We start from the raw sequence: 56,720 nt of genomic DNA, 5'->3' as shown, positions 1-56,720 counted from the left end.
CGACGACCCGCTGGACCAGCAGTCCTCGGACGACACCGACCACGGCTGGGGCGAGCGGCCGCCCGCCGGCGGAAGCGCGGCCGACCTGGCCCGCTTCCTCGACGAGAAGCCCCCGCACCACGTCTGACCGGCCCGGGCGGCCGGAGAGGTCAGAAACCGTTGCGTGAACCGGTGGGGGGCGTGCCACCACCGCGCTGCGCGACCAGAGCGTCCCGGATCTCCTTCAGGAGCTCCAGTTCGGTGATCTCGACGACCTCCTGGGCACCTTCCCTCGCCTTGCGCCGGGCCTCCTGCTTGGCGAGGTACTTCGACATCGGCAGCACCATCAGGAAGTACACGACCGCGGCGGTGATGACGAAGGTCAGTGTCGCGTTCAGCACCGAGCCCCAGAGGATCTCCACACCTGTCGGCTGGCCGTCCGGGCCGATGGCGCAAGGAGCCTTGAGGCAGGACTTGTAGCCGTCCAGGCTCTTCGTGCCGACCGCGCCCACGACCGGACTTATGATCCCCTTGACCACGGAGTTCACGATGTTCGTGAACGCGGCGCCGATGACCACGGCCACCGCCAGGTCGATCACGTTGCCGCGCATCAGGAAGGCCTTGAAGCCTGCCAGCACGCTCTCCTTCTTCTTCTCGCTCACCACTGAGCCTCTCTTCACATTTACCGAACACGGAGCCAACGGTTCCGAAAGCTACGGCAGTCCGGGCGCGGAGTGTCCAATCGGCCCTCACCTTGAGGTGAACTGACTGCCCGTGTGTGCGAATCAGCACAACGTCACCGCCAGCCGCGTCGTGGCGCCCGCGCCCACGAGACCCGGCGCGGTGTCCCGCGGAACGGACAGCACCACCAGCGCCCCACCGTCCGCAACGCCCTTGTCCGGATCGGGAACTTCGGCGACCAGCACCCCCGCGGCCACCACCCTGGGCGGCCCGGTGCGCTCCGCCGCGACCACGTCCACCCGGTCCCCGGGCCGCAGCAGCCGCACCGTCGCCGCGTCCGCGATGCGCACGGGCGCCGACACCATCCGCACCGCGGCGGGTGGCGCCGCACGCTGAGAGGCCCGCGCCTCGGGCCGCGCGCCACCCCGGGAGGCCTGCGCCTCCGTCCCGCCCACCGCCACGGCGGCCGCCAGGACGGCCAGCGCGGCCGAGGCGGCCCGGCGCCGCCGCCGCACGGCCCGGCGCAGCCGGTCCCCGCCCCGCCCCACGCGCAGCGGCGGGAACGGCGGGACCGGACGCGCGGGGGGACACGCGGACGACGTCGCGCACGCGGCGGGAGTGCGGGAGGCACGGGCAGCGGAGGAAGTGCACGAGACGGAGGGGGTGGAGGAGGCGGAGGGAGCAGGGGAAGCGGAGCGGGCCGAAGAGGCCGCAGACGTACGGGACATGACGAACACCACCAGACCGAAGTCGCTGTGTCCGGACCCGGCGCCCGGACACATCTCACGATCCGGCCTCCCCGGAAATCCCGTCGGAGCCTGTGGATGATCCCCAGCTTGTGGACAACCCCGTCACCCGCACGAGTCAGCCGGCGGAGGAAATCAGCTGCCCCAGGGGGCGACCGGCCGGCCCGCCACGACGTGCGAGGCGCCGGCCGCGAAGGCGGCCCGCGGCGTCCCCGGCCCGCGGCGTCCCCGGCCTGGCGTCCCCGGCCTGGCGTCCCCGGCCTGGCGTCCCCGGCCTGGCGTCCCCGGCCTGGCGTCCCCGGCCGGGCGTGCCCGCCCGCCGTGCCCTCCGGCTCCAGGACCACCCCCGGCGTGACGATCAGCCGGTCCGGCCCCAGGAGTTCACACAGCACCCCGGCCTCCCGCGGCGAGGCGACGCCCCCGTCGCAGCCCGCGACCACGGCCAGCCGGGCCAGCCGCAGCACCTGCTCCTCGGTGTCCGCGGCCACGCCGAGGTCTGCCGCACGCGTCGCCGAGGCGCTCGACGAGCGCCTCGGCGGCCCGGCGGTCGTCGAAGTCGAGGGCGACGACGACCCTGCGGTCGGCGAGGGGGAGGTCGGTGTTCACGCCGCCACTGTCGAGGTCACCGCCGGGCCCGGGCCTGGCAGGCCTCCGCGAAGCCCTGACTGGTCAGGCCGAAGGCGCTGTTGACGCGCGAGCGCCAGTTCTCCAGCGCGACCATCGCGGTGAGCTCGACGAAGGCCTCCTCGCCGAGCCGCGCGATCAGTTCCCGCGCGAGCTCGTTTGTGACCGCCGGCTCGGTCTCCGTCATGGCCTCGGCGTACTCCATGACCAGCAGTTCCCGCTCGGTGAACACCTCGCGGGCCTCACGCCACTGCGGCACCCGCTCGATCTTCTCGGCCGGCAGGCCCAGCTCGTGGCCCTCCCAGTAGCCGAAGTCCATGCACCACGAGCAGTTGATACGGGCCGCCGCCGCCATCACGGCGAGATGCTTCAGCCCGGCATCGAGCGCATTCCACTTCGCCACGCTCCGCTCCAGCCGGACGTAGGAGAAGAGCACGCGCGAGTTGTGCCCGTAGGCCTGCCCGGGGTCGAGCACCTTGCCGTAGGTACGGCGCGAGTACCAGGCCCCGATCCGCATGAGCAGGGTGCGGGGCGGAGTGAGCGAGATACGCGGCATGACAGTCATCTCCCTGGCCGGGGCGGTCTTCGTTTCCGCCTTCACCAGGGAGGACCGGACAGCCGCGCCGGATGTGACAGCCGCCGGACCCCTTTCTGAGCGCCTTCTTCGCCGGGCGCCGCGGGCACGATCCCGAGCGCGCCGAGGAGCCGTTCCGCGAGGTCCCCAATTCCCATGCCGGCAAGCTAGAGGCTGCCACCGACCACCCGGCCGGGGCGTCCCCAGGGACGCCCCGGAGGGGGTTACGGGAGCTCGATGCCCAGGTCCCACCCGTCGTGCGCGTGCGTGCACAGGCAGGCCCGGGTCTCCGTGGCCGGCAGGGCCGCCACCGCGTCGAAGAGGACCTCGCGCAGCCGCCCGACGTTCTCGCCGAACACCTTCAGGACCTCGGTGTGGGAGACGCCCTCACCGGTCTCCGCGCCCGCGTCCAGGTCCGTGACCAGGGCTATCGAGGTGTAGCAGAGCCCCAGCTCACGGGCGAGGACCGCCTCCGGGTGGCCGGTCATGCCGACCACCGACCAGCCCGCCGCCGCGTGCCACCGCGACTCGGCGCGCGTCGAGAAGCGCGGTCCCTCGATGACGACCATGGTGCCGCCGTCCACCGGCTCCCAGTCCCGCCCGCGGGCCGCCGCCAGTGCCACGGACCGGCCCACCGGGCAGTACGGGTCGGCGAAGGTGGTGTGCACGACGTTCGGAACGGACCCTCCGGGCAAGGGCTCACCGTCGAAGAAGGTCTGGGCGCGGGCCTTCGTACGGTCGACCAGCTGGTCGGGAACGAGCAGCGTGCCCGGCCCGTACTCGGCCCGCAGACCGCCGACCGCGCAGGGGCCCAGTACCTGGCGGACGCCGACCGACCGCAGGGCCCACAGGTTGGCCCGGTAGTTGATCTTGTGCGGGGGGACGGTGTGACTGCGTCCGTGCCGGGGCAGGAAGGCCACCTGGCGCCCGGCCAGCTCACCCACGTACAGGGAGTCGCTCGGGGGTCCGTACGGGGTCTCCACCTGGATCTCGGAGACGTCCTCCAGGAAGGAGTAGAAGCCCGAGCCGCCGATGACACCGATCTCTGCGTTCACCATGCGGTCCACCCTAAGGCCCTGCCGTGGGCATGCCGAAGGCCCCGCTGCCGCTGAGGGCGGCGGGGCCTCGGGGAGAAGCGATCAGGCGGCCGACGTGGAGCTGCTGCTCGACGAGCTCGACGACGTCGAGGAGGACGAGGCGGCAGGAGCGGCGGCAGCGGTCGACGTCGAGGACGACGAGGAGCTGGACGACGGCTTCGAGGCAGGGGTGCTGCTCGACGACGCGCCACGGCTGTCGTTCCGGTAGAAACCGGAGCCCTTGAAGACGATGCCGACCGCGGAGAACACCTTCTTCAGGCGTCCGTCGCAGCTCGGGCACACGGTCAGTGCGTCATCGGTGAACTTCTGCACGGCCTCAAGGCCCTCACCGCACTCGGTGCACTGGTACTGGTAGGTCGGCACGAATTTCCTCCTGGCACTCTGACTCAATGAGTGCTAACGACGCTCCATGGTGACGTATTCCGGCGGATCAGTCCACCGTCACCGGCACGCGGTGACCCATCCCACGCTCGTTCACCCGGTCACGGGAGGCCGGCGAGGGGGTGGTGCGGGTGGCCACCTGGGCCTTCGCCTGCGTCTTCGCCGGGGTCGCGGCCGAGGCCGGCGAAGGGGCTGCGGACGCCGGCGCCGCCTCCTGCGCGGACGCGTTCACGATCCGGCTCGGGGCCTTCGGGGCGAGCTTCGCGCGCAGCGCCAGCAGGGTGGTCAGCGCGAGCGCGGTGGCACCCATGGGCACCAGGAAGCCGAACGAGGATCCGTGCGCGTCCGTCAGACGGCCGGCCAGGATGACGGCGATGGCCTGACCGAAGGCGATCGAGCCGGTCAGCCAGGTGAAGGCCTCGGTCCGCGCGTTCGCGGGGACCAGCTGCTCGACCATCGTGTAGCCGGTGATCAGCGCCGGGGCGATGCACAGGCCGACGACCAGGCCGAGCGCGCCCAGCAGGATCATCGAGTTCGCCGCCCACAGGACGGACGCGGCGGCGGTGAGGCCGATGTAGCCCAGGATCAGCCGGCGGCGCGGGCCGATCTTCCAGGCGATGGCGCCCATGGCGATACCGGCGATCATGTTGCCCGCGGCGAAGACTCCGTAGAGCAGGCCGTTGGCGCCGGGGTTGCCGATCTCGTTGGAGAACGCGGCGAGCGAGACCTGCATGCCGCCGAAGACGGCGCCGATCCCGAGGAAGGCGAAGATCAGGACGCGCAGGCCCGGGAAGGACAGCGCGAAGGCGCGCTTCTCACCGGTGAGCGACGGGGCGTGCGTCTTGGGCTGGCTGGCCCGCTGGGCCGCGAAGAGCAGGCCGCCGAGCAGGGTCAGCGTGGCCTCGGTGACCAGGCCGGCCGCCGGGTGGACGCCGGTGCACAGCGCGGTCGCCAGGACCGGGCCGACGACGAAGGTGAACTCGTCGGTGACGGACTCGAAGGCGGCGGCGGTCGGCAGCAGCGGCGAGCCCTCCAGCTTGGCGGCCCAGCGCGCCCGGACCATCGGTCCGACCTGCGGCACCGAGGCACCGGTGGGTACGGCGGCCAGCGCCAGCGCCCAGACCGGCGCGTCCAGCAGCGCGAGCGCGGCCAGGCCGGTGACGGCGGCGGAGTGCGCGAGGACCACGGGCAGCAGGACGGCGGTCTGGCCGAAGCGGTCGGTGAAGATGCCCATCAGCGGGGCGGACAGTGCCATGGAGATACCGGTGACGGCGGCGACGATGCCGGCGCTGCCGTAGGAACCGGTGGTGTGCTGGACCAGCAGCAGGATGCTGATCGTCAGCATGCCGAAGGGGAGTCGTGCTGCGAAGCCGGGGAGTACGAAGCCGAGGGCGCCGGGAGTGCGCAGGAGCTGCCCGTAGCCGGGGCGGGCGGACGTGTCGGTCGTGACCGCGGATGTCACGGCCTTGCCTTTCCGCTGCCTGGTAGAGCGTCCCCGTCTGCGGACGGTGCTTCGCCTTGTGAGCGACCGCACCCGTACATGTGGGAGCCCCGAGAGCTGTCCTCTTGCGCAGAACCGAGTGATACCTGGGCGCCCACGTCGGGGTGGTGCCACGGCCGCTTTGCGGTCGCGCCAGCTCTGCGTCAGGCAGAGTTGGTTCGATCTGGTGTGCCTTCATCGTACAGGGAAAGCCACTACCACGCCCTGTGAATTCGGCGACAAGGGGTGTCTTCACCTGGGATTAACGGCTGCTTCGCATGTAAAGAGCCCGGAAAAGCGGGCAAAATCGGGCATATATCACCGAATTCGGCCGAATTAGAGCGACGCTCTAACGTGGCGAAACGGGTCCGCCCGTGCCCAGCCACCCCGCGAGCTTGCCGCCCCGGGCCACCGCCCGCAGCCGTGCCTCCGCCGCGTCCCGCACCGGATCCGTGGCCACCACCAGCAGCTCGTCCCCGCGCCGCAGCACCGTCGACGGCGCCGGCACGAAACTCTTCGCGTCCCGGACCACCAGCGTGACCGAGGCCCCCGGCGGCAGCCGCAGCTCGCTCACCTCCACGCCGTGCATCCGCGAGGCGGGCGGGATGGAGAAGGAGAGCAGGTGCCCGCGCAGCTTCTCCAGCGGCGCCGACTCGATCCCGAGGTCGAAGGCGCCCTCGTCCCCGTCCCCGAGGTTCAGCGTGCGCGCGAGCCAGGGCAGGGTCGGGCCCTGCACCAGGGTGTAGACGACGACCAGCACGAAGACGATGTTGAAGACCCGGTCGCTGCCCTCGATCCCGGACACCATCGGGATGGTCGCCAGGATGATGGGCACAGCCCCGCGCAGGCCCGCCCACGACATCAGGACCTGTTCCTGCCAGGTGATCCGGAAGGGCAGCAGGCTGAGGAAGACCTCCAGGGGCCGCGCCACCATCGTCAGCACCAGCCCGATGACCACGGCGGGCCAGAAGTCGCGGACCAGCTCGTGCGGGGTGACCAGCAGGCCCAGCAGCACGAACATGCCGATCTGGGCGATCCAGCCGAGCCCGTCGGCGAAGCCGCGGGTGGCCGGCCAGTGCGGCAGCTTCGCGTTCCCGAGCACCATCGCCGCCAGGTACACCGCGAGGAAGCCGGAGCCGTGCGCGATGGCGCCGGCCGCGTACGCCACGATGGCGATGGCCATCACGGCGATCGGGTAGAGGCCGGAGGCGGGCAGCGCGACGTGCCGCAGCCCGTACGCGCCCAGGAAGCCCACGGTCAGGCCGATCGCGGCGCCGATCGCCAGCTCCAGGGCGATCTTCCCGATCAGGACGTACCACTCGTCCACCGGGCCGACGGTCGAGAAGGCCACCACCAGGATGACGACGGGTGCGTCGTTGAAACCGGACTCGGCCTCCAGCACACCGGTGATCCGGGCGGGCAGGGGCACCTTGCGCAGCACCGAGAAGACGGCCGCCGCGTCGGTCGAGGAGACGACCGCGCCGATCAGCAGGGCCTGGCGCCATTCCAGTCCGACCAGATAATGCGCTCCCGCCGCCGTCACGCCCACGCTGACCGCAACGCCCACCAGTGACAGCATGACCGCGGCCGGCAGGGCCGGCTTGATCTCTTTCCACTTGGTGCCCAGACCACCCTCGGCGAGGATCACGACGAGCGCGGCATAACCGATGACCTGGGTCAGCTCGGCATTGTCGAATACGACGTTGCCGATGCCGTCCTGTCCTATCGCGATGCCTATGCCGAGGTAGATGAGCAGGCTGGGGAGGCCGCTGCGTGAAGAGATGCGTACCGCCGCCACGGCGACGAGCAGCACGAGCGAGCAGACCAGCAGAAGCTCATTGAGCGTGTGGACAGTCAGCGGGCGGCCCTCCTCAATGCGCCCGGCGGATCGATCCTCCCGGCGACAAGTTCGGCAAGTAGTTCGTTACCTTACCTAATCTTTGACGCGCCCTTTACGCGATAACCACATTGTGAAACGCCCGTTCGCCCCTGTCCTCAGCACCTCGACCCCTGGCGGATCAACGAAGGCGGTCGTGCGCCTATGGTTGCTCCCAGTACTCCCAGGACCACCCTGCCCCTCTAAGGACAGCGATGCCCGCCAACGAAACCGCTCCTCCCGTCAAGAAGAAGGGACGACGCGCCCGTCTGATCGTGCTCGTCCTGGTCCTGGCGCTCTTCGCGGGCCTCGGCTACGGGGCGTACTGGAGCGTGGACAGCGTGCGCGCCTCCTTCCCCCAGACGACCGGCTCCCTCAAGGTGCCGGGCCTGACCGGGACCGTCGACGTCAAGCGCGACGCCCACGGCATTCCGCAGCTCTACGCGGACAACGACGACGACCTCTTCCGCGCGCAGGGCTTCGTGCACGCGCAGGACCGGTTCTGGGAGATGGACGTACGACGTCACATGACGTCCGGCCGGCTCTCCGAGATGTTCGGCTCCGGCCAGGTCGAGACCGACGCCTTCCTGCGCACGCTGGGCTGGCGCCAGGTCGCGCAGGCCGAGTACGACACCAAGCTGTCGGCCGAGACCAAGAAGTATCTCCAGGCCTACGCCGACGGGGTCAACGCGTACCTGAAGGGGAAGTCCGGCAAGGACCTCTCCGTCGAGCACGCCGCCCTCAAGCTCAGGGACGACTACCAGCCCGAGCAGTGGACGCCGGTGGACTCGGTGGCCTGGCTCAAGGCGATGGCGTGGGACCTGCGCGGCAACATGCAGGACGAGATCGACCGCGCGCTGATGGCGACCAAGCTCTCGCAGGCGCAGATCGACGAGCTCTACCCGCCGTACCCCTTCGACCGGAACAAGCCGATCGTCGAGGGCGGCAAGGTCGACGGCGGGAAGTACACCCCGCAGGGCGGCGCCGCGGGCAGCGGCTCGGGCACCGGGACCGGCGCCGGCTCGGGCAGCGGTTCGGGCGGCAACGCCGCCGGAACCCAGACCTCGGCCGTCACGGGGCCGGTCGACGCCCCGGCCAACGGACTGGCCGGCAACACCGCCGCCCAGGGCGCGACCGTGGGCCTGCGCACCCAGCTGACCTCGCTCGCCGACACCCTGGACAAGATCCCCGCGATCCTCGGCCCCAACGGCAGCGGCATCGGCTCGAACTCCTGGGTCGTCTCCGGCAAGTACACGACCACCGGCAAGCCGCTGCTCGCGAACGACCCGCACCTGTCGCCGCAGCTGCCCTCGCTCTGGTACCAGATGGGCCTGCACTGCCGCGCGGTCTCGCCCCAGTGCCAGTACGACGTGGCCGGCTACACCTTCTCGGGCATGCCCGGCGTGGTCATCGGCCACAACGCCGACATCGCGTGGGGCATGACCAACCTCGGCGCCGACGTCACCGACCTCTACCTGGAGCAGGTCAAGCCCGAGGGCTACGTCTACGACGGCAAGGTGCTCCCCTTCACCACCCGTGAAGAGGTCATCAAGGTCGCGGGCGGCGACAGCAAGAAGATCACCGTCCGCACCACCAACAACGGCCCGCTGGTCTCCGACCGCAGCGAGCAGCTCGGCACGGTCGGCACCCGCGCCCCCGTCGCCAGCTCCGCCCCCGACCGCGGTGACGGCTACGCCGTCGCCCTGCGCTGGACGGCGCTGGACCCGGGCAAGTCCATGGACGCGGTCTTCAAGCTGGACAAGGCCAAGACCTTCGAGGACTTCCGCAAGGCGGCCGCCGACTTCGAGGTCCCGTCCCAGAACCTGATCTACGCCGACAACAAGGGCGCCAACGGCAACATCGGCTACCAGGCCCCGGGCCGCATCCCGGTGCGCGGCCAGCACGACGGCCGGATGCCCGCCCCGGGCTGGGACTCCAAGTACGCCTGGAAGGGCGGCAGCGCCGGCAACGTCGGCAACGCCGGCTACATCCAGCAGAACGAGATGCCCTGGGACTACAACCCGTCCCGCGGCTACATCGTCGCCGCCAACCAGGCCGTCGTGGAGAGCGGGACCGGCGCGGGCAAGTACCCGTACCTGCTGACCACCGACTGGGGCTACGGCGCCCGCAGCCAGCGGATCAACGACCTCATCGAGGCGAAGATCAAGGACGGCGGCCGGATCTCGACCGACGACATGCGCACCATGCAGATGGACAACAGCAGCGAGATCGCCGCGCTGCTGACCCCGATGCTGGCGAAGATAGAGGTCTCGGACCCGGGCGTGCGCGCCGCGCAGAAGCTGCTGGACGGCTGGAACTACACGCAGGAGCCCGACTCGGCGGCCGCGGCCTACTTCAACGCGGTCTGGCGCAACATCCTCAAGCTGTCCTTCGGCGACAAGATGCCCAAGGAGCTGCGGATCGAGGGCAGCTGCATGAACGTCCTCGGCAACGGCACCGGCCCGGCCGACGACCTCGCCAAGACGGTCCGCGAATGCGGCACCCGGGACTTTGACTCGGCGCAGCCCGACGGCGGCGACCGCTGGTTCGAGGTGGTCCGCCGCCTGGTCAAGGACGAGAAGTCGCCGTGGTGGACCTCGCCGCAGACCGTGACCCAGCCGGCGGCCACCACCCGCGACGAGCTCTTCGCCCGGGCCATGAGGGACGCCCGCTGGGAGCTGACCGCCAAGCTCGGCAAGGACCAGTCCACCTGGAGCTGGGGCCGGCTTCACCAGCTGACGCTGAAGAACCAGACGATCGGCACCGAGGGTCCCGGCTTCATGCAGTGGCTCCTCAACCGCGGTCCGTGGAACGTGGGCGGCGGTGAGGCCACGGTCAACGCGACCGGCTGGAACGCCTCCAGCGGGTACGGGGTCACGTGGGTGCCCTCGATGCGGATGGTCGTGAACCTCAACGACCTCGACAAGTCGCGCTGGATCAACCTGACGGGTGCCTCGGGGCACGCGTACAACGCGCACTACACGGACCAGACGACGATGTGGGCCAAGGGCGAGCTGCTGGAGTGGCCCTTCGGCAAGGACGCCGTCGAGAAGGCCACGGTCGACACCCTGACCCTCAAGCCCGAGGGCTCGTAAGGGTCAGGGCGCGGACCAGGTCGTCATGCACTGAAGCGGCGCACCCCTGACGGGGTGGCCACCGCCTGGACGGGGTGGTCGTGCGGCTCCTCCGGGACCCGCGCGACCACCTCGTCGTCGTAGAGGAGCACGACGAGTGCGGGATGCGCCCCGGCGCGCTCCAGCCGCTCCAGCACCCGGTCGTACGAGCCCCCGCCGCGGCCGAGGCGCATGCCGCGGCCGTCCACCGCGAGCCCGGGCAGCAGCACGGCGTCGGCCCCGGTGACCGCGTCCGGTCCGAGCGCGGGGCCGGTCGGCTCCAGCAGCCGCATCTTGCCCGCACGGGCGGCCTCGGCGAGTGCGGCCGGGCCTTCGTACGCCGCCCAGTCGAGGTCGTCGTCGGGCAGCAGGAGGGGGAGCAGCACCCGCTTGCCGGCCGCGCGCAGGGCGTCGAGGAGCTCCCGGGTGCCGGGTTCGGTGCCGACCGAGACGTAGGCCGCCACCGTGCGGGCGCCGGCCAGTTCGGGCAGTTCGAAGGACCTGACGGCGAGTGCGGTGGCCGCCGTACGGCGGTTCTCGGGGGACAAGGCGCGGCGTGCGGCGAGCAGTTCCCGGCGCAGTTCGGCCTTGGCGGCGGCGGTGGGCTGGTTCTCTGCCACGAGGAAATCAAATATCCTTCCGAATTGGGGCATACCTGTATCTACCCGATGCGATCTCGTCCGGCGTTCGACAGAAGCCCACTATCGTTCGGGGCATGACTATGTTGCACCCCGTGATCAAGAAGGCCGTGATTCCGGCCGCTGGCCTCGGCACCCGCTTCCTTCCGGCGACCAAGGCGACCCCGAAGGAAATGCTCCCGGTTGTGGACAAGCCGGCCATCCAGTACGTGGTCGAAGAGGCCGTCGGGGCCGGGCTCGACGACGTTCTCATGATCACTGGGCGTAACAAGCGTGCCCTGGAAGACCACTTCGACCGGAACTACGAGCTGGAGTCGGCCCTCATCGCCAAGGGCGACGACGACCGCCTGAAGAAGGTCCAGGAGTCCAGCGACCTGGCCACCATGCACTACGTCCGCCAGGGTGACCCGCGGGGCCTCGGCCACGCGGTGCTGTGCGCCGAGCCGCACGTCGGCCGCGAGCCCTTCGCCGTCCTGCTCGGCGACGACCTCATCGACCCGCGCGACCCGCTGCTGCGCCAGATGGCGGACATCTACGCCCGCACCGGCGGCACCGTCATCGCGCTCATGGAGGTCGACCCGGCCAACGTCCACCTCTACGGCTGCGCCGCCGTCGAGGCCACGGACGAGGAGGACGTGGTCCGCATCACCGGCCTCGTCGAGAAGCCGGACCCCCAGGACGCCCCCAGCAACTACGCGGTTATCGGACGCTACGTCCTCAACCCCGCGATCTTCGACATACTGCGGGAGACCGAGCCGGGCCGCGGTGGGGAGATCCAGCTCACCGACGCCCTGCAGAAGCTGGCCGCCGACGAGACCGTCGGCGGTCCGGTGCACGGCGTGATCTTCCGGGGCCGTCGCTACGACACCGGGGACCGCGGCGACTACCTGCGGGCCATCGTCCGCCTCGCGTGCGAGCGCGAGGACCTGGGCCCCGAGTTCCGCACCTGGCTTCACCGTTACGTCACGGAGGAGATGTAGCACCTTGAGCAGTTCCGCACCGCAGGACACCGGCCACCGTCTGTGGTCCGTGGACGAGCACCTCGCGGATGTCCTCTCGGCCGTCCGGCCGCTGGAGCCCATCGAGCTCCAACTGCTGGACGCCCAGGGCTGTGTCCTGGTCGAGGACGTGACCGTGCCCGTCGCCCTCCCGCCCTTCGACAACAGCTCCATGGACGGCTACGCCGTCCGGACGGCCGACGTCCAGGGTGCGAGCGAGGAGTTCCCCGCGGTGCTGACGGTCGTCGGGGACGTCGCGGCGGGCAGCGGCGAGCTGCCCACCGTGGGCCCCGGCGAGGCTGCCCGGATCATGACCGGCGCCCCGCTGCCGCCCGGCGCGGAAGCCGTCGTACCGGTCGAGTGGACCGACGGCGGCACGGGCGGCGGCGCGGCCGCCGGGATGACCCCGGCCAGCGCCGCCCCCGAACACGCGGGCGGCGAGGTACGGGTGCACCGCGCCGCCGAGGCACGGGCGCACGTCCGCGCGCGCGGCAGCGACGTACAGGCCGGTGACCTGGCCCTCGCGGCCGGCACCGTCCTCGGGCCGCCGCAGATCGCCCTGCTGGCCGCCATCGGGCGCGGCACCGTACGGGTGCGGCCGCGCCCCCGCGTGGTCGTCCTGTCCACCGGCAGCGAGCTGGTCCAGCCCGGCGAGGCGCTCGCGGCGGGCACCATCTACGACTCCAACAGCTTCGCGCTGGCCGCGGCCGCGCGGGACGCCGGCGCCATCGCCTACCGGGTCGGCGCCGTCGCGGACGACGCCGACACCCTGCGCGCCACCATCGAGGACCAGCTGATCCGGGCCGACCTGCTGGTCACCACGGGCGGGGTCAGCGTCGGCGCGTACGACGTCGTCAAGGAGGCGCTGTCCTCGGTCGGGCAGTCCGACGAGGGCGCGGGCGAGGACGTCGACGGCGGCCGGATGGACTTCCGCAAGCTCGCCATGCAGCCCGGCAAGCCGCAGGGCTTCGGCACGATCGGCCCGGACCACACCCCGCTGCTGGCGCTGCCCGGCAACCCGGTGTCCTCGTACGTCTCCTTCGAGCTGTTCGTGCGCCCCGCGATCCGCACCCTCATGGGGCTGCCGGAGCCCGAGGTCCGGCGGCCGAGCGTGCGCGCGGTGCTGAGCGCCGACAAGGCACTCGGCTCCCCTGCGGGCCGCCGCCAGTTCCTGCGCGGCAAGTACGACGCCGAGAGCGGCACGGTCAGCCCGGTCGGCGGATCGGGCTCCCATCTGATCGCCGCGCTGGCGCACGCCGACTCCCTCATGGTCGTACCGGAGGACGTCACCTCGGTGGAGCCGGGGACCGAGCTGGAAGTGATCCTGCTCGGCTGAAGCCGGGCGGGTGCGGGTAGCGTGTGTCGCACCACACAGGCTCCCCGGGAGCCCAGAGCGGAGCGGCGCAGCAATGAGTACCGAAAGCAGGCTCACCCACATCGACGAGGCCGGGGCGGCCCGGATGGTCGACGTGTCCGGGAAGGACGTCACCACCCGGACGGCCCGGGCCAGCGGACGGGTACTCGTCGCCCCGCGGGTGATCGAGCTGCTGCGCGGCGAGGGCGTCCCCAAGGGCGACGCCCTCGCGACCGCGCGCATCGCCGGGATCATGGGGGCGAAGAAGACCCCCGACCTGATCCCGCTGTGCCACCCGCTGGCCGTCTCGGGCGTGAAGGTGGACCTGAGGGTCGCCGACGACGCGGTGGAGATCCTCGCCACCGTGAAGACGACCGACCGCACGGGCGTCGAGATGGAGGCGCTGACCGCGGTCGCGGTCGCCGGCCTCACCGTGATCGACATGGTGAAGGCGGTCGACAAGGGCGCGGTCATCACGGACGTCCGGGTGGAGGAGAAGACCGGCGGCAAGTCCGGCGACTGGGCGCGCTCGTGAACGCCCCGCGCGGCGGCGAGGTCCACAGCCACACCCACACCCACGGCCCCGGCCACGCCCACGGCGCCGCCGCCGAGTCGGTGGGCCCCGCGCAGCCGCTGGGCCGGGCCCTGGTCGTCACGGCCTCGAACCGGGCCTCGCAGGGCGTGTACGGGGACAAGGGCGGCCCGCTGCTGGCCGGGGCGTTGGAGGAGCTCGGCTTCACGGTGGACGGCCCGCGGGTCGTCCCGGACGGCGATCCCGTCGAGCAGGCGCTGCGCGAGGGCGTGGCCGCCGGCTACGACGTCATCCTGACCACCGGCGGGACCGGCATCTCGCCGACCGACCGCACCCCGGACGCCACCGCGCGGGTGCTGGACTACGAGATTCCCGGCATCCCGCAGGCCATCCGCGCCGAAGGCCTGGCGAAGGTGCCGACCGCGGCCCTGTCCCGGGGCCTGGCGGGCGTGGCCGGGCGCACTCTCATCGTCAACCTGCCCGGCTCGACGGGCGGGGTGCGCGACGGCCTCGCCGTCCTGGCCCGCGTCCTGCCGCACGCGGTGGACCAGATGCGGGGCGGCGACCACCCCAGACCGGCGGCACCCTCCGGGAGCACGAGCTGAACGGCCCGACCTGGCCGGTGGTCCTGTCGGACGGCGATGTCACGCTCCGGCCGATAAAGCTGCGGGACCAGAAGGCCTGGCGCGAGGTCAACCGGCGCAACCGCGAGTGGCTCCGGCCGTGGGAGGCCACGATCCCGCCGCCCGCGCCGTGGGGGCCGGTGGTCCAGCGGCCCACGTACCGCCAGATGGTCCGCCATCTGCGGGCGGAGGCGAACGCGGGCCGGATGCTGCCCTTCGTCATCGAGTACCAGGGCCGGCTGGTGGGCCAGCTGACGGTCGCCGGGATCACCTGGGGCTCGATGTGCGCGGGCCACATCGGCTACTGGGTGGACCGCGAGGTGGCGGGCCGCGGTGTGATGCCGACGGCGGTCGCGCTGGCGGTGGACCACTGCTTCGGGAAGGTCGGCCTGCACCGGATCGAGGTGTGCATCCGCCCCGAGAACATTCCGAGCCGGCGGGTCGTGGAGAAGCTGGGCCTCCGTGAGGAGGGGCTGCGGCCGCGCTATCTGCACATCGACGGCGCCTGGCGCGACCACCTCGTCTACGCGGTGACGGTGGAGGAGGTCCCGGAGGGGCTGCTGCGCCGCTGGCACCGCGCGCGCCACTCGCAGTCCCCGCCGAAATAGCGGGCGACCGCCCGGACCACCGATAAACGAATATCTGTTCGAATTAATGCCCTCGCGTAACCGATTCGCCCATAACCTGATCCGAAGAATCACAAAAAAAGTCCGTGATATCAGCGAGATCGCGCGACACACCGGCCCAATTGGCCGATCCCCTCGGCCGCGCCCCTCTACGGTGTGAGGTGTGAGCAGCAGCGGCCTCATCTACGCAGTCATTGTCGGGGCCTGGGCCGCCTACTTGGTGCCCATGTGGCTCCGGAGGCAGGACGAGCTGAACGAAGCCCGTCCGACGGAACGCTTCTCCACTGCCATTCGGCTGCTTTCCGGCCGGGCGGGAATGGAGCGCCGTTACGCCAAGGGGCTGCGTGAGCGTGGTGACGAGCAGGCGGAGCCCCACGCGGACCCGGACGCCGCGACGGAAACGGTTGATTCCGTCGACGCCGACGCCCGGGCCTTCGGCGTGCCCCCGACCAGGGCGGAGCCGAGACCGGCCACCGCAGAGCGGGAGCAGCGGGCGGAGCGGGCCCGGCGCGAACAGCGCCTCCAGGTCCTCGCGCGCCGCCGGCGCACCACCGCACTCCTCTTCCTCGTCTTCACGCTCGGCGCCGTCGTCGCCGCGGTGGGCGGCCTGCACTACCTGTGGGCTCCGGCCGTTCCCGCCCTGCTGCTGAGCACGTACATCGTGCACCTGCGGGTCCAGGAGCGACGGCGCTACGAGTTCACCATGGACCGGCGGCGCGCCGAGGCGGCCGCGCGGCAGCTGCGGGAGAACCGCCCGAGCCGCCGCGAGCCCGAGGCCGCGGCGGGCACCGAACCGGACCCTGCGCCACCGGTTTCCCCGCAGGAGGCCGGACGGCGCGCACTGGTCGAACAGACCGACCACGCCGAGTGGGTGGACCAGCAGCGCGAGCGCGAACGCGGCCCCGCCCGCGGTGACAGCTGGGAGCCGGTCCCGGTCCCGCTGCCGACGTACGTGACCGCCCCGGTGGCCCCCCGCGCCACGGGCCCGGCGGCTCCGGACGCCTGGAGCGCGACCCGCTCCAGCACGGCCGAGCCGACGGAACCCCGGCTGCGCGCCCAGCCTGGACCCCCCAAGCCGGAGCCGAAGCCCCAGACCACCCCGCGCCCGCGCGGCCAGGGCAAGGGCCGCACCCCGCTGTTCGACCAGTACGAGGGCGAAGACCGCCCGCGCGCCGCGAACGAGTGATCGGTGACCTGCGCGGACGCTCCGGGATATCGGTTTTGGAGCACCCGCGCGGGGATGCTAATGTTTCACACGTCGCAAGGGCCTGTGGCGCAGTCTGGTAGCGCACCTCGTTCGCATCGAGGGGGTCTGGGGTTCAAATCCCCACAGGTCCACAGACGACAGTTCTTGAGTAGCTCTCAAGAATCGTCACGAGATCCCGTTCAGCCGAGAGGCTGGGCGGGATCTCGGCGTTTGTGGGGTGTGTTCGAGACGGTGTCCGATTGCCCGGCCCGGTTGCTCGGCTGGCCAGGGACGGGGTGAAGGGGATTCCTGGGGGTGGTTCGCGTGGATGCGACGCTTCCGACCGTCTGGAGGCATGACCGCTCGCGGCTCGTGATGCCGGTTCTCAGGTGTTCGTTTGGATCATCCGTGTTCTTGGCGGCGGGAGGCCGGCCGGAATGGGGCTGCGGTTCTCGTGGTCGTAGGCAGTGACGTCGGTGCCGACGCCGGTGAGGACGCTCAGCGTGCCGGTGGTCTGGTGCCAGCTGTGAAGGATGGCCAAGTTCACGGAGCAGATCATCAAGGCGAGGAGGATCGCCTGGGCGACGCGTCCATGCGCGAGCCGCTTGGACGGGTCCGAGATGTCGATCCCGTGGGTCTTGGCGCGGCCGTTGAGCCCTTCGATGTTGGCCCGTTGGGGCCGGTAGACGTCCTGCCAGGTGGGGTGGAGGTAGTGCCGGTCCTGACGGAACTTGTCGATCATGCCGAGGTCGCCGGGCCGGACGGTGATCGTGGGCCGCCGGCAGATTCTGGGCAGCTCGTTCTTGGGCGGAGGCCGCAGCCGTTCGGCCTGAGGGATGGGGACGGTCGGTTTGGCCGCGAGGTGCGCTTGAGCGGATCGCGGATTGGTCAGGTCGACGACGGCCGGCTTCTGCGGCGGAATGCGGTGGACCTGGTTGTAACGGGGGCAGGCGACAGAGGGGGAAGGCCCGGCGGCCGGGCACTGGTAGCGGACAGCGCCCCGCGGGTCGGCGGATTCCTTGACTTTGAGGAAGTACGGCTCCCGCTGGGTGATCTGGTTTTGCAGGGCAGGGTCGTTGGCGAGATCGCGTACGGCCTCGTCGCCGAGCCCGATGGTCGCGTGCGCGAGCGCGTGGGGCATGGCCGGGCAGGCGAGGGAGCCGTCGACGAGGAGGGCTCCCTCGTGGGTGCCCTGGACGCCTCTCTGGTCCTGCTTGTAATCGAGGGCGAGCCGGTGGCCGAGCCTGCGGGCCGGTGCGGCGAAGTTCTCGGTCTGTTGGTCGGTGTAGGCGCGGTCGGCGGCCAGAAACCCGGTGGGGAACCCGAACGGGACGAGCCTGGTGAGGCTGTTGATGGCATTCGGGCCGATCCGTTTCCCGGGGGTGTCGAGGACGGCGCCGAGGGCGAGTTGCGGGTGCCGGCTGACGCGTTTGCCTGCCTGGGGGTGTCCTGCGGGGTGCCGCCGGGAACCAGCGACCACCAGTGTGGTGGAGTGCCCGAAGATGCCGTCGCTGGAGCCGCCGCAGTGATGCCAGCCCGCCGTGATCTCGACCGACGACAGGTTCTTCCAGTCCGGGTGGGGCTTGTGCCATGCGGGAAACGGGGTGGTGTCGATACCAATGTCGCCTCGCCAGCCGCGGAAGAGGCCGCGTTGGTGGGCGAGTTGGACGGTGACCAGGACCAGCCGGTCGCTGATCTCCTGCAACACCTGCCGACGGCGGACCTGCTCGGCTCCTGCTTCCTCCTCCCACGCTGCGATCACCTGCAGAGCCTCCACCTTTGGCAAGCGGCGTCGCCGGTCGCAGCGATGGGGGTCCAGGGCGGTGGTGAGCCGGTCGAACGCGCGGTAGACCCGGCGCGTGAACGCGTGCCGGCCGTGAACGTCGACCGTGGCCGGGTCGGGCACCTCCAACCAGGCACGGGCTGGTGGCCGCAGTTGATCGAGGAGGACCCGGCAGACGTCGGCGAGGGTGGCGCTGCGGTGGTAGTGCAGGGACAGCAGCACGCCGACCAGCACGGTGCGGACCGGCAGGCCCTTGGGTCCGGGGCGATCGGCGAGTTCGAGGGCGATCAGATCGAGGGCCCCGGAGTTCTCCAGCAGGGCGAGAAGCTGTCCCACCTTGGAGTCCGGGATCTCCGCCGGAGCATCGGTGACCGGCCGGGGTCGGCATCCTCTGATCCGTTCCGATTTCTGCCAGGGCCGGGGCCTTGCGGTCATGCCTCAGGCCCGCGCAGAAGCCGGGCGGCAGTGGCGTGATCAAGAGGTGGCACGTGATGTTGCCAGCGGGCCAGGGACGCGGCGGACGCCAGGCCGGCGGCCTGGGCGATCAGATGGTGATCGATCCGCGCCGTCATCAGCTCGACGATCCACGTCGCCCGCGCCCTGCCCGCCGACACCATCGGCAGGCCGTCCGGCGGCCGATGGTTGAGCGGCCAGGAGCCGATCAGGTTCTTGGAGTACTCGGTGGTGCGGCGAGGTCGGAACAGGTACCCGCTGCCCATGTGATCTGCGAGTTCCCCGAGAACCCCGTCCCAGGCGGCACGGGCGACGAGCGGAACCAGACGGTCGACGGATGTGTGCAACAGCGGACCGCCTGGACGCTGCCGCCGCAGATCCTGGCCTCGGCATGCCGCGATCTCCCGTGGCGTCAGTCCGAAGCCGGCACCGAGACCGAGAAGCGAGAGGGCATCGGTCTTCTGCTGACGAGGCAGATGCATGGCCCAGTGCCGCAAGCCTGCGAGCTCTGCACGACTGTAAGGCTGATGCGGGCTGGTCTCTGCATGCATGCGGGCCGGGGCCGCTTCCCCGCGCTCGCTCCAGGCCAGAGCGTCCCGCACCCGCAAGAGCCATGTCCGGTAGGTCCGCACCGACGACCCTTTGATGTCACCGGCGCGGGAGAGTACGAACGCGTCGATGACCTCGTTGCGCAACCACTCGTTCGGATCGCGCTCCAGACCGGCCGCTTCCGCCCACAGCGCCAGCCGCCCGGTGACATGAAGCAGCCTCTCCACGTCGTAAGGCACCGCAGTCACCACGGCGGCGACCACCGACCGCACCAGCGGCGCGAGGTCCACCCAGGCTGGCGGCACGTGCTTCGGCCGATACCGAGTGATCTTCGCCGAAGTCTCGGGATCAAGGACCACAGTCCATGCATACCGGCTGGACAAGCAGCCATTCCACAGCTGATCGACTTCAACAGACAAGGTGGTGCGCGCATGGTCGGCGGACGCGCCCGCGCACGCTCCCCTCGAGAGCTGACCGACGATCGGGAAGCCTGGCCCGAGCAGGCCAGCGCCGACCCAGCCGCCGACGCGGTCCGCCAGATCGCCCGAACCCTCGGTCAGACCCTCGACGGGCACAGGCTGAGCCTGCGGGCGGCCGCGGCCGGCTCCGGAGTCAACCGCCAGGCCATCGCCGACCTGCTGGCCGGACGGTCCTGGCCCGACGTGGCCACCGTCGCCCGCCTGGCCCACTTCACCAACACCACGCTGTGGCCGGACAGCATCGATATCGAACGGAACAGAACGCATTGAGCCTCGATCCGCGCCCGGAAACGCCAAACAGCGAACGGGCATGACGAACTTCGTGGCTCCGGACGCCGAGCGGAGAGAGCCTCTACTACGCTCGGACATGCGGAAGCCGCCCTTGCCTGGGCGGTCACGCAACCCGGCACCGCCGAGCTGAACCCTCGGCGGTGCCACCCTCAATACCGCGCGCTCGCGGTCTCGCTCACCCCGTGGCGGCCCCTTCCTCCCCGCTCTCGCCGGCCGCCGGGGCAATCGCGAACCATGCGATCGGGCCCTCCACCAGCTGGCCCTCCTTCGCCAGCCGCTTCAGCCGGGACCGGGTCGTCTCCACCCGCCGCCCGTTCAAGGTGCTCGAGGTGTCCTCGCCGATCGCCGCGGCGATGTCCTGCACCTTCATCGCCCGCCCCGCCCCCGCCAGCAGAACCAGGATCCGTTCGCGCGCGACCTCCCACTCCAGAGGCCCCGCAGGCGTGGGCCTCTCAGTAGGCTCCTCGGTGCCATCAGCTGTGAACTCAGTGCCGCCGCCCGACGAAGGCTCGCCACCTGCGGCTTGCTCGTCGGCCTCCGGCCCAGGCTTGTCGTCCTGATCGCCGACGAGGGAAATCAGCGTCTCCCGCGTGATCGTCAAGTGCACCAGCCGCTCCTCGGCCACCGCGACCTTCTCGCGAAGCGCGGACAACTCACCGCGCACAATGGCCTCTTCCGCATCCAGGCGATCGAAGAGCGACGTCATCCCGGCCCTGCCTTCACCCCGCAGCCGACAGCGGACCTCGCGGCACTCGAAGCCCCAGCCAAACCTAGAGGCAGCGCCAACAAGATCGCAGAGGGTGACCGCCAATGCCCCCAAACGACCACGCCCGCCCGCCTTGCGCTCGCACCCCTTCGCCAGACGACAACTCCCGTCCGAGCCGTAGGCTCAGCACATGCCGACCGAAGACAGCCCGCAGAGCACCGCCAAGCACTGGCAGGAGTGCACAGACGTGTACGACTTCCTGGAGCAGATCCGCCTGAGGCCCAGCATGTGGCTGCCCGGTGGTTCGTTGCTCCACCAGACGGTCGACGGTGCAAGTTGATCTTTGCTGGTTCTTTGCGCTCCCTGCAGTCGTGAACGCTCAGCCGTAGTTAGGGTCATATGGCCGCGAGTGCAACGGGAGGGGACACGAGTGAGCGACGAGGGCAAGATCCTTGACATCAAAACGGCTGATCTGAAGGCGACAGCACCGACATTCCACGACCAGAGCGAGGCACTCGGCACGGCCTTGGGCACGCTTCGTGCGTCGTTGGCGAAAGCGGGGGCCGCGTGGGGGGATGACGGCCCGGGCGAGGAGTTTCACAACAAGTACGGGCCGATCGTCGATCGGATCCAGAACTCCGCAGGCATCATCAAGGACGGCTTGGCGAGCATCCACACGGCGATGACCGACATGGCGGACGGGCACATAGAGAACGACGCTCTGGTCGGGGCGATGTTCCGCAAGGTTGTGCCCGCGGCCCATGGGGGCCCCGACGGCCCGGGGCGCCAGGAGTGAGTACCGGTGACAAGGTCCGGGAGATCGTCACTGACGTCACCGGAATCGAGTGGCCCGCGGGCAACGTCGGCAAACTGCGCAATATCGCGAGCGCCTGGCGCACGTTCGCCGACGACATGGAAGACATAGCGGCAGCTGCCAACAAGGCGGCGCAGACGCTGATTCACAACAACTCCGGCGAGGCGATCTCCGCGTTCGCAGACCCCTTCTGGGCTCGCTACTACAGCGACAAGAAGGGGTGGCTGCAGGACCTCGTCGATGGCCCCCGCTCGCTGGCGGACGGGATCGACAAGTACGCCGACGCTGTGGCTGACGCGAAGAAGAAACTCGACCGTGAGCTGGAGATCGCCGGCGCCGTCATCGTCGCCGGTACGGCCCTGGCGTTCTTCACCCTCGGAGCCACCGAAGTCGCCGCGGCGGCAGCCACTGCCACCATCGTCGAACTGGCCGCGACCGTGGGTGTGGCGCTGACGACGGAGGTCGCCACCATTGCTGGCACTGTCTTCGCGACCGCGGCCATCGCTGGTATCGAATCCGTCACCGTCGACCTCGCGGTCGCCCAACCGCTCAAGATCGCCACGGGCCTCCAGACTGGATTCAACCTCGACGAGGTGCAAGACGCCGGAGTCTACGGAGCCCTCACCGGCGGAGCCTTCGGCGGCGCCGGAAAGGCGTTCCAACTGGCCCAGGAAGGCGGCGGACTTGCTGGGCTGTTTCCAGGCCTGATGAATGGCATGGGTGGGCCCCGTACTGCTTTCGCTGGGCTCCCCGAGGGTCTCCCGGGCGGCGATCCGTACGCCTTCCGTACGGGGACGCCTTCCGGGTCGGCTGGCGGGTCCGGCCCCGGTCGAGGTCCCTGGCCAGCGCCGAGCGACCTCGTAGGGCCGGCCGCAGGCAAGGAGCTCAAGACGCCCAATGCGCGGCACACTGTCTCGGGCTCAGCAAGTGGCGAGGTGAAATCGGACAACAGTGTCATCCTGCGGGGCCAGCAGGGATCCGTTTCCCAGGACATAGCTGACATCGCCAGCGGTAAAGCGAAATACAACGACCAGACCGACCGTTATGAGATAAACGGGCGCACTTATGGCGTGGAGCGATCGGGAACGGTCTACCCGGACTCCGGTCCAGGTATCGTGAAACTCGACAGAAACGAGTACGCTGCACTGAAGGAGATAGCCAAAGCGAAAGGAGACCTTGGCGCCGCGCCGCAATTGACCAAGCATCCGAGATTCACCAATAACCCAGGCGTCGTCGAGAAAGCCCTGGCTATCTATAATGGGACGTATCAGTGACCTACAATCTTCTTACCGTCGACGCCGTCAGCCCCGAAAGCATGGCCGTCGCCCTTGCTGGGTGCCTGGGCGTCGCGGTCGGCGATGTGGAAGTGGCCGACTCCGACGGCGACTTCGAACTCCGGAACTGGGATGCGCCCGTCTCGTGCGAATACCGGGCAGTCCGCGGTGATGTGGCCTGGTCGCTGGACATCTGTGCCCAGGGGCAGGTCCCTGATCAGCCGCTTGAGCCCGACCTCGCCGCGCAGTTCGCGAAAGCAGTGGCGACGACAGTCCTGTTTCCCGCTGAGGAGGCGCCCCCCAGCGCCTACTGGGCAGTCACACCAGAAGGTCTTCTCACTCGCGCCCGGCTCGAATTCTCCGACGACGAGCCCCCCATCTACATGATCCCTGCCGTAGAGGCGCCGGTGCCTCAGCTCCCCCGGGCTGCTGTGACGAGATTCGCCGAGATTGTACGGGAACAGCGGCCGGACACCCCCGTGGCGGAGGCCTTCGCGTCCTCGGTGGAAAGAGTGCGGCGGGCTGCCTCGGATCTGGTGCGGCTTTCCCTCGACGACGGCGTCGGCAGCCCCATCTGGTCCGCGAGGAACAAGCTGGTCGTGTGGGAGCGAGTCATCAGGCAAATGGAATCCGGATGGGCTCCGTCGGGCTGGTATCCGGCCGACCTCTATCGAGAACGGTTGGAAGCCCGCGACGCGCTTGTCGGCATCAGTGCCCGCCTGCCTCGTGAGGTAACCGAGCTGCTCGATAAGGCCCTGGAGGAATTGGACAGGCAGTTTGCCGCTGCGACAGAGGAAGACCCGTCGGGAAGCCTTCGCAGGGAACTGGCCGGCGCGTCCGCAGAACAGACCTCGGTCGGCTGGTGGTGGCATCGCCGCCCCGTTCCCACGCCCTGGGAACAGGCCTGACTTCGTGCAGACCGGTCGGCCCTTTCCTTGACGGCAATAGCGCAGGCCCGGTACGCGACGGGAATCGCGTGCCGGGCCTGCGCTGGGGCTGGTGGCACGGAGAACTAGGGACTGGGGATCAGCCACAACAGCCGCCCTTTGGAGTGAGGCTTGCACGCCTTCACCTGGAGGACTGCAGAGGGGCAGCCAGCGCTGTGGATCACGTGGCACATGCCGGCTGGCATGGTGAGGGAACCGTAGAGGTCGTCCGCACCTCCGACACCCAGCCACCTGCAGAGGCGGGAAGTGATCTTCCCGGCCACGGGAAGTGATCCAAGCGCTTCGTACGCCCCTGGCCAGACCCACTCGTGAACAGCCCACAGACGACAGTTCGCGAGTAGCTCTCGTGAACGTCACGAGATCCCGTCCGGTCGGAAGACCGGGCGGGATCTCGGCGTTTCCGGGGTCCCGCCCCCGACGGCCTCGGAGCTGCCGCTGCCGCTGCCGGCGTCGAGCGAGCGGCCCCGCGCACCGTCAGCCGGTCATCGGCCGTGCTCCAGGACGAGCCGGCGGAGCTCGGCGGCCGAGTCGGTCGCGAGCCGGTAGATGCCCTGGACGCTGACGGAGCGGACCAGTTCGCCGTCCACGACGTGCTTGAGGGTGCGTTCACCGCGGCGGGAGGTGTACGTGAGCCGTCCCAGCAGATCGGCCGGGACGGCCCTGTCGAATCCGAGCGCGGAACCGGGCGGTCCGAGCAGCACCTCGGTGACGCAGCCCGCCTTCAGCGTCCGCCAGTCCAGCAGCTTCGCGTAGTCGTCGTCGTGGAGCTCGGCCCCGGCGTCCGCGTAGGGGATGATCCGCGACACCTCCATGGCTCCCAGCACGTGGAGCCGCTTGCGGAAGGCCCGGACGGGGAAGACGGTGTCGCCGGGCCGGACCCCCGCCCGTACGAAGCTCGGCAGCGACTGGTGCGGGCCGCCGAACAGCATCGTGAGGCGCTGCCCCGTACGGCCCGTGCGTTCGAGCTCTCGGCACAGGGCGTCGGTCCACAAGGTCGTATAGGAGTTCGGCACGACAGAACTGTAGAGGCGCCCACTGACAAGGGGTCAGCGGGCCGCGTCGAGCCTCGTGCGCCGGTCCGGGAGCTGTGGTGGCGCTGGAGCACCTCGTAGCCGGGTACGCCGGCCGCCGCGGCCGGCGCACGTCTCCTCCAGCGGGGTGTTCTCGTCCATGATGTGCGCGTACAGCAGGCGTAGTTGTCGGAGGTGTCGATGAAGGTGCCGCCCGCTTCCGTGAGAAGCGAGCTGTGACGCGCTCGAGGACCGACCGGGCGGGGTGGGTGATCATGGGTTCATGACACTCGGCGAGGAGCGGGACAGCGGAACGGCCCAGGCCTGGGAGGCGCTCGGCGGGGCGCCCGAGCTCGTCGGGCGGGTGCGCTACGGCGGAGTCGGCGACCTGGGGGAAGGGCCGCTCGCGGTGGCCGAGTTGGCGCGCGCGACCGTCGGGGTGTGCGGGCTGGCCGCGGCCGAGCTGGCCGCGGTGCGGGCCGGGGGCGGGGCGCAGGACGCGGCTCCGCCGGTGGTGGACGAGGGCGCGGTGGCGACGGCGTTCGTCAGCGAACGGCACCTGCGGGTCGAGGGGCGCACACCGGTGACGTTCGCGCCGTTGTCCGGCTTCTGGCGGACGTCGGACGGCTGGGTGCGCACGCACGCCAACTATCCGCACCACGCAGCCGCGCTGGTACGGGCGTTGCGGCTGCCCTCGGCGACACCGGAGGCGCTGCGCGCCGCGGCCGGGGGGCGGACGGCCACCGAGGTGCAGGAGCTTGTGTACGGGGCGGGCGGACTCGCCGTCGCCGTGGCACGGGACTACGGGGAGCCGCAGCCGCTGGTGGAGCCCGTACGTGCGACGGGGGCGCGGGGACGGACCCTCGGCGATGCCCCGGCCGGCCGGCCCGCCACGGGGGTACGGGTACTGGACCTGACCCGGGTCATCGCCGGGCCCGTCGCCACGCGCACGCTCGGGCTGCTGGGGGCGGACGTGCTGCGGATCGACCCGCCGCGGCTGCCGGAGGCGGACGACGCGTACGCGGACACCGGCTTCGGGAAGCGCTCGGCGCTGCTGGACCTGGCGGAGGCGGGGGACCGGGCCGTCTTCGAGGGACTGCTCGCCGAGGCCGACGTGGTGGTGACGGGCTACCGGCCGGGCGCGCTGGAGCCGTACGGCCTCGGGGCGGGGCAGCTGCTGGAACGGTGGCCGGGGCTGGTGGTGGCCGAGCTGTGCGCGTGGGGGTGGCGGGCGGCGGAGCCGTGGGCGGGGCGGCGGGGGTTCGACTCGCTGGTGCAGGCGGGGTACGGGATCGCCGCCGCGTGTGCCGGGCCCGACGGGAGGCCCGGGGTGCTGCCGGCGCAGGCGCTGGACCACGGGACGGGGTACCTGGTGGCGGCCGGGGTGCTGCGGGCGCTGGCGGAGGGGGGCGGGCGGGGGCTGCGGTTCTCCCTCGCGGGGACGGGGTCGTGGCTGGTGCGGGGGCTCTCCCGAGCGGGGGCGGGGGCTTCGGGGTATGCGGCGGAGGCGTGGCTGCGGGTGACTCCGTCGGGGTACGGGGTGCTGCGGCACGCCGCCAGTCCCTTCGGGGAGTGGGGGGTGGGGCCGTCCCGGTGGGGGACGGACCGGGCCGTCTGGCTCCCGCGGTAGGGGTGTGGCGGGGCGGGGCGGGTGCGGCGCCGTTGCGGGGGCGCTGCCCCCGGGCCCCCGCGCCTCAAACGCCGGCGGGGCTGGAAGGGCGTGTGTGGCGGGGCGGGGTGGGTGCGGCGCCGTTGCCCCCGGGCCCCCGCGCCTCGAACGCCGGCGGGGCTGGAAGGCGTCGGCGGGGCTGAAGGCGTGAGCGGGTCAGGCTTCGGTCAAGGGCTTCGTCATGCAGCGGCTGGAGTCGTAGAAGCGGTAGTGGCCGAACTTCGCGGACAGGGTGTAGCCCGAGGAGAGGTACAGGGCTATCGCCTCCGGCTGCTGGTCGCCCGTTTCGAGGACCATGCGGTGGCGGCCCGCCGCGCGGGCGTCCGCCTCCAGGACCGCCAGGATGCGGCGGGCGAGGCCCAGGCCGCGGGCCTCCGGGACGACGTACATGCGCTTGAGCTCCGCGTCGCCGTCCGCGTAGCCCTGGTCGTTCTCGTCCTGGGTGCGCCAGCCGCCGCTCGCCACCGGGGTGCCCGTGGCGTCGTACGCCAGCAGGTACAGGCCGTGCGGCGGGGCGAACATCGCCGGGTCCAGGAAGGTGGCGTCGCCCTCACCGTCGTACCGCTGCTGGTACTCCAGCTGGACCTGGTCGTTGAGCTCGACCGCGTCCGGGTGGTCGTACGGCACGGTGCGGAGGTCTATCCGGTGAGACATTCGAATATCGTACGGAACCCTCCCGCTATGGTGCTGGGATGCTCACAGTGACCTCCGTGAATGTGAATGGGATCCGCGCCGCCGCCAAGAAGGGCTTCGGGGCGTGGCTCGAGGGATCCGACGCCGATGTGGTCTGCCTGCAGGAGGTACGGGCCGAGGAGGGGCAGATCCCGGCCGATGTCCGGACCCCCGCGGGCTGGCACACCGTCTTCGCGGCTGCCGCCGCCAAGGGGCGGGCCGGGGTCGCGCTCTACACGCGGCGGGCGCCCGAGCGCGTGCAGGTCGGGTTCGGCAGTGAGGAATTCGACACCGCCGGGCGGTACCTGGAGATCGACCTTCCGGGTGTGACCGTGGCCAGCCTCTACCTGCCCTCGGGTGAGGCCGGGACGGAGAAGCAGGACGAGAAGTACCGGTTCATGGGGGATTTCCTGACGTACCTGGCGGCGCTGAAGGAGCGGGCCGCCGCCGACGGCCGCGAGGTCGTGGTGTGCGGTGACTGGAACATCTGCCACCAGGAGGCCGACCTCAAGAACTGGAAGACGAACCGCAAGAACGCGGGGTTCCTCCCCGAGGAGCGGGAGTGGCTCGGCAAGGTGTACGCGGAGGCGGGCTACGTCGACGTCGTGCGGGAACTGCACCCGGACACCGAGGGGCCGTACTCCTGGTGGTCCTACCGCGGGCGGGCCTTCGACAACGACGCCGGCTGGCGGATCGACCTCCAGGTGGCCACCCCCGGGCTGGCGGCGAAGGCCGTGAAGGCCTTCGTGGAGCGGGCCGAGACGCACCCCGAGCGCTGGTCCGACCACGCGCCCGTGACCGTGGTCTACGGGCTGGGTGTCTGACCGGAGTCCGTGCCGGAGGCCAGCAGGCGGTCCATCGCCATCGTCAGCTCTGCCTCCACCACGCTCTTCGCCAGCGGGCGCAGCCGGGTGAGCGCGTCCGGTGACATGTGGGCCGATATCAGCTCGGTGAAGAGCAGGGCCATCGCGTCCGCGTGCTCGCGGACGCGGCGGCCGGTCTCCAGGACGGCCGCCAGCGGGACGCCCTCGCGGACCAGGGCCGAGGAGACGTCCAGCAGGCGGCGGCTGACGTGCACGATCGTGTCGCCGTCCACGGCGACGTAGCCGAGGTCCAGGGAGGCCGCCAGGTTCTCCGGGGTGACCTCGCCCTCGAAGTAGTCGGCCAGCGCCTCGGGGGTGAGCCGGACCGGGGTCTCCTCGGACCAGCCGATGCCGAGCAGCTCGCCGAGCTGGCTCACGTCGCGGCCGCTCTCGAAGGCGGCGGTCAGCTCGGCGATGCCGCCGAGGGTGTGTCCGCGTTCCAGCAGGGCGGCGATGGTGCGCAGCCGGGCCAGGTGATGGTCGTCGTACCAGGCGATCCGCCCCTCGCGGCGGGGCGGTGGGAGCAGTTTGCGCTCGCGGTAGAAGCGCAGGGTGCGGACCGGGATGCCGGCCGCTTCGGCCAGTTCCTCCGTGCGGTACTCGCGCACCGTCTTCGCTCGCGTCTCTTCCTTCGCCACAGACGCACCTTATGGCGTACCGGCAGTAACTTTCCGGGTCGGACCCCTACCCATGGGTACGGGGCTGCTCTACCCTCCCGATTGTGCCAGTGATTGCTGGCAGTGTTTCGATGGTGCGGTGCGGTGCGTTGCGGGCGTTGCGTGGCTGGGACTGCGGATGAGCGGAAGGCGGCGGGCATGGGTGGCACGAGTGGCATGGGCGGACGCGAGCACGTACGGGTGGCGGTGATCGGGTCCGGATTCGGCGGACTCGGCGCGGCCGTACGGCTGCGGCGCGAAGGGATCACGGACTTCGTCGTACTGGAACGGGCCGACTCGGTCGGCGGCACCTGGCGCGACAACAGCTATCCCGGGTGCGCGTGCGACGTGCCCTCCCACCTCTATTCGTTCTCGTTCGCCCCCAATCCCGACTGGCCGCGGACCTTCTCCGGGCAGCCGGCGATCCGCGCCTACCTGGAGCACGTCGCCGACACCTTCGGACTGCGCCCGCACATCCGGCTCGGCTCCGAGGTGCGGATGATGCGCTGGGACGCGGACGAGCTGCGCTGGGAGATCGAGACCTCGGCCGGATCGCTTGCCGCCGACGTCGTCGTCTCCGCGACCGGGCCGCTGTCCGACCCGAAGATGCCGGAGATCCCCGGGCTCGCCGAGTTCCCCGGCAAGGTCTTCCACTCCGCGCGCTGGGACCACGACTACGACCTGCGCGGCAAGCGCGTCGCCATGATCGGTACCGGCGCCTCCGCCATCCAGATCGTGCCGGCCATCGCCCCCGAGGTGGAGCGCCTCACCCTCTTCCAGCGGACCCCGCCGTGGGTCATGCCCCGCACCGACCGGTCCATCACCGCCGTGGAGCGCTGGCTCCACCGCCAGCTGCCCTTCACCCGGGCTGCGCGGCGCGGGCTGCTGTGGGGGATCCGGGAGCTCCAGGTCAGCGCCTTCACCAAGCGCCCGAACCAGCTCGGCCTCATCGAGTCCCTGGCCAAGGCCAACATGGCGCGCTCGATCAAGGACCCGGCCCTGCGCGCCAAGCTGACGCCCTCCTACCGGATCGGTTGCAAGCGGATCCTGCTCTCCAGCGAGTACTACCCGGCCCTGGCCCGGCCCGACGTGGACCTGGTCGCCTCCGGGCTCAAGGAGATCCGCGGCTCGGTGCTGGTCGCCGCCGACGGGACCGAGACCGAGGTCGACGCCATCATCTTCGGCACCGGCTTCCACGTCACGGACCTGCCGATCGCGGACCGGGTGGTGGGCACGGAGGGCCAGACCCTCGCGGACGCCTGGAAGGACGGGATGCAGGCGCTGCGCGGGGCCACCGCCGCCGGCTTCCCCAACTGGATGACGATCATCGGGCCGAACACCGGACTCGGGAACAGCTCGATGATCCTGATGATCGAGTCGCAGCTGAACTACATGGCCGACTACCTGCGGCAGCTCGCCCTCCTCGATGGAAGCAGCCTGGGCGGGAAGGTCGCGCTCGGCGCCCGGCCGTCCGCAGTGAACCGGTGGAACCGGCAGGTGCAGGCCCGGATGGAGCGGACGGTGTGGAACACCGGCGGCTGCACCAGCTGGTACCTGGACGCGCAGGGACGCAACACGACGGTCTGGCCGGGCACGACGGGGGAGTTCCGCCGGGAGACGCGGAGCGTCGATCTGGCGGAGTACGAGGTCCTGCGGGTGGGGGAGCGCGAGCGGGTCCCGGTGGCCGTCGCGGCTGCCGCGGTAGGGGCCGGTGCGGCGCCGCTGCCGGAGCCCCGCGCCTCGAACGCCGGCGAGGCTGACAAGGGCGCCTCGAACGCCGGCGGGGCCGGGTTTGAGGCGGAGGACGTCGCGTGAGCCGGTTGACGCATGTCGCCTCCGGGCCCTACGCCCCGCCCGTCGCGCGGCGGGAGCTCGTCGCCGTATCCGCCGACGGGGCCCGTCTGCACGTCGAGGTCCACGGGGACGAGGACGCGCCGGCCGTGGTGCTGGCCCACGGCTGGACCTGTTCCACCGCCTTCTGGGCCGCGCAGATCAGGGCCCTGGCCGCCACCCACCGGGTCGTCGCCTACGACCAGCGCGGGCACGGGCGCAGCCCCGCCGCCGGGGCGGCGGGGCACAGCACCACCGCGCTCGCCGACGACCTGGTGGCCGTCCTGGAGGCCACCCTCGCCCCCGGGGAGCGGGCGGTCGTCGCCGGGCATTCCATGGGCGGAATGACGATCATGGCTGCATCGGGCCGCCCGGAGTTCGCCGAGCGGGCCGCCGCCGTGCTGCTGTGCAGCACCGGCAGTTCCCGGCTGGTCTCCGAGGCGCTGGTCCTGCCGGTGCGCGCCGGGCGCGTCCGGACCCGCGTCACCCGCGCGGTCCTCGGCTCCCGCGCCCCCCTCGGGCCGGTCACGCCGGTCGCCCGGAAGGTCCTCAAGTACGCCACCATGGGCCCCGGTTCCGCGCCCGACAAGGTCGAGGCGTGCGCCCGTATCGTCCACGCCTGCCCCACCGGGGTGCGCCACGCGTGGTCCCAGGTGCTGGCCGGCCTGGACCTCGACGCCGACGTGGCCCGCCTCACGGCGCCCACCGCCGTCATCGGCGGCACCGCCGACCGGCTCACCCCGATCGTGCACGCCCGCGGGCTCGCCGCCGCGCTGCCGAACTGCGTGGGCCTGACCGAGCTCACCGGCATGGGGCACATGACCCCGGTCGAGGCCCCCGAGGCCGTCACCGGCGCCCTGCGCGAGCTCGCCGGGCTGTACCTGGGCACCACCGATCTCGACACCACCGTGAAGGAGAAGACGCCGTGAGCGCTCGCAGGAGTCTGGAAGGCCAGGTCGCCGTCGTCACCGGCGCCGCCCGGGGGGTCGGCGAGCTGCTCGCGCGCAAGCTGTCGGCCCGCGGCGCGAAGATCGCGCTCGTCGGCCTGGAGCCGGAGGCCCTCAAGGAGGTCTCCGAGCGGCTGCACACCGACAGCGACCACTGGTACGCCGACGTCACCGACCACGAGGCCATGGCCCGGGTGGCCGAGGAGGTCAAGCAGCGCTTCGGCAAGGTGGACATCGTCGTCGCCAACGCGGGCGTGGCCGCCGGCGGGCCGTTCGCCGACTCGGACCCGGACGCCTGGCGCCGGGTGATCGAGGTCAACCTGATCGGCGGGGCCGTCACCGCCCGCGCCTTCCTGCCCGTACTGATGGAGAGCCGCGGCTACTTCCTCCAGATCGCCTCGCTCGCCGCGATCACCCCGGCGCCGATGATGACCGCCTACTGCGCCTCCAAGTCCGGGGTCGAGGCCTTCGCGCACTGCCTGCGCGCGGAGGTCGGGTACAAGGGCGTCAAGGTCGGCGTCGGTTACCTCTCCTGGACCGACACGGACATGGTGCGCGGCGCCGACCAGGACGAGGTCATGCGGGAGTTGAGGCAGCGGCTGCCGTGGCCGTCGAACCGTACGTACCCGCTGGGACCGGCCGTCGACCGGATCGTCGCGGGCATCGAGCGGCGCTCGCCGCACGTGTACGCGCAGTGGTGGCTGCGCGGCATGCAGGGGATGCGCGGCTACCTGCCCGGGATGATCGCGACGGTCGGGCAGCGCGAGATGAAGCGCTTCGAGCCGCGTCTGGGCGGTGTGTCCAAGGGGCTCGTCGGGGCCGGCGGGGCAGCGGACGAGAAGGAGCGCACACAGAGTCACTGATCGAAATGCGACCTTTGTCCGCCCGTGCAAGTCTGGTCGAGGCCCAACCACCAACACCCCTCATGGAGTGAACAGCATGGGTATCAAGGACCAGTTCCAGGACAAGGCGCAGGAGCTCAAGGAGAAGGCCCACAAGGGGCAGAAGCAGCCCGGCAAGGGCCCGCAGGACCCGAAGTCCCAGCGGACCCCGCAGCCGAAGGACTCGCCGCAGCAGTCCTTCGACGACATCCGGGACGAGCTCGACGACCGGACCTAGGCTTCTGGCCCGACGGTTACGGGCCCGCACGCAGCGCCGAGGGGCGCGATCCCCGCTGTTCCCGGGGATCGCGCCCCTCCCACATGCCGCGCCTGCTCAGATGCCCCGCCTGCTCACTGCCTCGGCGGCAGCTTCGGACGGCGCAGGTCCGGTACGTCCGTGTAGCCGGGCGGCACCGCGGCCGGGTCCTGTTCCAGCAGTTCCAGCGCCAGGTGCACGGCGTCGTCCAGCTGAGCGTGGCGCCCCTCCGCCCAGTCGAGGGGAGTGCGCTGGATCTCCAGGTCCGGCTCCACGCCGTGGTTCTCCACCGACCAGCCGTACTCCGGGAACCAGGCGGCATTCATCGGTACCGTGATCACCGTGCCGTCCCCGAGCGTGTGGCGGCCGGTCATGCCGACCACCCCGCCCCAGGTGCGCAGGCCCACCACCGGGCCCAGACCCAGCAGTTTGAAGGCCGCGGTGATCATGTCCCCGTCGGAGGAGGTCGCCTCGTCGGCCAGCGCCACGATCGGACCGCGGGGCGCGTTGGAGGCGTAACTGACCGGCTGCGCGTTGCGCGTCAGGTCCCAGCCGAGGATGGAACGGGTCAGCTTCTCCACGACCAGCTCGCTGATGTGCCCGCCCGCGTTGCCGCGTACGTCCACGATCAGCGCGGGCCGGGACATCTCCATCCGCAGGTCGCGGTTGAACTGCGCCCAGCCCGAGCCGCCCATGTCGGGGATGTGGAGGTAGCCGCACCGGCCGCCGCTGATCTTCCGGACCGCCTCGCGCCGCTTGGACACCCAGTCCTGGTAGCGCAGCGGCCGTTCGTCGATCAGCGGCACGATGGCGACCCGGCGGGCCCGGCCCTCGCCCGCCGCGGGCTGGAAGGTCAGCTCCACCGTGGTGCCGCCCGCCGCCGCCAGCAGCGGATAGGGCCCGGTGACCGGGTCCACCGCACGGCCGTCGACGTGCGTGAGCACCGCGCCCTCCCGGATGCCGGTGCCGGCCAGCGGGGAGCGGGCCTTGGAGTCCGAGGACTCGCCGGGCAGGATCCGGCTGACCACCCATTCCCCGTCCCGGGGGAAGAGGTTGGCGCCGAGCAGGCCGATCGCCCGCTGGTAGTGCGGGGGGCCTTCGTTGCGGCGCGCGGGGGAGACGTAGGCGTGCGAGGTGCCGAGTTCGCCGAGGACCTCGCGCAGCAGGTCGGCGAACTCGTCGGGCGAGGCGACCCGTTCGACCAGGGAGCGGTACTGGGCGAGGATCCCGTCCCAGTCGATGCCGCACATCTTCGGTTCCCAGAAGTACGCGCGGGTGATCCGCCCGGCCTCCTCGTAGGCCTGGCGCCACTCGGCCGCCGGGTCCACCTCGTGCAGGATGCGCCGCAGGTCCAGATAGACGGTCGAGTCGCTGTCGCCCGATTCGGTCGCCGGGACCGCGCGCAGGTCGCCGTCGTCGTTGATCACGAGCCGGGTGCCGTCGCCGCTGACCGCGAACCAGTCCAGTCCCGAGGCCAGTTCGGTCTTGCGGGCCTTGATGAGGTCGAAGTGCTCCAGCGTGGGCTTGCCGCTGATGTCGGCCGGGTTGGCGAAGGTCTCGCCGAGCGCGCCCGAGATGGGCCAGCGCAGCCACACCAGCCCGCCGCCGTGCACCGGGTACAGGGCCGAGTACTTGGACGCGGTCACCGGGAACGGGGTGACGCGGCTCTCCAGCCCCTCCACCTCCACGGTCACGGCGCCGTCGGCCTCGCCCGAGTCGCCCTCCGCCACGTCGAGTCCGCCGGCCGCGGGCCGGCCCTCGGCGGAGAGCGCGAAGGGGGAGGGGGTCGCGGAATTCAGCGGCACCAGATAGGGGCGGCAGCCCAGCGGGAAGGACAGGTCGCCGGTGTGCACGTCGTAGACCGGGTCGAAACCGCGCCAGGACAGGAAGGCCAGGTAGCGCCCGTCCCGGGTGAAGACCGGATTCTCGTCCTCGAAACGGCCGTTGGTGACGTCGACGACGGTGCGGGCGCCGGGGCCGGAGATCCGGGCCATCTTGATCTGCCGCAGCGAACGCCCGATGCCCGGGTGCGACCAGGTCAGCCAGGCCCCGTCGGGGGAGAAGGCGAGGTCGGTGACGGGGCCGTTGATCGACCGGATCAGCTCCGTGACCTCGCCGTTGGATTCCTCGGTGGCGTTGATCAGCAGCAGCCGGCCGTCGTTGGAGGCGATGGCGAGCCGCTCGCCGTCCGGGTCCGCGAGCAGCTCGGTGACCCGCCCCAGCTCGCCCGAGGCCAGCCGGCGCGGCTCCCGTTCCCCGGAGGCCCGCGGCAGGTAGGCGATCTCGATCGCGTCCTCGCCCTCGGCGTCGGTGACGTAGGCGACCTGCCCGCCGCTGCCGAGCATCTCCGGCAGCCGTACGCGTACGCCCGGGGTGTCGGCGATGGTGCGGGCCGGGCCGTCGCGGTGGGTCAGCCAGTAGAGGCTGCCGCGCACCACGACCGCGCTGGCGCGCCCGGTGGCGTCCACGGAGAGCGAGTCGACGTGGCTGGCGGCCGGTACCTGGTACGTACGCCGGCCCGCCCGCGGGCCGCCGAGGCGGACGTCGAGCTTGCGCGGGACGGCGTCCCGGTCCAGGGACTCGACGAGCCAGAGGTCGCCGGCGCACTGGTAGACGACGCGGGAGCCGTCGCTGGAGGCGTGCCGGGCGTAGAACTCCTCGTGGTCGGTGTGGCGGCGCAGATCGGTGCCGTCGGGCAGGCAGGAGTACAGGTTGCCGATGCCCTCGTGGTCGGAGAGGAAGGCGATCCGGCCGTCCACGAACATCGGGGAGTCGAGGTGGCCCTCGACGTCCTCCAGCAGCCGCTGTCCGTGCAGCCACAGCCGGCCGGTGGCTCCGCCGCGGTAGCGCTTCCAGGCGGCGGGCTCGTGCGGGGGCTTGCCGGTGAGCAGCAGGGAGTGCCGCTCGCCCTCCTCCGTGGCGTGCACCTGGATGTCGGAGACGGGCCCCCAGGGCAGGCGCCCGCCGGGGCTGCCGTCGGTCGGCAGGGTGTAGGCCCAGGCGAAGTAGGAGAAGGGCTGGCTGTGCGAGGACACGGCCAGGATGTCGCTGCGGCCGTCCTCGTCGGGCGGGGTCCAGCCGCAGACGCGGGTGTCGAGGGCGCCCCAATAGCTCAGCTGGCGGGCGGGGCCGCCGTCGACGGGGACGAGGTGGATCTCGGGGTCGAGGCTGCGCCAGGTGGTGAAGGCGATGTGCTTGCCGTCGGGGGAGAAGCGCGGGTGGCCGACGCGGGTCCGGTCGACGGTGATGCGCCAGGCCCGTCCGGGTGTCTGGCCGTCGGGGACCAGCGGGGCGACCCACAGGTCGTCCTCGGTGGCGAAGCAGAGAAGGTCGTCGTGCAGGTGCGGGAACCGGAGGTACGCGACGTCGTGACTCACCCCCCAATGCTTTCCGCGTAGGGGGGCCCTGGCAACTCGTACAGGTGATCCATGCCACTCCCCCAAGCGAAACGGAACGGTTTCGTTTCGCTTGGTGGAGGGGTATCGTCTTAAGCGTACGGAACAGTTTCGCTTCGACGGGAGGCACGGACATGACCGAGGCGATGGCGGCCCGGCGTAGCCGGATCACCCCCGAGCGGCAGGCCGAACTGCACGAGGCGGTCCTCGACCTCCTGCGTGACGTCGGCTACGAGGCGCTGACCATGGACGCGGTCGCCGCCCGTACGAAGTCCAGCAAGGCCACCCTCTACCGCCAGTGGGGGAGCAAGCCGGAGCTGGTCGCCAAGGCCCTGCGATGTACGCAGCCCGTCTCGCTGCGCGAGATCGACACGGGCAGCCTGCGCGGGGACTTCGCGCTCATGGTGGAGCACTCGGACGACGCGCAGATGGCCAAGGACACCGCGCTGATGCGGGGTCTGGCCCATGCCGTCCACGAGAGCCCGGAGCTCCACAAGGCGCTGCGGGACCTGCTGGTCGACCCGGAGATCACCGGGCTGCAGGTGATGCTGCAGCGCGCGGTGGACCGGGGCGAGATCGCCCCGGGATGCCCGGCGCTCGACTTCGTACCGCACATGCTCATCGGGGCGTTCATCGCGCTCCCGCTGATCGAGGACCGCCCGGTGGACCGGGCCTTCCTCGGTGACTTCATCGACGCCGTGGTCTTCCCCGCCCTCGGCGTCTGATCCCCGATCCTCCCCGTCCCCGCACGGCCTCTTCGCTGCTCCTGACACGCCGCTCTCGTCGTCGGGCCGGCTCCTCATGCCCTGATCCGATCCGGATCCATCCCACGACCAGAACGGGAGAACCACCGACGTGGCTACCTTCCTCTACCGACTCGGCAGGGGCGCCTTCAGGCGCCGCGGTCTCGTCGCCCTCCTCTGGGTGGCGCTGCTGTTCGCCGCCGGCTTCGGCGCGGCCTCGGCCGGCGCCCCCACCTCCGGCTCCTTCTCGATACCCGGCACGGAGGCCCAGAAGGCCTTCGACCTGCTGGACAAGCGCTTCCCGGGGATGGCCGCCGACGGCGCCACCGCCCGCATCGTCATCAAGGCCCCCGAGGGCGCCAAGGTCACCGACCCGGGCCCCAAGGCCGAGGTGCAGAAGATCGTCACCGGGCTGAAGACCGGCCCGGGAGCCGCGGAGATCTCCTCCGTCGCCGACCCGTACGAGGCCCAGGCCGTGAGCCAGGACGGCTCCACCGCCTACATCAGCGCCAAGTACACCGTCAGCGGCATGGAGCTGAAGGACGACACCCGCGAGGCGCTCAAGGTCTCCGGTGAGGGCGCCAAGGCCGCCGGCCTCAACGTCCAGATCGGTGGCGACGCGCTGATGGCGGCCCCCGAGACGGGCTCCGGCGAGATCATCGGCATCGCGGTCGCCGCGATCGTCCTCGTCATCACCTTCGGCTCGCTCATCGCGGCCGGTCTGCCGCTGCTGACCGCGCTGATCGGCGTGGGCATCGGCGTCTCCTCCATCACCGCGCTCGCCAACGTGCTGGACCTCGGCAACACCACCGCCACCCTCGCGACGATGATCGGCCTCGCGGTCGGCATCGACTACGCCCTCTTCATCGTCTCCCGCTACCGCGTGGAGCTCGCCGAGGGCCGCGAGCGCGACGAGGCCGCGGGCCGCGCCGTCGGTACCGCCGGCTCCGCCGTCGTCTTCGCCGGTCTGACCGTGGTCATCGCCCTGGTGGGCCTGGCCGTCGTCAACATCCCGATGCTGACCAAGATGGGCTTCGCGGCCGCGGGCACCGTGGTCATCGCCGTGCTCGTCGCGCTGACCCTGGTCCCGGCCATCCTCGCCTTCGCGGGCAAGAAGGTCCTGCCCGCGGGCGAGAAGAGCCGGCTGTTCGGCAAGGGCAAGCCGGCGGGCGCCGAGAAGAAGGCCAACGGCGGCACCCGCTGGGCCCGCTTCGTCCTGCGCCGCCCCGTCATGGTGCTGCTGGCCGGTGTGATCGGCCTCGGCGTCATCGCCATCCCGGCGAGCAAGCTGGAGATGGGCCTGCCGGACGACGGCGCCCAGCCGGTCTCCACCACCCAGCGCCAGGCGTACGACCTGCTGTCCGACGGCTTCGGCCCGGGCTTCAACGGCCCGCTGATGGTCGTCGTGGACGGGGACAAGCGGCTCGCCGACCAGACCGTCGACCGGATCAAGGGCCTGGAGGGCGTCGTCGCGGTCACCCCGCCGACCCCCAACGAGGCCGGCGACGCCGCGGTGATCACCGTCATCCCGAAGGACCGTCCGTCCTCCACGCAGACCGAGAACCTGGTCCACGAGATCCGCGACGGCAGCGGCGACGACGTGCTCGTCACCGGCGCCACCGCGATGAACATCGACTTCTCGCAGAAGATGAACGACGCGCTGCTGCCCTACCTGGCACTCGTCGTCGGCCTCGCCTTCCTGCTGCTCATGCTGGTGTTCCGCTCGATCCTGGTCCCGCTCAAGGCGGCCCTCGGCTTCCTGCTCTCGGTCGTCGCCGCCCTCGGCGCGGTCGTCGCGGTCTTCCAGTGGGGCTGGCTCGGCTCGGTCTTCGGAGTGGAGCAGACCGGTCCGATCATGTCGATGATGCCGATCTTCATGGTGGGCGTCGTCTTCGGTCTGGCCATGGACTACGAGGTCTTCCTCGTCACCCGGATGCGTGAGGCGTACGTCCACGGCGAGCGCCCGGGCCAGGCCGTGGTGACCGGCTTCCAGTACAGCGCGCGGGTCGTCGTGGCCGCCGCCGTCATCATGATCGCGGTGTTCGCGGGCTTCATCGGGGCCAGCGAGCAGATGGTCAAGATGATCGGCTTCGGTCTGGCCGTCGCCGTCTTCTTCGATGCCTTCGTGGTCCGCATGGCCATCGTCCCCGCGGTGCTCGCCCTGCTCGGGCACAAGGCCTGGTGGCTGCCGAAGTGGCTGGACCGGCTGCTGCCGAACGTGGACGTGGAGGGCGAGAGCCTGCGCAAGCACCTGGAGTCCGCGCAGTCCCCGGAAGGCCCGGACAAGGACCGCGAGCTGGTCAACGCCTGACCCCGCACGACCCCACCGCCCCCGTCGGCCCCGCACCTGCCGACAGGACTGCCCGGCCCCGTACCGCCCGATCACCGGGCGGTACGGGGCCGGGCCCGGTTACGCCCGACGGGTGACGGCGGCCGCGGGGGCGTACGTACGCCGCAGGAACCGGCGCAGCGCGGCGATGTCGAACTGGACGACGGCGACGCCCTCGGGGGAGTGGAACTCGACGACCGCCTGGACGCGGCCGCAGGGCCAGATGCGTACGTCCCCGGTCCCGGTCGGGGCCTGGAGGCCCGCCTCCAGGAGGGCCCGGGGGAAGACCCACTCGTTGTCGGTGCCCTCGGGGGACAGGCCCGCCGGGAAGACGATCCGCACGGCCAGTGGCTGGTCACCGGCGAAGCGCAGGGCGACCGGGATGGTCCGGTAGAGGGGATCGTCCGTGATGACGCGGGCACGGACCCGTTCCTCGACGGCGGTGGCGGTGGCCGTCGCGGTGCCGGTGGCGGTCGCTGGGGGATTCTCGGCGGTTGCTGACATCGACAAGACTCCTCGAAATCAGAACATTTGCGTCCTTTTGTCCCGTCCAGCCTCGCACATTCCCACGAAAGCGCGCGGTTCTATTTGTGATGCCCCCGCTCTTGCCAACGATTTGCAACTGGGCACTATGGTTGAACAGCTAAAGACTGAGTAAGAAGCGGAGCCGCTCCATGCATGTGCCCGACGGATTCATCAACGCACCCGTCTCGGTGGCTGCCGGAGCGGTGGCCGCCGCCGCGGTGGCCGTCAGCCTCCGCGGCGCCCGGCGCGAACTCGACGAGCGCACCGCGCCGCTCGCCGGTCTCGTCGCCGCCTTCATCTTCGCCGTCCAGATGCTGAACTTCCCGGTCGCGGCCGGCACCAGCGGCCATCTGCTGGGCGGGGCGCTCGCCGCGATACTCGTCGGGCCCTACACCGGCGTGCTGTGCGTGTCCGTCGTCCTGCTCATGCAGGGCATCCTCTTCGCCGACGGCGGCCTGACCGCGCTCGGGGTGAACGTCACCGTCATGGGCGTCGTCACCGTCGTCGTCGCCTACGCGATCTTCCGCGGCCTGCTCGGCATCCTGCCGCCCACCCGCCGCTCCGTGACCGCGGCCGCCTTCACCGGCGCCCTGCTCTCCGTGCCCGCCGCAGCGGCGGCCTTCACCCTCTTCTACGCCATCGGTGGCACCACCGACGTGCCCATCGGCAAGGTGTTCACCGCCATGGTCGGCGTGCACGTGCTCATCGGCATCGGTGAGGCCGCCATCACCGCGGCCACCGTCGGCGCCGTGATCGCCGTACGTCCCGACCTGGTGCACGGGGCCCGCGGGCTGACCTCGCCCCTGAAGCTGCGCGTCGGCGGCGAGCTCGTGGACGCCCCGGCCGCTGCCGCCGCGCCCGTCGCCTCCGGCGCCCGGTCCACGAAGAAGGTGTGGGTGACCGGCCTGGTCACCGCCCTCGTGCTCGCCGGGTTCGTCTCCTTCTACGCCTCCGCCAGCCCCGACGGCCTGGAGAAGGTCGCCGCGGACAAGGGGATCGACGAGAAGGCCGAGGAGCACGCCGCCGCGAACTCCCCGCTCGCCGACTACAGCGTCAGGGACGTCGACGACGCCCGCCTGTCCGGCGGTCTCGCCGGGGTCATCGGCGTCGGCGTGACCGTCGTCGCCGGCACCGGGATCTTCTGGGCCGTGCGCCGCCGGACCGAGGACCTGAGCGCCACCTCCACCTCCACCCCCGTCTCGGCAGGCTGAGATGGGGGCCGGCCACGCCCACAAGCTCTACCGCCACGGCCACTCGCCGGTCCACGACCTGCCCGCGCACTGCAAGCTCGCCGCGACCCTGGCCTTCGTGGTGGTCGTCGTGTCCACACCGCGCGAGGCGGTGTGGGCCTTCGGCCTGTACGCCGCCCTCCTCGCAGGAGTGGCCGCCGTCGCCCGGATCCCGGCAGGCTTCCTGCTCCGGCGGCTGCTGATCGAGGTGCCCTTCGTCGCCTTCGCCGTGCTCATGCCCTTCGTGGCCGAGGGCGAGCGGGTCCAGGTGCTCGGCATGTCGCTCAGCGTCTCGGGCCTCTGGGGCGCCTGGAATGTCCTCGCCAAGGGAACCCTCGGCGTGGCCGCGTCCGTCCTGCTCGCCTCGACGACCGAGCTGCGGGCCCTGCTGCTGGGCCTCCAGCGGCTGAAGCTGCCGCCGCTGCTCGTCCAGATCGCCTCCTTCATGATCCGCTACGGCGATGTGATCAGCGACGAGCTGCGCCGGATGTCCATCGCCCGCCGCTCCCGCGGCTTCGAGGCGAGCGGAATCCGGCACTGGGGGGTGCTGGCCAAGACCGCCGGTGCGCTGTTCATCCGTTCCTACGAGCGCGGCGAGCGGGTCTACCTCGCGATGGTCAGCCGAGGCTACGCCGGTTCGATGCCGGTGATCGACGAGGTCGTGGCCACGCGCGCCCAGTGGGCGCACGCGGCCGTGCTCCCGGTGACGGCGCTCGCCGTCTGTCTGATGGGATGGACCCTGTGACCGACCCTGTGACCGACCCCGTGACCAGTACCCCCTCCCTCGAAGTCGCCGGCCTCGCCTACGCCTACCCCGACGGCCACCAGGCCCTCTTCGGGGTGGACCTGACCGTCGGGCAGGGCGAGCGGGTCGCCCTGCTCGGACCCAACGGCGCCGGCAAGACCACCCTGGTGCTGCACCTCAACGGCATCCTCGGCGGCGGCGTCGGCACCGTGGCCGTCTCCGGGCTGCCCGTCGCGAAGCGGAACCTCGCCGAGATCCGCCGCCGGGTCGGGATCGTCTTCCAGGACCCCGACGACCAGCTGTTCATGCCGACCGTCCGCGAGGACGTGGCCTTCGGCCCGGCAGCGGCCGGAATGCGGGGCGCGGAGCTGGAGGAGCGGGTCCGGGCGGCCCTGGACCAGGTCGGGATGGCCGACTTCGCCGACCGGCCGCCGCACCACCTGTCCTTCGGCCAGCGCCGCCGCGTCGCGGTGGCGACCGTCCTGGCCATGCGGCCCGAGATCCTGGTCCTGGACGAGCCGTCGTCCAACCTGGACCCGGCCTCGCGCCGCGAGCTCGCGGACATCCTGCGCTCGCTGGACGTCACCGTGCTGATGGTGACGCACGACCTGCCGTACGCGCTGGAACTGTGCCCGCGCTCGGTGATCCTCAGCGAGGGGGCCATCGCGGCGGACGGCCGCACGCAGGAGCTCCTGTGCGACGACAAGCTGATGCGGGCCCACCGGCTGGAGCTCCCGTTCGGCTTCGACCCGCGCACGCCCCTTCTGACGCGCCCCTCGCGCTGATCGGCGCCGGGGCGCCTCCCAGGTTTCGGGCCGCTGCGTCGGACTCCGTCCGCCGGTCGGGGCCGGGCCCGGTGAGCCGCTCCGGGGCGACCCGGGAAGCAGGGCCGTCCGGCAGGCGTTGCATTGTGGCGTAGGCGCCGTCCGGGCGCCGCGGCAGGTGCTGGGAGTAGACGTGGACGTCCACGGGACGGTGGCGGAGGGCTTCGAGCCCGTCAGAGATGCGTTCGTACGCAATTTCGAGGTGCTCGGGGACCGGGGCGCGGCCGTCGCCGTCCACCGGGACGGCCGCAAGGTCGTCGACCTGTGGGGCGGCACCCGCGACGCGGAGGGCACCGAGCCCTGGACCGAGGGCACCGCGCAGATCGTCCGCTCCGCCACCAAGGGCGTGGCGGCCGCCGTACCGCTGCTGCTGCACCAGCGCGGACTGCTGGACCTGGACGCGCCCGTGGGCTCGTACTGGCCGGAGTTCAAGACGGGCGGCAAGGAGCGGATCCTGGTCCGCGACGTGCTCGCGCACCGCGCGGGCATACCGGCGCTGGACCGGGGGCTGAGCGCCGCCGAGGCCGCCGACGGGGTGTCCGGGGCGCGCGCGGTCGCCGCGCAGCAGCCCTTCTGGGAGCCGGGCACAGAGCACGGCTACCACGCGCAGACCTACAGCTGGCTGGTGTCCGAGCTGGTGCTGCGGGCCACCGGCCGCACGGTGGGCTCGGTCCTCGCGGAGGAGATCGCCGAACCTCTGGGGCTGGAGTTCTGGATCGGCCTGCCGGAGACCGAGACCCACCGGGTGGGCCGGGTGGCGCCGGTCGAGCCGCCCGAGAGCGCGGGCATGCTGCGGACCCGGCCGCGGCGCAACGTCTCCGAGGCGTACGCCGACCCCCGCTCGCTCACCCGCCGCGCCTTCGCCGCCATCGAACCGCTGCCCGACGAGAACGACCCCGCCTACCGGGCCGCCGAGCTCCCCGCCTCGAACGGCATCGGGACGGCCCGCGCCCTGGCCCGTTTCTACGGGGCCACCATCGGCGTGGTCGAGGACGGCGCGCGGATCTTCACCCCGGCCACCACCGAGCTGGCCGCCCGGGAGCACTCCGCCGGACCGGACCGGGTGCTGGTCGTCAACACCCGCTTCGGCGCCGGCTACATGCTGCACGGCCCGGCCTCCCCGCTGCTCTCGCCGGCCTCCTTCGGCCACCCCGGCCGCGGTGGCTCCCTGGGCTTCGCGGACCCGGAGGCGGGCATCGGCTTCGGCTACGTCACCAATGCCCTGGCCAAGTCGGTCACCGCGGACCCCCGGGCGCAGGCCCTGGTCCGGGCCCTGAAGTCGGCCCTGTCAGCCCTCTGAAGCCTGCGCGTCGGCGGGCGTGCCGGCCTGCTCGCCGGGCTGCTCGCGCACATCGGCCAGCGTGGCCCCCGCGTGGGCGATGAGCTCCTGCGGGGCCATCGGGAACACCGTGGTCGGGGTACCGGCCGCCGCCCAGATCTCCCCGTGGGCCAGCAGCGACCGGTCGGCCAGCACCCGGGTCCGCGTGCGGTGCCCGAAGGGAGGGACCCCGCCGATCGCGTAGCCCGTGGTCTCCCGGACCAGGGCGGCATCGGCCCGCGTCACCTTCCCGGCGCCGAGCTCGCGGCGCACGGCCTCCACGTCCACCCGTGAGGCCCCGTCCAGGAGGACCAGCACCGGGACCCCGTCCGCCGCGAAGATCAGCGACTTGACGATCTGGCTCAGCTCGCAGCCGATCGCGGCCGCCGCGTCGGCGGCCGTACGGGTCCCTTCGGGAAAGCGCCGGACGGTGAGGTCGAGGCCCAGCCCGGCAAGGGCCTCGGCGAACAGGGGGTGCGTGGACGTCGTCATGGCGCGACGTTAACGCCGCCGGCGCGGCGACACGACCGATTTCGGCCCGGGCCGGCGACTGCGGCCCGGGACGGTCGCGTCGCCGCCACCCGGTCAGCCCGCGTTCAGTACCTGGGCGACGATCGGCCCCGCCGCGTCGCCGCCGTGGCCGCCGCCCTCGACCATGGCCGCAGCGGCCATGTCACCGCTGAAGCCGGTGAACCAGCTGTCCGGGCTGTCCCCGGCGCCGCCGACCTCCGCCGAGCCGGTCTTCGCGCCCTTGTCCGAGCCGCCGACCGAGGCCATCGCCTTCTGTGCGGTGCCGCTGGAGGCCGTCAGCTTCATCATGCCGACGAGCTGCTGCTGCACCGAGGACTTCATCCGGCGCTGGGCCGTCGCGATCTTCCGGTCGTCCAGCTCCGGCGATACCAGCAGCGGCTGGCGGAAGACACCGGTGCGTGCGGTCGCGGTGATGGACGCGACGTTCAGCGGGTTCATGGTGATCTGGCCCTGCCCGATGTACTCGGCGGCCGCCGCCGCGCCCGTGGCCGGCGGGACCTTGCCGTCGGTGGACTGGATGCCGGTCTTCCAGTCCAGGTCGATGCCGAAGACCTCCGTGGCCTCCTTCGGCAGTGCGGAGTCGTCGTTGACGGGCTTGATCTGCTTGATGAAGGCCGTGTTGCAGGAGCGGGCGAACGAGGTCGCGAAGTTGGTGCCGGGCGGCAGCTCGAAGTTGTTCAGGTTGTGGAACTCACGGCCCCAGGTCACCGTCTTCCCGCACTCCGCCGGCTTGTCCGCGGCGACCAGGCCGCGGTCCAGCAGCATCGCGGCCGTCACGATCTTCATCGTGGATCCGGGTGCCCGGTTGCCCCGCATCGCCGCGTTGAAGTTGTCCTTGCGATTGTTCGCGACGGCCAGGATGTGCCCGTTGCTCGGCTGGACGGCGACCACCGAGGCCTCCGGGAACTTGGTGACCGCCCGCTCGGCCGCCGCCTGCACCTGCGCGTCCAGGTACGTCTTGAGGGTGCTCGGCTCGCCCTCGACGAGGGTCAGCAGGGTCCGCTTGGGCGCCTCCTTGGCGACCGGCTCGATCCACACCTCGGCCCCGGGCTTGCCGCCCGCCCTGCTGCCGTAGTTCTGGCGCAGCTCGTCGAGGATCTGGCGCAGCGAGGGGTACTTCTCCGCCGTCAGCTCCTCGCCGTTGCGGTCCACGGCCTTGACGGGCGGGCTCGCGGGGGCGCCGGCGCGCAGTTTCTCGTCCTTCTGGAGCTGCGGGTGGATCACCGAGGGCTGCCAGTCGACCAGCGGCTTTCCGCTGGTCAGCCCGCGCACCACGGTCAGCTGGGAGTCGTAGGCCAGAGGCTTGGTGGTGCCCTCGTACGTGATCTCCGCCTCGACCTTGAACGGCACGGTGGTGCCGTTCGGCGTGCCGGGGGTGATCACGGCCTTGGACACGTACGCCTTGGTCTTGAATTCCCCGACCGCGGCCTGCGCGGCCGCGGCGTTGTTCGTCAGGTCGGCGGCCACCCGCTCGTCCCCGGCCGCCCAGGCGCCCAGGAAGGCCTTGGCGGTCTTCGCGGCGTCCTTCTCGCTGACCGGCCCGCTGCCCTTCTCGGCCTGGACGGAGGTCTCGCCGTCCTTGCCTTCCTTCGTGTCCCCGCCGGCGTCTCCCACCAGCGTGTACACCCCGTACCCGGCGCCGCCGAGCATGGCGAGGAACACCCCGCCGATCACGGCACCCTTCGCTGCCCCGTTCACGTAAGTCCTTCCCCCATGGTCGCGGTTCCTGAACATGTTCAAAGAACCCTTGGTGCGGACTTTACTCTGTGCAGCGCTCCGGTACGCCATTGTTACCGGACCGGAACATCCGAACGTAATCGGCTCGTCACCGGTGGCCCTCCCTTCCTAGAGTGCCGCCGTGGACCTCATCTACCGGCGCTACGCCGATACCGATACCGATGCCGATGAGCTCGTCGCCTTCCTCGCCGGGGACACCTGGCCGTTCCACGGCTCGGCCGTGGTCGACCCGGAGCAGGCCCGGCAATGGGCCGCGGAGGGCCGCTTCGACAGCGCGGAGACCAGGTCGTTCTGGATAGCCGGCGGCGGCGAGACCCTCGGCCTGGTCCGCCTGATGGACCTGGGCGACAGCACGCCCGTCTTCGACCTGCGGATCCGCTCCCGGTACCGGGGCCGGGGGGTCGGCGGCCAGGCCCTGACCTGGCTGACGGGACACCTGTTCACCGAACTCCCCCGGATCCGGCGGATCGAGGGCACCACCCGCCAGGACAACGCGGCGATGCGCCGCGCCTTCCGGCGGTGCGGGTACGTCAAGGAGGCGCACTACCGGGAGGGATGGCCCTCGGCCGACGGCGCGGTCCACGACGCGGTCGGCTACGCGATCCTGCGGCGGGACTGGGCCGCCGGCACGGCCACGGCTCCCGCCTGGGACGACGAGCACACACTGGAGGGCTGACCCCGGCGCGGCCCGAACATGCGTGCACCGGTGCCGTGTTCTAGCGTCGGAAGAGCGAGGGCCCCCGCTCCAAGCCGCCGCCCCCGCCCGCGGTCCGGCGCGTCGGCGGACCGCGCGACCCACCGAGAGAGCAGGTGCATCCGCATGCGTCCGTCGGCTCGTATCCCCAGCATCCTGGCAGGCCTGGCCCTCGCCGCCGGCGGCACCGTCATCGCCGCCCCGTCCGCCCACGCGGACGTGAAGGCCTGCGAGCAGTACGTCGCCCAGCACGCTCCGAAGGCCACGGACGGCGCCACGGAGGCCTGCTACCAGGGGTCGATCGGCAACCAGACCAGCTGCGACGCCAGCCTCGTCGCGGTCGGCGCGAGCAAGGACGTCGCGTCCGCGGCCTGCGAGGCCTCCCGCTAGCGCCGACGACGGGTCCGGCACCGTCCGGCATCGGGGCTATGCCATGTTCCAGAAGCCGGACGGCGGTTCATGTACTGACGGGCGCTGTGAATCCGAGCGGCAGAACCGACCTGCCTTCGGCTCAATTCACCTGGTTCGCTCCCCGCCCTTCCACAGCGCGCAATGGGGAACCTTCTCCCCGCCGCTGAAGCCGTCGGGCTCCTCATTGTTGGGGATGGTCGAGTCGACTTTCTCTTGTTGAACGCCTTCGGGCCAGCAAGTATGCGAGTCAACCATCGCTCCATGGAACGTGGTGGCTTCAACGTTGACCTGCGCGTGCGTGAGGTTCGCACTCTGCAGCTCGGCCCCGTCAAGGTGAGCGCCACTCAAATCCGCTTCGTAGAAGTTGGCCCCGATCAGGTGCGCACCCTGCAACTTGGCCCCCCTGAGGTTCGCCCCTGTCAGGTCGGTGTCTCGAAGCTGAGCCCCTCGCAGATCGGCTCCTCTGAGGTCCGCGTCATGGAGGGACTTACCGCTGAAATTAATCCCTGCGATGTCGCGATCGCCGGGTGAGAACCCCGGTATGCTTTCGGCGATTTCGACATTCGCACGCCATGCCGCATACTTCTGGGACTCTGAGAGTGCCTGTTCCAAGAAGAGAGCCGACACTCCTACGGCGATTCCGGTGATCAACCCGCCCCCGATTCCGGCCAGCACTTCAATCTTCGGTTCGCGTTCGGGCTCTTTGATGGCCATCCGCCATGCGAAAGCTGCACCCATCGCTCCGAGAATACCGAGCAGAATCAACACCCCGAGCAGAATCCACCCTCTGTTAGGCATGGGGGTCATCCCCAATACGCGTGGCTCGGGTAGAAATTGCCTCACTTCCTCTCTACGCCTACCCTGATGTGATCGCAAACGCCGTGTCAGGTGGGAGATCTGGCATGACCACGCCCGTTTTGACATGTGGCTTGATGGTCGAGTTGCCCGACGCCAAGTGCAGCGAGAGCGCGCGTATTCAGGGAGCTGGCGGAGGCGTTCGTCGGGTGAACGCCCGCTCAGCCATTGCGGACCCCCTCATCCCTTCCGGGGGCGGCCAAGATACGACGGTCAACGGCGCACCCGATAGCGCAGGTGAAGCACCCGGTTTCCCTGAATCACCACGTCAGGATCCTCCAACAGGTGCTGCGCGTCGACCGACCCGAAGTAGCGCTTGCCGGACCCGAACACGACGGGTACGACGTCCATGCGCACCTCGTCGATCAGGCCCGCGGCAAGCACCTGGCCACCGACGTCGCCGGCGGCGACCTCGACCATGCGGTCACCCGCAAGCTCCTGCGCCTTGGCCATGGCCGCCTCGACGCCGTCGACGAAGTGGAACGGCGCCTCGGGGTCCCAGCCCTCGGGCATCGGCCGGTGCGACACGACGACCACATGGTCGATCCCGCCCGGAGGCTTCCCGTCCCAGCCATCCGTCAGGTCGAAGACGTGGCGGCCGACGATCGTGACTCCGATCTGGTCCCAGTACGGCCGGGTGTAGTCGTAGGACCTCTGCGACACCTTCAGCTCGCCGCTCTCGTCCAACGGGACGTCACCGCTGGACAACCAGTCGAACAGCGGTCCGGGCCGGTCGTTCTCGTCCGCGACGAAGCCGTCCACCGACACCGAGCTGTACATGACGACCTTGCCCACGGGCTCTCCTCTGCTTCGGGGTGCCTCACGCCTCAAATTAGCGTGTCGTGAGCTGTCGCTCTTGTAAGCAGTCAATTGGTCGGCCGACAACCACGACGGGCCCGGCACCATGCGGTGCCGGGCCCGTCGTTCTCGCCGCTAGACCCAGGTGTCCAGCCACATGCGGCCGCGCCAGGAGTCCATCGGGAGGGTCTGGCCCGTGTAGATCGGCCAGAAGTAGATGAAGTTCCACGCGATCAGCAGGACCAGCACGCCCGCGCCGATCGCGCCCAGCGCCCGGCGGCGTTCGCTCGACCCGGCCGGGCCCAGCAGGGCGCCGATCATCATCGCCACCGCCAGGCACAGGTACGGGACGAAGACCACCGCGTAGAAGTAGAAGATCGTCCGCTCCTGGTAGTTGAACCAGGGCAGCAGACCCGCACCCAGCGCGCACGCGATCGCGCCCGCCCGCCAGTCGCGGCGGAAGAACCACCGCCACAGCACGTACAGCAGCGCGAAGCAGCCCGCCCACCACAGCAGCGGGGTGCCCAGGGCCAGGACCTCGCGGGCGCACTTGCCCGCAGCGGTCGCCGGGCAGCCGTCGGTGCCGGCCTCGGGGGACTCGTAGAAGTAGGAGACGGGCCGGCCCAGGACCAGCCAGCTCCACGGGTTGGACTCGTAGGTGTGCCCCGAGGTCAGGCCCACGTGGAACCTGTAGACCTCGGTCTCGTAGTGCCACAGGCTGCGCAGCCACTCCGGCAGGAACCCCAGCGAACTGCCCTGGTCGTACTTGGCCGCCCAGTCGCGCAGATAGCCGCCCTTGCCGTTGTCCGGACTGAGGATCCAGCCCGACCACGAGGCCAGGTACGTGGCGATCGCCACCGGCACGGTGGAGACGAAGGCGGGCAGCGCGTCGCGGCGCAGCATCGAGGCGTACGGGGCACCCGCGCCCGCCGTGCGGCGCGCGGCGGCGTCCCACAGCACGGTCAGGACGCCGAAGAAGGCGAGGATGACGAAGCCGTTCCACTTCGTGCCCCCGGCCAGACCCAGGCAGACGCCGGCCAGGATCCGGTACGGCCGCCAGCCCAGCCGCAGCGTCTCGGCGATCTTCACGTCCGGCCGGGTCCGGCCCTCCTCGTCCACCGGCAGCGCGTCCGCGAGCCGGGCTCTGGCCCGGTCACGGTCGATGAGCAGGGCCCCGAAGGCGGCGAGCACGAAGAACATCAGCACCAGGTCCAGCAGCGCGGTGCGGCTCATCACCAGGTGCAGGCCGTCCACCGCGAGCAGCGCGCCCGCCAGGCAGCCCAGGAAGGTCGAGCGGAAGAGGCGGCGCCCGATCCGGCACAGCATCAGCACCGACAGGGTGCCGAGCACGGCGGTCATGAACCGCCAGCCGAAGGGCGTGAAACCGAACATCCACTCGCCCAGCCCGATCACCCATTTGCCGACGGGCGGGTGCACGACGTAGCCCGGGTCGGCCGGGAGGGCGACCGCGTCCGGGTTGGCGAGGATCGAAGCGTCGATGTCCTTGGGCCAGCTCGCCTCGTAGCCCTGCCGGATCGTGGCCCAGGCGTCCTTGGCGTAGTACGTCTCGTCGAATATCACCGCCTTGGGGCTGCCCAGGTGCACGAACCGCAGCACCCCGGCGACCAGCGCCACCAGCAGCGGCCCCACCCACGAGGCGATCAGCCGCCAGGTCCCCCATACCTCGGGCGGCAGTCCGAAGGTCATCCACAGCTGTTTGGACGGCCTGGTGTACGGGGGCACCAGGCGGGTGCGGACGTCCGCGCGCGCGGACGCGGCGGCGGGCGGCACGTAGCCGAAGCCGCGCAGCCGGCGCAGCCAGGTGGGCGGCTCGTCTTCGCGTCCGACCGGTGAGGCGGGCGGGGCCCCCGCGGGGCTGGGCGGCGGCGTCGCGGTACTGGTCACCGGCACATCGTAGGGAAGAGATCTGTGTGCGCCACCAGTGGCGGGGGGCGGCGGGGCACGGGGCTGAGAGGATGGGCGGGTGACGACTGACCAGCCCCGCGGTACCGAAGCCACCATGACAGCAGCCACGGCCGGAGGCCTGATGGGCACGCTCGTGCTCGCCGGCACCCCCATCGGCGATCTCGCGGACGCCCCGCCGCGCCTGGCGGCCGAGCTGGAGCGGGCCGATGTGATCGCCGCGGAGGACACCCGGCGGCTGCGCCGGCTGACCCAGGGGCTCGGCGTGCACACCACCGGGCGCGTCCTGTCGTACTTCGAGGGCAACGAGTCGGCGCGCACCCCCGAGCTGGTCGAGGCCCTGGCCGGCGGGGCGCGGGTGCTGCTGGTGACGGACGCGGGCATGCCGTCGGTCTCCGACCCCGGCTACCGGCTGGTCGCCGCCGCCGTGGAGAAGGACATCAAGGTCACCGCCGTCCCCGGGCCGTCCGCGGTGCTCACCGCGCTCGCCATGTCCGGGCTGCCGGTGGACCGGTTCTGCTTCGAAGGGTTCCTGCCGCGCAAGGCGGGGGAGCGCCTGGGCCGGCTGCGCGAGGTCGAGGGCGAGCGGCGCACGCTCGTCTACTTCGAGGCCCCGCACCGGCTCGACGACACCCTGGCCGCGATGGCCGAGGTCTTCGGCGCCGACCGGCGGGCCGCGGTCTGCCGCGAGCTGACCAAGACCTACGAGGAGGTCAAGCGCGGCGGGCTCGGCGAGCTCGCGGCCTGGGCCGCCGAAGGGGTGCGCGGGGAGATCACCGTCGTGGTCGAGGGCGCGCCGGCCGCCGTGCCCGCAGATGTGGACGACGAGGAGCTGGTGCGCCGGGTGCGGGTGCGCGAGGAGGCCGGGGAGCGGCGCAAGGAGGCCATCGCGGCGGTCGCGGCCGAGGCCGGCGTACCCAAGCGGGAGGTGTTCGACGCTGTGGTCGCGGCAAAGAACGCGGCACAAAAGGTGCCGCCGGTCGGTAAAGAGCTAGCCTGAAAAGCAAAGCTCAGACCGCGCACCGGGCGCTTTTGGCATGAGTGGCCCAAAGACCGTCCAACAGTAGACAGGGCCTGATGCGCTCCCGCCCGTAGAGGCGTCCACTGGCAATGGCACCAGTGGAACAAGAGGAGCTGGCATGAGTGAGATCGCAGACACCCCGGTACCCGTCCCCGCCGCAGTCCCTGTCGCTGTGACCGCTTCAGACGTGCACACCGTGCACGAGGCCTACTCCTTCGCGTGCATGAGGTGCGGGTACGGCTGGGAGCAGGCGTACGCGATCGAGCACCACGTCGACGGCAAGGGCGAGCCGTTCATCATGTACAAGGTCAACGGCGAGCGGGTGCCCTCCCCCCTGTCCAACCCGACCTGCCTGAACTGCGGCGGACACATCGTACGGATCATGCGGGCCGGGCAGGTCTCCTCGGTGCTGGGCATGATCGACCACATCTACCACCACCAGATCGCCCCCGGGATCGCCGGACCGGTGCCGGCCGGTGCGAACGTCCCCCGGACGCCGAAGCCGCCGAAGCAGCGCAGGCCCGCCCGGTCGCACGCCTCCCCGGGGCCGGTGGCCGCCGATCCGGCCGGGGAGCGCAGGGGCCTGCTCTCCCGTCTGAAGGGGCTCTTCCGCCGGTCATAAGATCGGCCGTATGAGCACACGCGTGGAGAAGCCGCAGCCCAAGGACGCACCGCCGCCGCTGCCCGAACCCCTCCGGGTGGCGGTGGCGGACTCGCACACCCACCTCGACATGCAGTCGGGGACCGTCGAGGAGGGCCTCGCGAAGGCCGCCTCGGTGGGCGTGACCACCGTCGTCCAGGTGGGCTGCGACGTGAAGGGCTCCCGGTGGGCCGCCGAGACCGCGGCCGCGTACGAGAACGTCCACGCGGCTGTCGCCCTCCACCCGAACGAAGCGCCGCGGATCGTGCTCGGGGATCCCGACGGCTGGTCGCGCCAGGGCGCTCGGGCCGGCGGCGGCGAGGCCGCGCTGGACGAGGCGCTCGCCGAGATCGAGGCGCTGGCGGCCCTCGACCACGTCAAGGCGGTCGGTGAGACCGGCCTGGACTACTTCCGCACCGGGCCGGAGGGCATGGCCGCGCAGGAGCGTTCCTTCCGCGCGCACATCGAGATCGCCAAGCGGCAGGGCAAGGCGCTCGTCATCCACGACCGGGACGCCCACGCGGACGTGCTGCGCGTCCTGCGCGAGGCAGGCGCCCCCGAGCGCACCGTCTTCCACTGCTACTCCGGAGACGCCGACATGGCCCGCGAGTGCGCCGCCGCCGGGTACTACATGTCCTTCGCCGGGACCGTCACCTTCAAGAACGCCGCGCCGCTGCGCGAGGCCCTGGCCGTGGCCCCCCTGGAGCTGGTGCTCGTCGAGACGGACGCGCCCTACCTCACCCCTGCGCCGTACCGCGGACGGCCCAACGCGCCGTACCTCATTCCGCTGACGGTCCGGGCGATGGCCGCGGTCCGCGGCATCGACGAGGACACGATGGCCACCGCGCTGGCGGCCAACACGGCCCGCGCCTTCGGCTACTGATTCCCCGCCCGCTCGACACGCTGAGTAGCCGTCCCGCTTTGGAGCGTGACGACTCCTCCGCTAGGGTGCCGTGCCCGCACCGGAGGGTGCCGGATCACCAGTGGAGCGAGCGTCGTGAGCGATACGCAGGGCAGTCACCGCCGTGGCGGTCCCGTCCCCGAGGCGTACGAGGCCCAGCCCTTGGCCCAGCCCGTGGCCTGGCCGTCCGGTACGGGGGATCCCGGGCCCGCCGCATGGGACCCGCAGCCCCCGGCCCCGGCCCCGGCTCCGGTCCCTGCTCCGGTCCCGGCCCCGCGCGGTGGGCGCCGCCGCCGGGCCGGCCTGTCACCGGCCGAGCTGTCGGAGGCCGACACCCTGGCCGCGGCGCCCGTCGCGCCCGGCTCGGGCCGCCGCCGGGCCGCGGCCCCCGCGGCCGTGGCCGTGGCCCCGGCCGCACCCGTCGCACCGGGCGCCCCCGCCCCCACCGTGCCGGGCCGCCGCCGCGCCCGGGGCCGCGGCGCCCCCGCCGAACCCCTCGGCGGCAACTGGCGGCGGATCGTGCCGCAGGCCCTCGTCGTCGCCTTCCTCGCGGGCGGCACCACGGCCTTCGTCGCCGCCGACAAGGCCGTACGGCTCACCGTGGACGGCGTCCCGCGCAGCCTCCACACCTTCGCCGACGACATCGGGGAACTGCTCGCCGCCGAAGGACTCGGCGTCGGCCCCCACGACCTCGTCGCCCCCGCCCCGGGCGAACGCCTCGACGACGGCGAGGAGATCGTCGTCCGCTACGGCCGCCCCCTGCACCTGACCCTCGACGGACAGCAGCGCCAGGTGTGGACCACCGCCCGCACCGTCGAGGGCGCCCTGCGCCAGTTCGGCATCCGCGCCGAGGGCGCCTACCTCTCCGCCCCCCGCACCGCGCCCGTCCCGCGCGCCGGGCTGGCCCTCAGAGTCCGCACCGAACGCAGCGTCACCTTCATGGCCGACGGCCGCGAACGAACCATCCGCACCAACGCCGCCACCGTCCAGGAGGCCCTCGACCAGGCCGGAATCACCCTCCAGGGCCAGGACACCACCTCCGTACCGCCCACCGACTTCCCGCGCGACGGCCAGACCGTCACCGTGCTCCGCATCACCGGCACCCGCGAGGTCCGCGAGGAGCGGATCCCGTACGAGACCGAGAAGGTCAAGGACCCCGAGCTGTTCGCCGGCACCGAGGTCGTCGAGCGCGTCGGCCGCCCCGGGGCGCGCAGGGTCACGTACAGCCTGCGCACCGTCAACGGGGTCCTGCAGAAGCCGCGGCCCATCGCCGACGAGGTCGTCCGCGAACCCGTCACCCAGCTCGTCAAGGTCGGCACCAAGGCGCTGCCGAGCTCCGTCGCCGGCGCGGACGGCCTCAACTGGGCGGCCCTCGCCCAGTGCGAGTCCGGCGGCCGCCCCTCCGCCACCGACGCCTCAGGGACCTACGGCGGGCTGTACCAGTTCGACGTCCGCACCTGGCAGGCCCTCGGCGGCAGCGGACGCCCGCAGGACGCCTCGGGCACGGAGCAGACGTACCGGGCGAAGAAGCTCTACGTGCAGCGGGGGGCGAGTCCGTGGCCGCACTGCGGCCGTACGCTTTACCGGTGAGCACCGCAGAGCAGCAGCCCGAGAACACCGAGAACACCTCCCCCGCCGCGTCCGACGCCCTCCTCGGCCCGGCCGACATCAGGGAGCTGGCCGCCGCCCTCGGCGTACGCCCGACGAAGCAGAAGGGGCAGAACTTCGTCATCGACGCCAACACGGTCCGCCGGATCGTGCGCACCGCCGAGGTCCGCCCGGACGACGTCGTCGTCGAGGTCGGCCCGGGGCTCGGCTCGCTGACGCTCGCGCTGCTGGAGGCCGCGGACCGGGTCGTCGCCGTCGAGATCGACGACATCCTCGCCGCCGCCCTGCCCGCCACCATCCAGGCCCGGATGCCCGCGAAGAAGGACCGCTTCGCGCTGGTCCACTCCGACGCGATGCTGGTGACCGAACTGCCCGGCCCGGCGCCGACCGCGCTCGTCGCGAACCTGCCGTACAACGTGGCCGTGCCCGTCCTGCTCACCATGCTCGACCGCTTCCCGACCATCGAGCGCACGCTCGTGATGGTGCAGGCCGAGGTCGCCGACCGGCTGGCCGCGGAACCGGGCAACAAGGTCTACGGGGTGCCCTCGGTCAAGGCCAACTGGTACGCGCACGTCAAGCGGGCCGGCGCCATCGGCCGCAAGGTCTTCTGGCCCGCCCCGAACGTCGACTCCGGTCTCGTCTCGCTGGTGCGCCGCACCGAGCCGATCAAGACCACCGCCACCAAGGCCGAGGTCTTCGCGGTCGTCGACGCCGCCTTCGCCCAGCGCCGCAAGACGCTGCGCGCCGCACTCGCCGGCTGGGCCGGCTCGGCGGCGGGCGCGGAGGCCGCGCTGGTCGCCGCCGGCGTCTCGCCGCAGGCCCGCGGGGAGTCCCTGACGGTCGAGGAGTTCGCGGCGATCGCCGAGCACAAGCCGGCGGCGGAGAGGCCCGCACTGTGAGCGCGCACCAGGCGCCCGTGACCGTACGGGTCCCCGCGAAGGTCAACGTCCAGCTGGCGGTGGGCGCGGCCCGCCCCGACGGCTTCCACGACCTGGCCAACGTCTTCCTCGCCGTCTCCCTGTACGACGAGGTCACCGCCACCCCGGCCGACGCCCTGACCATCACCTGCACCGGCCCCGACGCCGACCAGGTCCCCCTGGACCGCACCAACCTCGCGGCGCGCGCCGCCGAGATCCTCGCGGCCCGGGCCGGGATCGAACCCGCCGTCCACCTGCACATCGCGAAGAACATCCCGGTCGCGGGCGGCATGGCGGGCGGCAGCGCGGACGGCGCGGCGGCCCTGCTGGCCTGCGACACCCTGTGGGGCCTGGACACCCCGCGCGCCGAGCTCCTCGACATCTGCGCGGAGCTCGGCAGCGACGTCCCCTTCAGCCTCGTCGGCGGGGCCGCGCTCGGCACCGGCCGCGGTGAGCTGCTCACGCCGGTCGGGGCGGGGACGTTCCACTGGGTCTTCGCGGTGGCCGACGGCGGGCTGTCCACCCCGGCGGTCTTCCGCGAGTTCGACCGCCTCACCGCTGCCACCCAGGTCCCGGCCCCCGAAGCCTCCCCGGCGCTGCTGGCGGCCCTGGCCTCGGGCGACGCGGACGCGCTGGGCGCCACCTTGGCCAATGACCTCCAGGCCGCGGCGCTTTCTCTTCGGCCGCAGTTGGGGCGGACGCTGGCCGCGGGCGTGGACGGGGGTGCGCTCGCCGCGCTGGTCTCCGGCTCGGGGCCGACGACCGCGTTCCTGTGCCGGGATGCGGAGTCCGCGGAGAAGGTGGCAGCGGCGCTGTCCGCCTCCGGCACCTGCCGGGCCACGCGGATCGCCTCCAGCCCGGCCCCCGGAGCCACGGTCCTGCCGTCCTGACCCCGCGGGTCCGCTGCCGGGGGCCAGCCCCCGGACCCCCGCGCCTCAAACGCCGGTGGGGGGGGTGTGGCTTCCCGCTGGGAGGTTGGGGAGGAGGG

At 71.5% G+C, this 56,720-nt stretch carries 54 protein-coding genes and 1 tRNA gene (1 of these 55 running past the window's edge); 34 read left to right on the top strand and 21 right to left on the bottom strand.

Annotated features, from left to right (window positions below; genetic code table 11):
* A protein-coding gene (locus tag ACZ573_RS32645; protein ID WP_471311311.1) for a hypothetical protein crosses the window boundary here: on the top strand, nt 1-127 show its 3' portion. It extends 86 nt beyond the left edge of the window; the window shows 127 of its 213 coding nt (coding positions 87-213); its start codon lies beyond the left edge, outside the window; the stop codon is at nt 125-127.
* 22 nt (nt 128-149) lie between these two features.
* Here ACZ573_RS32645 and mscL read toward each other — a convergent pair whose 3' ends face one another.
* From mscL to ACZ573_RS32610, 7 genes are all read right to left on the bottom strand, one after another.
* Entirely contained in the window at nt 150-641 is a 492-nt protein-coding gene (gene mscL / locus ACZ573_RS32640) for a large conductance mechanosensitive channel protein MscL (protein ID WP_471311308.1), read from the bottom strand.
* Between the two features lie 123 nt (nt 642-764).
* Nucleotides 765-1,208 (bottom strand): hypothetical protein, encoded by a 444-nt coding sequence (locus ACZ573_RS32635; RefSeq protein WP_471311305.1) that lies wholly within the window; start codon nt 1,206-1,208, stop codon nt 765-767.
* Between the two features lie 820 nt (nt 1,209-2,028).
* Nucleotides 2,029-2,586: a carboxymuconolactone decarboxylase family protein gene (locus tag ACZ573_RS32630; protein ID WP_471311302.1), complete on the bottom strand. Its 558-nt coding sequence runs from the start codon at nt 2,584-2,586 to the stop codon at nt 2,029-2,031.
* 242 nt (nt 2,587-2,828) lie between these two features.
* Nucleotides 2,829-3,662: an S-methyl-5'-thioadenosine phosphorylase gene (locus ACZ573_RS32625; RefSeq protein ID WP_471311299.1), complete on the bottom strand. Its 834-nt coding sequence runs from the start codon at nt 3,660-3,662 to the stop codon at nt 2,829-2,831.
* Between the two features lie 81 nt (nt 3,663-3,743).
* Complete coding sequence (locus ACZ573_RS32620; protein WP_189735399.1) at nt 3,744-4,064, bottom strand: FmdB family zinc ribbon protein; 321 nt, start codon at nt 4,062-4,064, stop codon at nt 3,744-3,746.
* Nucleotides 4,065-4,131: 67 nt separating this feature from the next.
* Nucleotides 4,132-5,544 carry an MFS transporter gene (locus ACZ573_RS32615; RefSeq protein WP_471311295.1) on the bottom strand — a complete coding sequence of 471 codons (1,413 nt, stop codon included), beginning with the start codon at nt 5,542-5,544 and terminating at the stop codon, nt 4,132-4,134.
* Nucleotides 5,545-5,911: 367 nt separating this feature from the next.
* Entirely contained in the window at nt 5,912-7,438 is a 1,527-nt protein-coding gene (locus ACZ573_RS32610; RefSeq protein WP_471311366.1) for a potassium/proton antiporter, read from the bottom strand.
* A gap of 215 nt (nt 7,439-7,653) precedes the next feature.
* Here ACZ573_RS32610 and ACZ573_RS32605 point away from each other — a divergent pair, with 215 nt between their 5' ends.
* The gene (locus tag ACZ573_RS32605) at nt 7,654-10,533 is read left to right on the top strand and encodes a penicillin acylase family protein (protein WP_471311292.1); all 2,880 of its coding nucleotides are present in this window, start codon (nt 7,654-7,656) and stop codon (nt 10,531-10,533) included.
* A gap of 23 nt (nt 10,534-10,556) precedes the next feature.
* Here the strand turns inward: ACZ573_RS32605 and ACZ573_RS32600 are convergent, their stop codons facing one another.
* Nucleotides 10,557-11,171 carry a 5-formyltetrahydrofolate cyclo-ligase gene (locus ACZ573_RS32600; protein ID WP_471311289.1) on the bottom strand — a complete coding sequence of 205 codons (615 nt, stop codon included), beginning with the start codon at nt 11,169-11,171 and terminating at the stop codon, nt 10,557-10,559.
* A 95-nt stretch (nt 11,172-11,266) separates the two neighbouring features.
* Between ACZ573_RS32600 and galU the strand changes: the two genes are divergently transcribed.
* The 7 genes from galU to ACZ573_RS32565 all read left to right on the top strand — a co-directional run bounded on the left by galU (nt 11,267) and on the right by ACZ573_RS32565 (nt 16,660).
* Nucleotides 11,267-12,169 carry a UTP--glucose-1-phosphate uridylyltransferase GalU gene (gene galU, locus ACZ573_RS32595; protein ID WP_301370378.1) on the top strand — a complete coding sequence of 301 codons (903 nt, stop codon included), beginning with the start codon at nt 11,267-11,269 and terminating at the stop codon, nt 12,167-12,169.
* 4 nt (nt 12,170-12,173) lie between these two features.
* Complete coding sequence (gene glp / locus ACZ573_RS32590) at nt 12,174-13,523, top strand: molybdotransferase-like divisome protein Glp (protein ID WP_471311285.1); 1,350 nt, start codon at nt 12,174-12,176, stop codon at nt 13,521-13,523.
* A 73-nt stretch (nt 13,524-13,596) separates the two neighbouring features.
* The gene (gene moaC, locus ACZ573_RS32585) at nt 13,597-14,076 is read left to right on the top strand and encodes a cyclic pyranopterin monophosphate synthase MoaC (RefSeq protein ID WP_030012065.1); all 480 of its coding nucleotides are present in this window, start codon (nt 13,597-13,599) and stop codon (nt 14,074-14,076) included.
* Between the two features lie 80 nt (nt 14,077-14,156).
* Entirely contained in the window at nt 14,157-14,678 is a 522-nt protein-coding gene (locus ACZ573_RS32580; RefSeq protein WP_471311363.1) for a MogA/MoaB family molybdenum cofactor biosynthesis protein, read from the top strand.
* Nucleotides 14,679-14,695: 17 nt separating this feature from the next.
* Entirely contained in the window at nt 14,696-15,304 is a 609-nt protein-coding gene (locus tag ACZ573_RS32575; protein ID WP_471311282.1) for a GNAT family N-acetyltransferase, read from the top strand.
* A 181-nt stretch (nt 15,305-15,485) separates the two neighbouring features.
* Complete coding sequence (gene sepX / locus ACZ573_RS32570; protein ID WP_471311279.1) at nt 15,486-16,508, top strand: divisome protein SepX/GlpR; 1,023 nt, start codon at nt 15,486-15,488, stop codon at nt 16,506-16,508.
* 78 nt (nt 16,509-16,586) lie between these two features.
* Nucleotides 16,587-16,660 (top strand) — tRNA-Ala (locus ACZ573_RS32565).
* A 233-nt stretch (nt 16,661-16,893) separates the two neighbouring features.
* Here the strand turns inward: ACZ573_RS32565 and ACZ573_RS32560 are convergent.
* Nucleotides 16,894-18,627: a hypothetical protein gene (locus ACZ573_RS32560; RefSeq protein ID WP_471311277.1), complete on the bottom strand. Its 1,734-nt coding sequence runs from the start codon at nt 18,625-18,627 to the stop codon at nt 16,894-16,896.
* Between the two features lie 95 nt (nt 18,628-18,722).
* Entirely contained in the window at nt 18,723-19,652 is a 930-nt protein-coding gene (locus ACZ573_RS32555; protein ID WP_471311273.1) for a hypothetical protein, read from the bottom strand.
* Between the two features lie 72 nt (nt 19,653-19,724).
* Between ACZ573_RS32555 and ACZ573_RS32550 the strand changes: the two genes are divergently transcribed.
* Nucleotides 19,725-20,042 carry a helix-turn-helix domain-containing protein gene (locus tag ACZ573_RS32550; protein ID WP_471311271.1) on the top strand — a complete coding sequence of 106 codons (318 nt, stop codon included), beginning with the start codon at nt 19,725-19,727 and terminating at the stop codon, nt 20,040-20,042.
* A 196-nt stretch (nt 20,043-20,238) separates the two neighbouring features.
* Here the strand turns inward: ACZ573_RS32550 and ACZ573_RS32545 are convergent, their stop codons facing one another.
* The gene (locus ACZ573_RS32545) at nt 20,239-20,769 is read right to left on the bottom strand and encodes a hypothetical protein (protein ID WP_471311268.1); all 531 of its coding nucleotides are present in this window, start codon (nt 20,767-20,769) and stop codon (nt 20,239-20,241) included.
* A 190-nt stretch (nt 20,770-20,959) separates the two neighbouring features.
* Between ACZ573_RS32545 and ACZ573_RS32540 the strand changes: the two genes are divergently transcribed.
* From ACZ573_RS32540 to ACZ573_RS32525, 4 genes are all read left to right on the top strand, one after another.
* Nucleotides 20,960-21,109, top strand: coding sequence for a hypothetical protein (locus tag ACZ573_RS32540; protein ID WP_471311266.1), 150 nt, complete (start codon nt 20,960-20,962; stop codon nt 21,107-21,109).
* Between the two features lie 90 nt (nt 21,110-21,199).
* Complete coding sequence (locus ACZ573_RS32535; protein WP_471311264.1) at nt 21,200-21,565, top strand: WXG100 family type VII secretion target; 366 nt, start codon at nt 21,200-21,202, stop codon at nt 21,563-21,565.
* Nucleotides 21,562-22,857 (top strand): WXG100-like domain-containing protein, encoded by a 1,296-nt coding sequence (locus ACZ573_RS32530; RefSeq protein WP_471311261.1) that lies wholly within the window; start codon nt 21,562-21,564, stop codon nt 22,855-22,857. The genes ACZ573_RS32535 and ACZ573_RS32530 overlap by 4 nt, the downstream gene beginning before the upstream one ends.
* Entirely contained in the window at nt 22,854-23,765 is a 912-nt protein-coding gene (locus ACZ573_RS32525; RefSeq protein WP_471311259.1) for a hypothetical protein, read from the top strand. Before ACZ573_RS32530 ends, ACZ573_RS32525 begins: the two co-directional genes overlap by 4 nt.
* Nucleotides 23,766-24,286: 521 nt before the next feature.
* Here ACZ573_RS32525 and ACZ573_RS32520 read toward each other — a convergent pair.
* Nucleotides 24,287-24,817, bottom strand: coding sequence for a hypothetical protein (locus ACZ573_RS32520; RefSeq protein ID WP_471311256.1), 531 nt, complete (start codon nt 24,815-24,817; stop codon nt 24,287-24,289).
* A 280-nt stretch (nt 24,818-25,097) separates the two neighbouring features.
* Here ACZ573_RS32520 and ACZ573_RS32515 point away from each other — a divergent pair, with 280 nt between their 5' ends.
* A complete protein-coding gene (locus ACZ573_RS32515) occupies nt 25,098-26,444 on the top strand; it encodes a CoA transferase (protein WP_471311253.1) in 1,347 nt (448 codons plus the stop codon).
* A gap of 195 nt (nt 26,445-26,639) precedes the next feature.
* On the opposite strand, the gene ACZ573_RS32510 is transcribed toward ACZ573_RS32515, so the two are convergent.
* Nucleotides 26,640-27,137, bottom strand: a complete 498-nt coding sequence (locus ACZ573_RS32510; RefSeq protein WP_471311250.1) for a GNAT family N-acetyltransferase — start codon at nt 27,135-27,137, stop codon at nt 26,640-26,642.
* A gap of 38 nt (nt 27,138-27,175) precedes the next feature.
* On the opposite strand from ACZ573_RS32510, the gene ACZ573_RS32505 reads away from it, so the two are divergent.
* Nucleotides 27,176-27,979 carry an exodeoxyribonuclease III gene (locus tag ACZ573_RS32505; protein ID WP_471311247.1) on the top strand — a complete coding sequence of 268 codons (804 nt, stop codon included), beginning with the start codon at nt 27,176-27,178 and terminating at the stop codon, nt 27,977-27,979.
* Here the strand turns inward: ACZ573_RS32505 and ACZ573_RS32500 are convergent.
* Nucleotides 27,961-28,656 (bottom strand): MerR family transcriptional regulator, encoded by a 696-nt coding sequence (locus ACZ573_RS32500; RefSeq protein ID WP_471311244.1) that lies wholly within the window; start codon nt 28,654-28,656, stop codon nt 27,961-27,963. The two genes, ACZ573_RS32505 and ACZ573_RS32500, sit on opposite strands and share 19 nt — an antisense overlap.
* A 195-nt stretch (nt 28,657-28,851) precedes the next feature.
* Between ACZ573_RS32500 and ACZ573_RS32495 the strand changes: the two genes are divergently transcribed.
* The 4 genes from ACZ573_RS32495 to ACZ573_RS32480 all read left to right on the top strand — a co-directional run bounded on the left by ACZ573_RS32495 (nt 28,852) and on the right by ACZ573_RS32480 (nt 32,570).
* Entirely contained in the window at nt 28,852-30,489 is a 1,638-nt protein-coding gene (locus ACZ573_RS32495) for a flavin-containing monooxygenase (RefSeq protein ID WP_471311361.1), read from the top strand.
* Nucleotides 30,486-31,433, top strand: coding sequence for an alpha/beta fold hydrolase (locus tag ACZ573_RS32490; RefSeq protein WP_471311241.1), 948 nt, complete (start codon nt 30,486-30,488; stop codon nt 31,431-31,433). Before ACZ573_RS32495 ends, ACZ573_RS32490 begins: the two co-directional genes overlap by 4 nt.
* Complete coding sequence (locus tag ACZ573_RS32485; RefSeq protein WP_030717092.1) at nt 31,430-32,314, top strand: SDR family oxidoreductase; 885 nt, start codon at nt 31,430-31,432, stop codon at nt 32,312-32,314. Before ACZ573_RS32490 ends, ACZ573_RS32485 begins: the two co-directional genes overlap by 4 nt.
* Before the next feature lie 76 nt (nt 32,315-32,390).
* The gene (locus ACZ573_RS32480) at nt 32,391-32,570 is read left to right on the top strand and encodes a hypothetical protein (RefSeq protein WP_471311238.1); all 180 of its coding nucleotides are present in this window, start codon (nt 32,391-32,393) and stop codon (nt 32,568-32,570) included.
* A 113-nt stretch (nt 32,571-32,683) separates the two neighbouring features.
* On the opposite strand, the gene ACZ573_RS32475 is transcribed toward ACZ573_RS32480, so the two are convergent.
* The gene (locus ACZ573_RS32475) at nt 32,684-35,965 is read right to left on the bottom strand and encodes a S41 family peptidase (RefSeq protein WP_471311235.1); all 3,282 of its coding nucleotides are present in this window, start codon (nt 35,963-35,965) and stop codon (nt 32,684-32,686) included.
* Between the two features lie 152 nt (nt 35,966-36,117).
* Here ACZ573_RS32475 and ACZ573_RS32470 point away from each other — a divergent pair, with 152 nt between their 5' ends.
* Both ACZ573_RS32470 and ACZ573_RS32465 read left to right on the top strand, forming a co-directional pair.
* Nucleotides 36,118-36,708, top strand: a complete 591-nt coding sequence (locus tag ACZ573_RS32470) for a TetR/AcrR family transcriptional regulator (RefSeq protein ID WP_030827458.1) — start codon at nt 36,118-36,120, stop codon at nt 36,706-36,708.
* A 130-nt stretch (nt 36,709-36,838) separates the two neighbouring features.
* Nucleotides 36,839-39,037, top strand: a complete 2,199-nt coding sequence (locus ACZ573_RS32465) for an MMPL family transporter (RefSeq protein ID WP_471311231.1) — start codon at nt 36,839-36,841, stop codon at nt 39,035-39,037.
* 99 nt (nt 39,038-39,136) lie between these two features.
* Here the strand turns inward: ACZ573_RS32465 and ACZ573_RS32460 are convergent, their stop codons facing one another.
* Nucleotides 39,137-39,559: an SsgA family sporulation/cell division regulator gene (locus ACZ573_RS32460; protein WP_471311229.1), complete on the bottom strand. Its 423-nt coding sequence runs from the start codon at nt 39,557-39,559 to the stop codon at nt 39,137-39,139.
* A 170-nt stretch (nt 39,560-39,729) separates the two neighbouring features.
* Here ACZ573_RS32460 and ACZ573_RS32455 point away from each other — a divergent pair, with 170 nt between their 5' ends.
* The 4 genes from ACZ573_RS32455 to ACZ573_RS32440 all read left to right on the top strand — a co-directional run bounded on the left by ACZ573_RS32455 (nt 39,730) and on the right by ACZ573_RS32440 (nt 43,678).
* Nucleotides 39,730-40,791 carry an energy-coupling factor ABC transporter permease gene (locus tag ACZ573_RS32455; protein WP_471311226.1) on the top strand — a complete coding sequence of 354 codons (1,062 nt, stop codon included), beginning with the start codon at nt 39,730-39,732 and terminating at the stop codon, nt 40,789-40,791.
* A gap of 1 nt (nt 40,792) precedes the next feature.
* Complete coding sequence (gene cbiQ, locus ACZ573_RS32450) at nt 40,793-41,554, top strand: cobalt ECF transporter T component CbiQ (RefSeq protein WP_471311223.1); 762 nt, start codon at nt 40,793-40,795, stop codon at nt 41,552-41,554.
* Entirely contained in the window at nt 41,542-42,339 is a 798-nt protein-coding gene (locus ACZ573_RS32445) for an energy-coupling factor ABC transporter ATP-binding protein (protein ID WP_471311221.1), read from the top strand. The genes cbiQ and ACZ573_RS32445 overlap by 13 nt, the downstream gene beginning before the upstream one ends.
* 172 nt (nt 42,340-42,511) lie before the next feature.
* On the top strand, nt 42,512-43,678 hold the full coding sequence (locus ACZ573_RS32440) for a serine hydrolase domain-containing protein (RefSeq protein ID WP_471311218.1): 1,167 nt from the start codon (nt 42,512-42,514) through the stop codon (nt 43,676-43,678).
* Here the strand turns inward: ACZ573_RS32440 and ACZ573_RS32435 are convergent.
* Both ACZ573_RS32435 and ACZ573_RS32430 read right to left on the bottom strand, forming a co-directional pair.
* Nucleotides 43,667-44,188, bottom strand: a complete 522-nt coding sequence (locus ACZ573_RS32435) for a YbaK/EbsC family protein (protein ID WP_471311215.1) — start codon at nt 44,186-44,188, stop codon at nt 43,667-43,669. The two genes, ACZ573_RS32440 and ACZ573_RS32435, sit on opposite strands and share 12 nt — an antisense overlap.
* A gap of 93 nt (nt 44,189-44,281) precedes the next feature.
* Entirely contained in the window at nt 44,282-45,925 is a 1,644-nt protein-coding gene (locus tag ACZ573_RS32430; protein WP_471311212.1) for a penicillin-binding transpeptidase domain-containing protein, read from the bottom strand.
* A 160-nt stretch (nt 45,926-46,085) separates the two neighbouring features.
* Here ACZ573_RS32430 and ACZ573_RS32425 point away from each other — a divergent pair, with 160 nt between their 5' ends.
* Both ACZ573_RS32425 and ACZ573_RS32420 read left to right on the top strand, forming a co-directional pair.
* Complete coding sequence (locus tag ACZ573_RS32425; RefSeq protein ID WP_471311210.1) at nt 46,086-46,640, top strand: GNAT family N-acetyltransferase; 555 nt, start codon at nt 46,086-46,088, stop codon at nt 46,638-46,640.
* Between the two features lie 144 nt (nt 46,641-46,784).
* Nucleotides 46,785-47,048, top strand: coding sequence for a hypothetical protein (locus ACZ573_RS32420; RefSeq protein WP_471311207.1), 264 nt, complete (start codon nt 46,785-46,787; stop codon nt 47,046-47,048).
* Between the two features lie 126 nt (nt 47,049-47,174).
* Here ACZ573_RS32420 and ACZ573_RS32415 read toward each other — a convergent pair whose 3' ends face one another.
* The 3 genes from ACZ573_RS32415 to ACZ573_RS32405 form a co-directional block, all read right to left on the bottom strand.
* Entirely contained in the window at nt 47,175-47,837 is a 663-nt protein-coding gene (locus ACZ573_RS32415) for a pentapeptide repeat-containing protein (protein ID WP_471311205.1), read from the bottom strand.
* A 300-nt stretch (nt 47,838-48,137) separates the two neighbouring features.
* The gene (locus ACZ573_RS32410) at nt 48,138-48,719 is read right to left on the bottom strand and encodes a dihydrofolate reductase family protein (protein WP_471311203.1); all 582 of its coding nucleotides are present in this window, start codon (nt 48,717-48,719) and stop codon (nt 48,138-48,140) included.
* A 138-nt stretch (nt 48,720-48,857) separates the two neighbouring features.
* Complete coding sequence (locus ACZ573_RS32405) at nt 48,858-50,627, bottom strand: dolichyl-phosphate-mannose--protein mannosyltransferase (protein WP_471311201.1); 1,770 nt, start codon at nt 50,625-50,627, stop codon at nt 48,858-48,860.
* A gap of 115 nt (nt 50,628-50,742) precedes the next feature.
* Between ACZ573_RS32405 and rsmI the strand changes: the two genes are divergently transcribed.
* The 6 genes from rsmI to ACZ573_RS32375 all read left to right on the top strand — a co-directional run bounded on the left by rsmI (nt 50,743) and on the right by ACZ573_RS32375 (nt 56,622).
* A complete protein-coding gene (gene rsmI, locus ACZ573_RS32400; protein ID WP_471311198.1) occupies nt 50,743-51,645 on the top strand; it encodes a 16S rRNA (cytidine(1402)-2'-O)-methyltransferase in 903 nt (300 codons plus the stop codon).
* 139 nt (nt 51,646-51,784) lie between these two features.
* Entirely contained in the window at nt 51,785-52,288 is a 504-nt protein-coding gene (locus ACZ573_RS32395) for a hypothetical protein (RefSeq protein ID WP_471311196.1), read from the top strand.
* Between the two features lie 10 nt (nt 52,289-52,298).
* Nucleotides 52,299-53,189, top strand: a complete 891-nt coding sequence (locus ACZ573_RS32390; protein WP_471311194.1) for a TatD family hydrolase — start codon at nt 52,299-52,301, stop codon at nt 53,187-53,189.
* A 114-nt stretch (nt 53,190-53,303) separates the two neighbouring features.
* Nucleotides 53,304-54,797: a ubiquitin-like domain-containing protein gene (locus ACZ573_RS32385; RefSeq protein WP_471311191.1), complete on the top strand. Its 1,494-nt coding sequence runs from the start codon at nt 53,304-53,306 to the stop codon at nt 54,795-54,797.
* Entirely contained in the window at nt 54,794-55,714 is a 921-nt protein-coding gene (rsmA, locus tag ACZ573_RS32380) for a 16S rRNA (adenine(1518)-N(6)/adenine(1519)-N(6))-dimethyltransferase RsmA (protein WP_471311189.1), read from the top strand. Before ACZ573_RS32385 ends, rsmA begins: the two co-directional genes overlap by 4 nt.
* Nucleotides 55,711-56,622: a 4-(cytidine 5'-diphospho)-2-C-methyl-D-erythritol kinase gene (locus ACZ573_RS32375; protein WP_471311187.1), complete on the top strand. Its 912-nt coding sequence runs from the start codon at nt 55,711-55,713 to the stop codon at nt 56,620-56,622. Before rsmA ends, ACZ573_RS32375 begins: the two co-directional genes overlap by 4 nt.
* Nucleotides 56,623-56,720 lie beyond the last annotated feature (98 nt).

It is taken from the genome of Streptomyces sp. NPDC040545, assembly GCF_055595065.1.
Note: the sequence above shows the minus strand (reverse complement) of the source record. Positions and strands in the feature narration are given on the sequence as shown.

Coding starts and splice junctions, on each gene's coding strand:
- ACZ573_RS32390 (WP_471311194.1), top strand. CDS start 52,299: ATGAGCACACGCGTGGAGAAGCCGCAGCCCAAGGACGCACCGCCGCCG.
- ACZ573_RS32550 (WP_471311271.1), top strand. CDS start 19,725: ATGGTCGGCGGACGCGCCCGCGCACGCTCCCCTCGAGAGCTGACCGAC.
- ACZ573_RS32460 (WP_471311229.1), bottom strand. CDS start 39,559: ATGTCAGCAACCGCCGAGAATCCCCCAGCGACCGCCACCGGCACCGCG.
- ACZ573_RS32545 (WP_471311268.1), bottom strand. CDS start 20,769: ATGACGTCGCTCTTCGATCGCCTGGATGCGGAAGAGGCCATTGTGCGC.
- ACZ573_RS32510 (WP_471311250.1), bottom strand. CDS start 27,137: ATGTCTCACCGGATAGACCTCCGCACCGTGCCGTACGACCACCCGGAC.
- ACZ573_RS32515 (WP_471311253.1), top strand. CDS start 25,098: ATGACACTCGGCGAGGAGCGGGACAGCGGAACGGCCCAGGCCTGGGAG.
- ACZ573_RS32605 (WP_471311292.1), top strand. CDS start 7,654: ATGCCCGCCAACGAAACCGCTCCTCCCGTCAAGAAGAAGGGACGACGC.
- rsmI (WP_471311198.1), top strand. CDS start 50,743: ATGACAGCAGCCACGGCCGGAGGCCTGATGGGCACGCTCGTGCTCGCC.
- ACZ573_RS32445 (WP_471311221.1), top strand. CDS start 41,542: ATGGACCCTGTGACCGACCCTGTGACCGACCCCGTGACCAGTACCCCC.
- ACZ573_RS32625 (WP_471311299.1), bottom strand. CDS start 3,662: ATGGTGAACGCAGAGATCGGTGTCATCGGCGGCTCGGGCTTCTACTCC.
- ACZ573_RS32540 (WP_471311266.1), top strand. CDS start 20,960: ATGCCGACCGAAGACAGCCCGCAGAGCACCGCCAAGCACTGGCAGGAG.
- ACZ573_RS32395 (WP_471311196.1), top strand. CDS start 51,785: ATGAGTGAGATCGCAGACACCCCGGTACCCGTCCCCGCCGCAGTCCCT.
- galU (WP_301370378.1), top strand. CDS start 11,267: ATGACTATGTTGCACCCCGTGATCAAGAAGGCCGTGATTCCGGCCGCT.
- ACZ573_RS32435 (WP_471311215.1), bottom strand. CDS start 44,188: ATGACGACGTCCACGCACCCCCTGTTCGCCGAGGCCCTTGCCGGGCTG.
- ACZ573_RS32455 (WP_471311226.1), top strand. CDS start 39,730: ATGCATGTGCCCGACGGATTCATCAACGCACCCGTCTCGGTGGCTGCC.
- ACZ573_RS32480 (WP_471311238.1), top strand. CDS start 32,391: ATGGGTATCAAGGACCAGTTCCAGGACAAGGCGCAGGAGCTCAAGGAG.
- ACZ573_RS32630 (WP_471311302.1), bottom strand. CDS start 2,586: ATGCCGCGTATCTCGCTCACTCCGCCCCGCACCCTGCTCATGCGGATC.
- moaC (WP_030012065.1), top strand. CDS start 13,597: ATGAGTACCGAAAGCAGGCTCACCCACATCGACGAGGCCGGGGCGGCC.
- ACZ573_RS32505 (WP_471311247.1), top strand. CDS start 27,176: ATGCTCACAGTGACCTCCGTGAATGTGAATGGGATCCGCGCCGCCGCC.
- cbiQ (WP_471311223.1), top strand. CDS start 40,793: ATGGGGGCCGGCCACGCCCACAAGCTCTACCGCCACGGCCACTCGCCG.
- ACZ573_RS32420 (WP_471311207.1), top strand. CDS start 46,785: ATGCGTCCGTCGGCTCGTATCCCCAGCATCCTGGCAGGCCTGGCCCTC.
- ACZ573_RS32495 (WP_471311361.1), top strand. CDS start 28,852: ATGGGCGGACGCGAGCACGTACGGGTGGCGGTGATCGGGTCCGGATTC.
- ACZ573_RS32470 (WP_030827458.1), top strand. CDS start 36,118: ATGACCGAGGCGATGGCGGCCCGGCGTAGCCGGATCACCCCCGAGCGG.